Here is a 57671-nt window from a genome sequence, read left to right as displayed (position 1 = left end):
CAACAGCGCGGATTTCTGACCGCATTATAAGGAACTGCGACGAACATTACCCCCGTCCCTCTGTATTCGCGCCGCACGTCCCCCTACTGTTTCTCACGGTACCCGAGCGCCCATCAGGCGCGCGTTCCTCGGCGGCTCCAGGCCGCCACGCCGAGTCCACTCGGCGCTCAGACTTGTCGGCTCGCGCCGACCACTCACACAGGAGAACCCATGATCCAGGGATTCAAGGACTTCATCTCTCGCGGTAACGTCGTCGAGCTGGCCGTCGGTGTCATCATCGGTGCCGCCTTCAAAAACATCGTCGACGCCCTCGTTGACGGCATCATCAACCCCCTCATCGCGGCCGTCATCGGCAAGCCCGACTTCTCGGACGCCTTCATCCTCACGCTCAACGGCACCGACGTGAAGTTCGGCGTCCTGATCACCGCGGTCATCAACTTCCTCCTCATGGCCCTGGCGCTCTACCTGTGCATCATCGTCCCGATGAACGCCCTTAACGAGCGCATGAAGAAGCAGGCCGCCGACGATGCAGCCGACGCCGCCAAGGAGGAGAGCGACGAGGTCAAGCTCCTGACCGAGATCCGCGACGCCCTGGCCCAGGGCGGCCCGCGCCACTGATACTTCTTTCCTCTCCTGCGGGAGGGCATGGGGGTGGGGCCGATGCGCTGCATCGGCCCCACCCCCATTTTCACCGGATGGAGGCTAGGCGCGCGCCTGACTGTGCGGCGGAACATTGTCCAGGAGCCGCGCGTCGTTGGCCCCGTCGCCGCGATCGGAGGAGTCCGCCATCGAGCCCGGGCGAATATCCTCGGGACGCACGCGATCCTCCCACGAGGGAGCGAGCCCCTCGTCCATCAGGCGTCGATCGACGTCGGAGACGAAACGCGCGACGCGGCGACGCCTGCGCGGCGAGGCCTCACTCATCGGAGCCCTCCTCGGCGGGGGCAGCGTCTTGCGCTGCACCGGGCTTCGTGCGGCGCACGACATTTCCCAGGACGGCGTCGGACTGGAAGCCCCGGCGCGTGATGCCCAGGGCGTCACGAAGCTCCTCGGCGGTCTCCAGATCCGTGCGCTCAACGCCGTCTGAGCGCACCCATGCCGCCATCTCGTCCAGCTGATCATCCGAATACGCCGCCAACGGAAGCCCCTTTGCGATGGCCGGGCGCGGACCACGCTCCTGCTCACCGGCCCGCTCCCTGCGCCTGATGGCCAGGAGCATGCCGGTCGTATCCTCGTCCGCCTTGCGGCGGCGCTGAGACTCCTCGTCAAGCTCCTCATCCAGCATGGGCAGGCGGGGGGCGCTCGCCTCCCCGGCACCCGAGCCCCGCTCACCACCGGCGGTCGTGTCGGCGCCGTCGGATTCGGGTCTCTCGTCGGTGTCGTTGATCGCTTCCTCGGTCTCCTCGTCGTCGAGCACGCGCTCGGGAACGTCCACGACGGGCTCGTCCTCGCCGGAGCGCAGGGCGTCGAGCGCGTCGAGGACCCTATCGACAATCGCCGCGGATTCCCTGTCGGGGTCGATGAACAGGGCCATCGACAAAACCGTGTGCACCGTCCACCCCTGGGCTTCGAGCCAGCGGGGACGGGCGCGGTCACGCACGCGCTGGCTGGGTTCCGCCAGATACTCCTCGTCGTCCATGAGGACGGCGACAAGGAGGCGTCCGGGCGAGTCGGGGTGCCCGATCGCCAACGGGACGCGCATGCCGCCGGGAATCCCGACGTTCGCGACGACCTCCAGGCCGCGGGAGTAGAGGTGGTCGGCCAGATCCACGAGGAGGCGGTCGGGTTCTCCAGCGACGACCGGCCACGCATCCATGCCCTCCCCCGCGTGTCCCTCGGCGATCTCAATGAGGTCAACGAGCATGCGCGATCCCTCGTGGCTCAGGCGATCCCGATCGACGTCGGCGCTGTGGAGCGAGGACACGAGGGTCAGGTCGCCGCGAACGACGCGCAGCGCCTCCGCCAGGCAATCCGCGCCCCCCTCCGTCGAGAGCACGCCGAAGTCGTGGATGACGCGGCCGTGGGGAGTCTTGGCGAAGCCGACGGAGAGGATCATCGACTCGCGCGTCAGGCCGACGACGTCGTTGGGGCCGACGACGACGAAGGGTTCCGGGGTGCCGCGATCAAAGAACGAGGCCAAGCCCGGCTCGTGGCTGCGCAGCGCCTCAAGAGCCTCGCTGATGCGCTGGGCATGCCGCTCGGAGAGCGCCACGACCGCCAGGGAGCGTTCGGGTGACTCTACCGCGTGCTCGATGACGGCGTCGACGACGGCGTGCACCTCGGCGGAGGTCGATTCCACCGCGTGCGCTCCGGGGGCGGGCATGCCGCTGGCATCGACCCAGCGGGCGCTCACCGGCGCGTTCGCCGCGGTCCAGGGCACGGGAATGCCCGCGTGCTCGTAGCCGTATCGGGCCAGCAGCAGGGCTACCTGGTCGTTGAGGCGACGCGGGCCGGGCTCGACGCGGACAATCGGCAGGATCGTCGCCAGCTCGCGCGTCGCCCCACCGTCGCGGGAGGCCGCGAGGTCGTCAATGACGACGAGCTGGCGTCCCCGCGCGATGATCGGCGCAAGTTCGGCCAGGGGAAGGCCGTCGGCCCCGTCGAGCACGACCAGATCGACGGTGCGCCCCGGCGGAGCGAGGACGGGAACCATCGAGGGAACCGTCATGAGTACGGGGAGCAGGTGGCGCACGAGCGGGAAGGAGGTGAGAAGCTCCAGGTCGCTGGGAATGGCTTCGCCCCCCAGGAGGTCGCGCAGTTCCTCGTACTGGTCGGCGCGCGCCGCGAGCGCGTTCGTTCGAATCCTGCGCACGCCAGTGATCGCCTGCGGGACCAGGGAGGCGACCTGCGCTTCGTCGAGCTCGCGGCCCTCGCGAGCGAGTTTCTCCAGCCCCGCCGGATCCATACCGCCCAGCGCGGGCCGTGCGCTGAGCATGGCGCGCAGCAGAGACGCCCACCAGGCCAGGTCGAGCTCGGTGTCGATGGCGTCCTCGTCCACGCCCCGGTCGGCCAGGTCCTGAGCCAGCTCGTCGAGGCCGCGCTTGGCGAGTCGGGAACGCAACGCCAGCCGCGCGGGCACCTCGCGTGCGGCCGAGGTGTCAGACGCCCACCGCTCGATGAGGCTCGTGAGGCGCTGCAGGTGTGTCGCCACCAGGTCCGGTTCTTCGGCGGCAAAGACGGGCGCGATCGCGTCGAGGTCGTCGCGCACCGAGTCGGTCAGCGTCGAGATTTCGCCGATTCGGGCCGGCAGGATCGGCCACGAGTCCTCACCGCACACGGCGCACCATGCGTCGCGGCGCTCCTGGACGCGGATGAGGGCTCTGTGCAGGTCGGGAACGTGCACTCCCGGGCGCACGAGATCCTGGGCCTGCTTGACCAGGCGTGTGCGCTCCGAGCGCCCCATGGAGATGCCGTGATCCTTGCGCCACTGTTTCGGCGCCGTCGCAATCACCATGTCCGCGGCGCTGCGCTCAAAGACGCGCGGCTGGAAGACATCCAGGACATCCGCGATCCCGTCGAACATGGTCAGCTGGCGGTCCCACTCGGCGAGGGTGCCCGCCGGCTTGATGCCGGCCTCGCCGGCGACCGACGCGATGTGTACACGCAGCTGCGGAAGGGTCTTCGAAAGCCGGTCCACGCAAAGAAGCACGTCGCTGGCCTGCTCGTCGGACGTCACGATCGCGCGGGACCATGCGCAGGAGTGGTCGACGACGAGCTTGCCCGATTGCAGGGCCTCCCGCAGCAGCGCCCGCGCGCTTTCCCCCTGGTCGACCGCGATATCGTAGAGCGCCTGCTCGCTGAGCCGCACGCGGGTCGTGGGCGTGTTGTCTCCGGTGGTGAGGTCCGTGAGCGCGCGCAGGGCATCCGCCGCGCATACCCCGAAGCGCCCGAAGGGCTCGTGCAGTGCCGACGCGTAAGCTGCGAGGGCGGAGCGGACCTCGCGCAGGCGGGCGCGCATCGCATCCACGTTCTCCTGGTCGATGACGGGGGCGGTGTCCTCCATTGCCTTCTTCACGCGGTCGGCCAGCGCCTTGCGGGCATCCGAGTAGCCGTCAATGTTGGCGACGATGTCGGACATCCCCACCTCGTCCAGCCGCGAGTAGGCGGCGATGGACCGGGAGGGCGAGGTCGAGACGTGCAGGACGGAGCGGCCGGTCGCCGCGGCGTCCGCGAGAATCGCCGCCACGACCGATGCGTCGTCGGTGTGTGCGGGCAGGTCGACGAAAACGCTGTGCCCCTCCGCTGCGGCTTCGACGGCATCTTGCTGGGAGGGAAGCAGGTCCCCCACGCCCTTCTCCGCCCAGGGATCTCGGTCGCACGGGTTGGTCCGGGGGGCCTGCGCCAGGTCGGCACGCGCGTCCTGGTCGCCGGCCAGAGCGCGGATGATGACCGAGTCCTCCAGGGCGCTCACGTCCTGGTCGAGGCTGGAGGCGAGCGCCGAGGCGGGATGGATGAACAGGCCAACGACCAGCTCGTCGCGAATCTCGAAGTGGGGCAGCCGAGCTCCGAGGCGATGCAGGACCGCCATTGCCTGCGACGATGAGAAGCCGTGGTCGCCGCTGGCCTCGGCGAGAACTGCGTCGCCGTCGATGTCCTCGCCGCGCTCGCGCAGGGCGGCGGCGAGTTCGGGGGCAAGGAGCGCGCCGTGTCCCATGGCGATGAGCACGTCGTCGTCGCGGCGCACGAGGCGGACGGGGCGCAGGAGGGCGGGCACGGTGATGGTCGCATGATCGGCGCGCCAGGATGCGGTTCCTATCCCCAGGTGGACGGGACCCGTTCCGTGGGTGGCCGCGCGTTCCTCCGAGCGGGCGATGATTGCGCGCGCGCGTTCGAGGGCGCGTCCCAGGGCGATGGGTTCGCGGATGAGGAGGCTCAGGCGCACGGGATGTTCCGTGTACAGCTGGGCGAGTCCGCCGGGGTGGGCGCCGGTCAGGGACAGCGTCGGCAGGGACGCTCCGTCACGCGCGATGTCGCCGTCCAGGCGCGCACGCCACGCGGCGCGCGCCTGACCGACGAGGGAGGTCGGGTGCGTCGACGTCGACGAGGCCTTGGTGGCCTGCGACTCGTGTGCGGGACGGCGCGAGAAGATACTAGGAACCACGTTTCCACCCTACGGCAGGGCGGAGCCAATCCACGCTGCGGCGCGCCCGAAACGGGTCGACGACCGAAATGGTTGCGACGGCGCCGACGCGCCAAGCACACCCGCATGAGGATGAGGCCGACGCACTCCGGGACGGTTCCGACCGACACGCCCGACACCCCCAACAGAGGACCGCAATGGCGGTCACCAGGTAAGCCGCCGCGTTGCGCACGGCTTCGTCTACCAGTGCCCCCGAGACGATTCGAACGTCCGACACCCGCTTTAGGAGAGCGGTGCTCTATCCCCTGAGCTACGAGGGCGTGACAAGCTGTCCGCGCCCACTGTAGCAAAGTGAGCGCGCGAGCGCCCCCTCACCGTCGCCTACGGGCGTTACGTCACGCACGGAGCGGCCCTCGGGCGGCGCCAGGCGCCGGACGCGTCAACGGCCGGAACCTCGGGTGAGACTCCGGCCGTTTCGCCGGGTGCGATCAGCGACGCTCCCAGGGGGTGTGCACCGACGCTTCCGCCTCCCCGAGGTGGGCGGATGGAACAACCATGACGGGGCACGTGGAATGCCCCAGGACGGTCTGAGAGGTCGAGCCGAGGAGGACGCCCGCCAGGCCACCACGCCCGCGCGTGCCCACGACGACCAGGTCGACGGCCGTTGAGAACTCGATGAGGAGGGACGCAGCGGAGCCGTCAAGGGCGTGCCTCGACACGTGCATATCCTCGCCGTCAAGCGCAGCCTTGATGGCCGCGTCCATCCCCTCGCGCACCTGAGCAAGCAGGGCAGAATGGTCCACTCCCGTTGGGGTCCACGTCATCACGGAGGGGCCGACGGCAATCGGAACGGCGGAGACCGCGGTGAGCCTGGCTCCCCACAGGCGAGCCTCTCCGATCGACCGCCTCAGGGCGCTGGAGGGCTGATCGGTACCGTCCACGCCGACGACGATGCGCTCAATGGGGGTGAACTTCTTGCCCGACGTGTGACGGGGGACCACCACGACCGGGCACTTCGAGTGTGCCGGCAGGGCGGAGGAGACGGTCCCCAGGAGTCGATCGGCGAAACCTCCGCCGCCTCGCGACCCGACGACAATGAGATCGACCTCGGCGGAAAAGTCGATGAGGACTCCGGCCGGATCTCCAGGCTCGGTGGAGCCGGACACGTGGGTCGCTCCCCGCTTGCGGGCCAACGCCTGCGCCTCCTCGACGACCTGCTCGGCTCCCGCCTTCAGGGCCTCGTCATCAAGTACCGCGTATCCGCCGTCCAGCGCGGCGGCGGAGTAGGAGGCCAGCGCGTAGGTGCACAGGCAGTGAATGCGCGCCCCGGTGCGCGCGCCGCGATCAGCGGCCCAGGTGACGGCGGCCAGGCTCTCCGTCGAGCCATCGACACCGACCAGAATGACTTCGGTAGAACTCATGATGTCCTCCTCGTGGTGGCAGTCACCTATTATTGTGCCGTATTTTAACGACCGACGAAAGCCCAACCGGCACAGAAAACGACTGTCGCCGCAGCCCAAGGGACCGCGGCGACAGTCGAATGTCGAGTCGTTGCTCAGTAGCGCACGTAGGTCGCGCCAGCGCGCACCGGAGAAATCTGCGACAGGCGGCCGGGAACCGTGGCCTCGACCATCTGGCCGCCGCCAATGTAGATGGCAACGTGACCGGGGTAGGACACGATGTCGCCGGGCTGCGGGTTGGACACGATGGTGCCGCCGGCGGCCTGAGCCGACGAGGAGTGCGGCAGGTTGATGCCGGCAGCGGCGTAGGCGTACTTCACCAGCCCGGAGCAGTCGAGACCAGCGAGGGACTCGCCGCCGTAGACGTAGGGGATGCCGGTCAGGCCCAGGGCGACCGAGACGATGTCACCGCCGGCCGCGTTCAGCGCGGCCTGGCGAGCGGAGTTGTCCGTCGAGGTCGCGTCGCCGCGCGTCTCGGACCGGGAGGCGGCCGAGCCAGACTCGTCTGCGGCGGAGGTGGCGGCCGGGGCCGGCGCCTTGGGGGCCTCTGCGGTCGTCGTTGAAGCGGCATCATCGTCTGCGGTCCACGCGATGTCCGGGACCTCAACGGTCGTCACGTCATCAACGGCGACGGTCGTCGTGTTCTGGTCCGTGCTCTGCGGCTCGGACTGAGGGGTGGCCGGGGCGGCGTTCGCAACGCCCGCGGCAATGGCGGTCAGCGCAACACCGGCGGCCGACGCGAAAGCAATGGGTCGGACGGCCCCAGCGGTGTTCACACCGTCGACCATCGAATCGGTCAGGGGGCGACGCGCCAGGCGGTGACGCGGAGCAGGCTTAGTAGTCTTCACTCATGTTCTCCCAGTTTCCCTGCGAGGTTAGCTGTCGGGTTCGGGCGGGAGGCCCGGCTCGCAATGCGAGCTTCACCCCGAGGCTCCGAGGAGCCGCATGTGGGTTCCCCGCGTGAGACGGTATTTCCGCACCATTCGTCGTCTCACTTCGGGCACCGAATGGGCGGGCGGTCTGATGACCGTTGCCAACTATACCCCGCACGCCCGGTCAGTGTCACGTTCTGATAACATCACTCACATTCACCGTGACGTTTCCGTAACCTTTTCCCCACATTTTCATGCCAACCACGGCCCTCATTTCGCCCGATACCGGTCCAGAATCCGAGACATCAGCCCGTCGCACGACGAAGGCCGAGACCCCATAGGGCCCCGGCCTCGACTCGTCGATCGGTTCGACGCTCCCCCTACTGTCCGGAGACGAAGAGGTGGGCCGCCAACGCCATCGGGATCGTCAGATAGCCGCTCACGTCACCGGCCTCATCCAGGGCGGCGACCCTCACCACGTTGCCGTGAGCCGAGAGCCCGACGCGAGCGCCGGGACGCAACCCAAGCTCGTCAAAGGCCGCCAGCAATTCCGCGTCGGCTTGAATCGGCTCGCCGATGCGTTCGATGGTGAGCGCCCCCACCTCCAGGGAGCGCACAGCAAGCTCGGCGGAGTGCGCGACGCCGCCCCCCATGCCCGGCATCGGATTGCCGTAGGGGTCCACGCTGGGATCCTTCAGGAGCTCAATGAGCCGAGCCTCAACGGTATCGCTCATCACATGTTCCCAGCGGCACGCCTCGTCGTGCACCTGTGCCCATTCCAAGCCCACGACATCGAGGAGCAAGCGTTCGGCCAGGCGATGCTTGCGCAGGACCTCGGTCGCCCGCGAGCGCCCCTCGTCGGTCAGCTCCAGGCGCCGATCACCCATCACATGCAGGAGCCCATCACGCTCCATGCGCGCGACCGTCTGGGAAACCGTCGGCCCCGAATGCCCGAGGCGGTCGACGATGCGCGCGCGCAGAGGCGTCACCCCGTCCTCCTCAAGCTCGAGAATGGTTTTGAGGTACATCTCGGTGGTGTCGATCAGGTCTGCCACGACGTCCTCCTTCATATGGCATATCGCCCCCTCAGGATAGGACGACCTTTCTTGAAGTAACACGCAGTGACACGATGACGCGAAAAAGTAGACTTGCCTTCCTCTGTTCTCACAAGGCAATTCGATCAATGAGCATGATGGAAATAGGCCGTCCCGGGGCGCTAGGCTGGAATCATGGTGGTTTTCCCCGACATCCCCCCGGCTCTCCTGCCCGCCGACGGACGCTTCGGCTGCGGCCCCTCCAAGGTGCGCCAGGCGCAGCTTGAGGCGCTCTCCGCGGGCCTCATGGGTACCTCGCATCGCGCCACCCCCGTGCGTCACGTCGTCGCATCCTTCAAGGAAGGTCTGCGCACCCTCCTCGACGTTCCCGAGGACTACGAGATCGTCTTGGGCAACGGAGGGGCGTCGGCATTTTGGGCCGTCGCGTGCGCCACCCTTATCCGCTCACAGGCATCGCTCGGATCGTGGGGGGCTTTCGGCGCCAAGTTTGCCGACGAGGTCTCGCGCGCCCCTCATCTGCGCTCTCCCCTCCTCGACGAGGCGCCCCCCGGCTCGCTCGTCACGCTGTCCCCACGCCCACCCGCCGACGGCGTCGACACCTACGCATACCCGCACAACGAGACCTCGACGGGGGTGGCCTCCCCCGTCTATCGGGTGCCCTCTCCGGGATCGCTGACCCTCGTGGACGCCACGTCAATCGCGGGAGCCTCACCGGTCGATCTCAGGCAGGTCGATGCCTACTACTTCTCGCTGCAGAAGGCCATCGGTTCCGACGGCGGTCTCTGGGTGGCCGTCCTCTCCCCCGAGGCCATCACACGCGCCCGCTCCATCGAGGCTTCCCCCGATGGCCGGTGGATCCCGCAGTTTCTCTCCCTCGGCGCAGCCATCGACAATTCCCGGAAGGACCAGACCCTCAACACCCCGGCGATCGCCACGATCGTCATGGCGCAGCAGCAGGTGTGCTGGCTCAACGCGCTGGGTGGCATGGCGCAGGTACACGCACGCTGCGAGCATTCCTCCTCCCTCATCTACCGGTGGGCAGACTCTCACATGGCCGCCCACCCCTTCGTCGCCAACCCGGCGTGGCGCTCGCCGGTGACGGCAACGATAGAGATCGACGCGGATGTGTCCGCGAGCGCGCTCGCGAACCACCTGCGCGCAAGCGGGATCCTCGACATCGGCGCCTATCGGGGTGTCGGCGCCAACCAGCTGCGCATCGGGACGTGGCCGAGCGTGGAAGCCAGCGATATTGAGGCCCTCCTGGAGTGCATCGACTACTGCCTGGAGCGCGTCCTGTGAGCCTGTCGGCCTGGCGCTGACGAAGGAACCGGGGTGGGCGTGCCGCCTCGCGTCGAAGCCGCGCGCCCGCTGCCCGATCAGCGTGACGAGGACGGGCCGGCCTCGCCTTGACCCACCGAGCGGGGCGGGGCGTCCACCGAGGAGTCAACATCAAGGCCAAGCCACGGGAACGAGGGGCGACGCAAGAGGCGCGCCCTCCAGTGACGCGCCGCCCACAGGGCGCACACCGCAGCAACGCCGAAGGACGCGATGCCTCCGACAAGAAGCGCCCATCGGGCGCCCATGGTGCGCCCCACCCATCCGATGAGCGGCGAGCCGATCGGCGTCGCCCCCAGGAAGACCAGGGAGTACAGGGCCATGACACGCCCGCGCTTGTCCGGGTCCGTGCGCGTCTGGATCAGGGCATTGGCACTCGTATTCATCGTGAGCATCCCAAACCCGGTAGGAATCGACATGAGCGCGAAGAACCAGTACGAGGGCGACAGGCCCAGGGCGATTTCGGCCGCGCCGTAGAAGGCGGCGCCGAGAACGATCGTGCGCAGCCGGGGAGTGCGCCGTGCGGCGCCGGTTGCCCCCATGATCGAGCCGACGGCCATGAACGAGGAGAGGATGCCGAAAGATCCGGCGTCTTTCCCAAACACCGTGGTGGCCATGAGCGCGCTCGTCATCTGGAAGTTCATGCCCAGTGCGCTCACGACGAAGATGAGGACCAGGATGATGCGGATGTCGGTGCGTCCCCTCACGTAGGCGAGCGACTCGCGCAGCTGACCGCGGGCGCGCGGGGCGAGGGTGCGCGGATAGAAACGGTCGGCGCGCATGAGGGCGAGGGCGATGACGGGGGCGGAGAACATGCCCGCGTCTATGAGGAAGACGGGTCCCACGCCCCACCATTCGATGAAGAGTCCGGCCGAGGCGGGGCCGATGAGGCGAGCTGCGTGGAAGGCGGTGGCGTTGAGGGCGACGGCGTTTGCCATCTTCTCTCGGGGAACCAGCTCCCCCACGAACGCCTGGCGTGCCGGCGTGTCGAACGCGGAGATCGTTCCCGAGACGAAGGCCAGGGCATACTGGTGCCACAGCTCTCCCGTTCCGGTCACGACGACGATGCCGATGACCAGGGACACCAGGCCGATGCCCGCCTGCGTCGCCTGCAGGAGCCGCCTGCCCGGGACCCGATCGGCGAGAACGCCTGCGGAGGCGGAGAAGAGGATGATCGGCAGAAACTGCAGGGCCGTGACCACACCAACCTGGGTGGAGTCGTGGTCGGTGAGTACGGTGAGCACGTACCAGTCTTGCGCGACGCGCTGCAGCCACGTGCCGGTCGAGGCAACGAGGGTCGCCGCGAACCAGTAGCGGTAGTTGACGTAGCGCAGTGATGCGAAGGTCTTTGACACGCCTTTCCTCCCATTCCGCTCAACCTACCCCGCGTGGCCCGGCGAGCCAGACGTTTGCGCCTCGGTGGTATCGAACCAGGATACGACCACCCCGCCGCGATGAGGCTGCGGCGGGGCGGTCGCAAGACGAAGGGTGACGAATCAGCCGACGCCGAGGAGACGCTGGATGGGTCCCATCAGGAAGTAGATGACGAAGAGGGCGGACACAAGCCACATGAGCGGGTGAACCGTGCGCGCCTTGCCCGTGACCAGCTGGATCAGCGCATAGACGACGAAGCCGACGCCAATGCCGACGGACACGGAGTACCCAAAGGGCATGAGAGCAATCGTCATGAACGACGGGATCGCGATCTGCGGGGCACTCCAGTCGATGTCGGTCACCTGCGTCATCATGAGGAATCCGACGAAGACGAGCGCCGTGGAGGCGGCCTCGGTCGGAACCAGCTCGACGAGGGGGGCCAGGAAGGTCGACAGGAGGAAGAGGACGCCGGTGACCACCGACGCCAGGCCGGTGCGGGCTCCCTCCGCAACGCCCGAGGCAGACTCCACGTAGGAGGTGTTGGAGGAGACACCGCCGACGCCTCCCGCCACGGCCGCGAGCGAGTCGATGATCAGGATCTGGCGGGTCCTGGGCGGATTGCCTTCCTCGTCCAGGAGCTTGCCCTCGGATCCGACGGCCACCATCGTGCCCATGGTGTCGAAGAAGTCGGCGAGCATCAGCGAGAACACGAGAAGGATGAGAGAGACGACGCCGAGCTTACCGAAGCCTCCGAAGAGGTCAACCTTGCCGAGCGTATCGAAGACCGGGACCGCAATCGGGGAACCCTTGAGCTCGGGAACCGTCTGTCCCCATCCGGTCGGGTTGGTCTCGGAGATCCGATCCACGTGGGCGAACGCCTGGACGATGACCGCCAGCACGGTCGCCGAGACGATCGAGATCAGCACGGCGCCCTTCACACCGCGCACGTAGAGAACAAACATCAGGAAGAGCCCGAACACGAACACGAGGGCCGGCCAGCCGTCGAGGGAACCGGAGATGCCGAACTGGACGGGGGTCGCACCCGTGCGGACGATGCCTGCGTTGACCAGTCCGATGAGCGCAACGAACAGGCCCAGACCCACCGTGATCGCGGTCTTGAGCGCGGGCGGCACCGCGCGGAACACGGCCTCGCGGAATCCCGTGAGGACCAGGAGGAAGATGAGGATGCCCTCCCAGGCGATGACCCCCATGGCCTCGCCGTAGCTCAGACCGGAGCTGAGGACGAGCGTAAAAGCGACGACCGCGTTCAGGCCCAGGCCGGCGGCGAGCGCCAGAGGGTAGTTGGCGACAACACCCATGAGGATCGTCATGACGCCTGCGACGAGGGCGGTGCCGGCGGCGATCCCCTGGGTGGTGATGGAGCCGTCAGCGGGGACCGCGTTGCCGAGGATCGCCGGGTTAACAACCAGGATGTAAGCCATCGCGAAGAAGGTCACGATGCCTCCGCGAATCTCGTGGCCGACGGTCGAGCCGCGCGCGGAAATCTGGAAGAACGAATCGATTGACTGTGCGAAGCCGCCGTGGGACGCGGCGGTCTTTTCTTGTGTGCTCACCGCTCAATCGTGCCCGGTCGGAGTCGCTCGCGCAAACACACTCACCGACTTTCCACTTGTTGAGAAAGCATCCGGGAGTCGGCGGTGGATCCTCGTCCATCCGTCGGTCGGCTCCGGCGCTAGTTGGCGCCTTCCTCCCCGGCGTCGTCACGGTCCCCGTCCGAGGCCGGCCGAGGCATCGGTTCGGCGTCCAGCGCCCCCTCGTTCACGCGCGAGGGGCGCACGGGCCACGCCGTGGAGTTCTTCGGCACGTCGGTTTCCGAATGCGAGCCGCAGGTGTGGTCGAGCGACACCACGGCGCCGTCATCGGTGGCCCACTCGTTCGCGCACACGCCGAACATGGTGCGCATGTCGCCGCTCATCTTCATGAGGAAGCCGCACGTTGAGCACGTGTTGCGCGGGCGCCGCCCCGACTTCGGGCCGCGTTCGGACTGATACCAACGCGTGGCGGCCTGGCTGCGCCCCTCCGGGGAGAGGACTCGCGGGCGCCCCACGCCCAGCTCACGCACAATCGGCAGGTCGGGATCGGAGCTCGTGTCTTCGTAGCTGTGCTCCAGGCGCACGTCGTCGGCCACGTACGGAAGGGTGTCCTCGCGGGAAATATCCGACGGGCGCAGGCGGTCCTCCCACGGCACCCACTCGGGAGCAAGCAGCGCGCCGTCGCGAGGCGTCATGTCGACCTCGCATACGGTCGCCACGCGGCCGCGCGGAACACGCGCGATGGTCACCGACCAGCACCAGCCAACGTAGCCCTCGTCGGTGGACGCAAAGTAGTGCGTGGCGAGGCGGTCCGAGACCATCTCGAAACCGACGTGCTCGCCGACAGGACGCGGGTGGGCGACGGCCTCCGCTCCCGCCCTGGCCACGTCAACGGCGGCCTCGAGGACAGCGTCCTTCTTGATCGCCCGACTCCGGGCTTGTGTTTTAGGCATCAAATTCCTCTGCGACGGCCCGCAGGACCTTCGCAATCTTGGTCGCGTTGTCCGGGTAGGAGCCGCGGCGCAGGGATGCGCTGGATGAGTCGAGGAGCTTGATGAGATCCTCCACAACCGGCACCATCGCCTGCGGTTTGCGGCGCTTCGCGCGGGCAACGGAAGCTGTTTCCTTCAGGAACCGCACGCTCAGCGCCTGCGGTCCCTTGCGCCCGTCGGCCACCGAGTATTCCACGCGCGATCCCACGCGGGGATTGGGGTGGTCGGCCGGCAGCGCGGACGAGTGGAGGAAGACATCCGCGCCGTCATCTCCCGCGATAAAGCCAAAACCACGGTCAGCGTCGAAAAACCTCACCTTGCCGGTGGGCATAGTCCCCTCCTTCTGTTGATCGTCTGAGAGCCCCAAGGGCTTGCTCCTATCATAGGGCGCTCGCTTGCGCCGCGTCGCCAACGCACGGATGCCTGTAGCGAACAGCACCACGTGCCCCAAGGCAGACCGACTATCACGTAGACTGACCTCACGGAAACCGCCGATTCGAGCGAGTCGCCCCCTATCAGGGGCACGCACGCGCGAGATGGTGTATGTTTACCTGTTCGCCACACTGCAGGAGGACCCCGTGTCACGATTCCGCCGCTTCAGTCTCGTCACTGTCGTGTCAGTGATACTGCTTGCGCTCGGCTTGCCGGCTTTCGCCGCTGCCCCGCTGAACGCGAGCGCAACGGTGACGGATCCGCAGGGTTGGCTGGAGGACTCCGACCGCACCGCCATCGAGACGGCGGCCAGCGATGCCGCCGCCCGCGGCAAGAGCATTCACTTCGTGTTTGTCTCCGACTTGTCCGGTGCGAATGCCGACCAGTGGTGTCAGCAGACCGCAACGAGATCCTCCCTCGACTCCGGTGAGATCCTCTACGTCATCGCTTACTCCCAGCGCGTTGATGTGACGTGCGCGAACGGCGGTCAGTCAGCCTCCCTGGATGCTGCGAGGCGGGCCGCCGAGAAAAAGCTCTCGTCCAATCCGCTGAGCTCGCAGGACGCGGCGCAGGCGGCAACCGCCTTTGCCAACACGGTCGTATCGGGCACTCGGACCTCGGCGCCGTCAGGCTCCTCCGGCGGCTCGTCGACATCGTCCTCCCGGGCGAGCTTCCTGCCCTTCATCATCCTCCTGGGGATCGTTGTCGGCGGCTTCCTCTTGATCGCCATTGCCATGGGCGTCACGTCGCGCCGCAACAAGAAGGCGGCCAAGCGCTCCGCCACGATCGACGCGGAGGCCGCGGCGAACCTCGTCAAGGAAGCAAATCGTCAGCTTCTTGCGGCCGACGAACAGGTGCGCACGGCCGCCGACGAGCTGCACTTCGCGCAAGCCCAGTTCGGCAGGGCGGGAACCGACGAGTTCGAGAGCCTGTTGGAGGCCGCAAAGGCCGCCGTCGGACGCGCCTTCGACGCGCAGCCACAGATGACCGATGCCCCCACGCCCGCCGCACAAGCACAGCTCGCCAAGAGCATGATGCGTGATCTCGCGGCGCACATGAACCCGCTGAGCGCCGCCCAAGCCGCCATCGCCTCCAGGCGCGCAGAGCAGGCGACGCTGCCCACCCACATCGCGGAGGCGCGCGAACGCCTCGCCGAGGAGTTGAGCGACCTGGAGCGCGCCAAGGCTGAGCTGGAGAGTATTGCGAGCATCTACCCCGCTCAGATGCTTGCCTCCCTCCAGGACAATCCCGAACAGGCCGCGGCGCTGCTCACCTCGGCTCGCACCGCCCTGGACGCCGCCGAGGCTGCCGCCGAGACGGACCGAGCTCGAGCGCTGAGCGCGCTGGACACGGCGCAGCGCGCGCTGGCTATGGCGAATCACCAGACCGATGCGATCTTCTCCGCCAAGTCCGATCTGGATGCCATACGCGACCGCCTCGGCGCCGCAATCGGCTCCATCTCCTCCGACATTTCCGACGTCGAGCGACTGGACACCGACCCCGCCACCTTCGATCCGATGGTCGCCGACGCTCGCGCGGCCATCGCCGAGGCCCAGGCCGCTCTCGCCAACAATGGCGATCCCCTCGCGGCCCTGGAACACCTGCGCGCCGCCGAGGCGACCCTCGACGCCGCCCTTGCTCCCCTGCGCAGCGAGGAAGAGACCTACAACAGGGCCCGCTCGAGCGCCCAGGCGCAGCTCTCCCTCGCCGAATCCGCTGTCGCGCAGGCCGAGCGCTACGTGCAGGGGCGCAGGGGCGCCATCGACCTGCAGGTGCGTTCCACCCTCAACGATGCGGAGCAGGCCCTGCGCGCGGCCCGCGAGGCGATCGAGAACGACCCGACGGCGGCGATAACCCACGCGTCCAACGCCCGCGCCTTCGCCGACCGCGTCATGGCCACTCCCATCCAGCCCGCAGCCGGCGAGACCTGGGGATCCACTCGCTCTGGCAACGGTTCTTTCACCGGTTCCTCGCTGGGGGACTTCCTGCTGTGGTCCACCCTCTTTTCTAACGGTGGATCGAGCCGCCACCGGCACTGGGACAGTGACTTCGACCCGTTCCACAGCGGAAGCCGAAGCTCCGGCTCGGGCTGGTCCTTCTTCTCCGGCTCCGGCTCCGACTGGGGAGGGTCCTCCGGCTGGTCCTCCTCCTCCGGCTCCGACTGGGGAGGGTCCTCGGGCTGGTCCTCCTCCTCCGGCAGCTTCTAACCCAGCCACCGACCTGCGAGACAACAGCCTCGCGCACAACCCGCGCTCCACGCGCACCACCACCAAAGGAGAACAACATGGCTGAAAAGCAGACGATCATGGGTCGCATCGCCCAGCTCGCGAAGGCGAACATCAACGCCCTTCTCGACAAGGCCGAGGACCCGCAGAAGATGATCGACCAGCTGGTTCGCGACTACACCAACTCGATCATCGAAGCCGAGAACGCTATCGCACAGACCCTGGGTAACCTGCGCATGGCGGAGAAGGACTACGAGGAGGACGTCAAGGCCGCTGCCGACTGGGGTCAGAAGGCGGCCGCCGCCTCCGCGAAGGCCGACTCCCTGCGGGCAGCCGGTGACGAGGCTGGCGCCACCAAGTGGGATGACCTAGCCAAGGTCGCGCTCGGCAAGCAGATCCAGTTTGAGAACGAGATCAAGGCCGAGGAGCCCTCCCTCCAGGCACAGCGCGACGTCGCCGAGCGCCTCAAGCGCGGCCTGTCGCAGATGAAGGACAAGCTTTCCGAGCTCAAGTCGCGCCGCGACCAGCTGATTGCCCGCGAGAAGACCGCGAAGGCGCAGGCCCAGGTCACCGACGCGCTCGGTTCCATCAACATCCTGGATCCCACGAGCGAACTCGGACGCTTCGAGGACCGCGTGCGCCGCCAGGAGGCCCTCGCCCAGGGCAAGATCGAGCTGGCCGCGTCCTCCCTGGACGCGCAATTCGCCGAGCTCGAGACCGACTCCTCGCAGCTGGAGATCGAGGCGCGCCTGGCCGCCCTGAAGGGCAAGCCGGAGGCCACGCCCGAGGCGTGAGGCAGTCTCCCGCTGGGCGGGATAGACGGGGCCGGGCCACCCGAGCGGGTGGCCCGGCCCTGCGGCTTGTGCACGCGGAAGGCTGGCGCGCCTCGCGCCGCGCTCGCTACAGGAAGGACATCGGGTCGAAGTCGTCAATGTCGATGATGTGAAGCCTGGGCAGGCGCACCTGGAATGCGTGGACGTCGTACTCCAGGTCGATAATCTCCAGGCCTCGCTCCTCCAGCTCGTGCAGCTGGGAGGAGAGGAACTCCTTGAAGCACATGATGGCGACGCGGCGCCCCTGGTCGAGAAGCGCGTCAATCTGGGGCAGGAAGTCAGCGTCGTGGCTGGCCAGGATGACGTCGCCCGAGTCGAGCTGGGCGATGGCATCCATCGTGCGCTGCAGGCCCACGTCGACAACCTTCATGTCGGCCGGACCCGACAGGGGGATCACCGAGTAGTCCATCGCGGTGAGCGCCTGGACGAACCCCATGGGCAGGAAGCCGGAGGAGCCGTTGAGGAAGAACAGGCCCTTGGCGCGCTGGTTCCAGCGGCCGTGCGCGCACTCCAGGACGCGGTCCCACCGGGGGCGTTCCTCCGGGTTCGGGCGCCGGTCCAGGACCGACAGCCCGAGGGTCGCGTCGATGTTTTCGCCGTCTACGACGAGATATGTCATTTGTTTCTTAGTGTTTTCCATGGAAAGTATCCTAGCTGATCGGCGCGGATCTCGAAGCGGCCTTGGGTCCTAGACATTCCTCCCCGTCTCGACAAAGCCCGTTATTCTCCCGTCACTCCATCGATAAAGAAGGGAGATTCGATGGCTTGGCGAGCGAAGCACTGCGCGTCCTGTCCGCTGCCGAGGGCGGGTGGCCCATCAAGGACAAGAGTGGCAAGGCCGTGAATGTATGCCCAGAGGGTCACTTCCGCGTGGGGATCGTCGGTCCCGTAAGCGACGCATGCCAACGAACGCAGCTGGGAGCGCGCGGCCAGGCTGGCTTGCCTCAGCCCCGGGTGTGCGTCGGCGTCGTACATGTCTGATCGGAACATGATCCGAAAGACGCCGGGATTTGCCAGGGCGCACGACAGGTAGGCATGTCCGGCAGCTCGCGTCACGTCCTGCGGCGACGCCCCATCACTACGCTCCCTGGCCTCACGAAGTGCCTGTTCGAGGGAGCGGTAACCCTCCTCGACAAGCGCCACGAGGATCCCTTCGCGCCCCTGGAAGTGGTGGTAGGGAGCTTGGTGCGTACAGCCCGCACGACGAGCAACTTCGCGCATGGAGAGCGAAGATGGCCCACCCTCATTGAGGAGATCACGACTGATCGCGAGGATTACCTCGCGCAGCCCCTCGGATGTCGTAGAGCGCGTCATGCCCCTAGTCTAGCCGATACAAGGACTAAACTTGACAGTGTCTAGCACGCATGTTGTCATATGTAGACACTGTCTAGTTTTAGGAGTTTCCATGTATGACGCGATCGTTATCGGCTCGGGCATCGGCTCACTCACGACGGCTGGCCTGCTCGCACAAACCACCGGATTGCGCGTTCTCATCCTCGAAAAACACTGCACCCCCGGCGGACTCACGCACTCGTTCCGGCGAATGGGAGCATCGTGGGACGTAGGCCTGCACTACGTGGGAGACATGGAACCCGGCTCACGCCCGCGCCAGCTCATGGACTACCTCACCGGCGGGGCCCTCTCATGGAAGCGCATGCCAACGGGCTACGACCGTTTCTACCTGCCCGGCCACGGCCTCGACGTTACTATCCCGTCCAGTCTCGAGGAATACCAGCGCCTTCTCATCTCCTTGTTTCCACATGAGAAAAGAGCGATTCGCCGCTACCGCGCAGACGTTCAACGAGCCTATTCCTGCATGTCGCTCGGCTATGTCCGGGAGATGGTTCCCGAGCAGGTAGCACCCGCCGTTCGCCTCGCTCAGCGAACGCTCGCCGGCCACGCGCTCGAGCTGACGCAACACTACATGGAGCGCCGCTTCCGCGACCCGGCGCTGCGCGCCCTACTCACCACGCATTGGGGCGACTACGGGGTTGAGCCAACGCGCAGCGCGTTCGTCGCCCACGCGATGATCGTGTGCCACTACATGGACGGCGCATGGTTCCCACACGGCGGAAGCGGGCAGATCGCGCGCATGATCGAGGAACGGATCCGCGCAACCGGAGGTGAGATTCGCCTGTGCCAGGACGTCGACGACGTCCTCATCGACAACGGTCGAGCAGTGGGCGTGCGCATCACTGATCGCAGCGGTCCCGTGCCCGTCGCCTACGAGGAGCGTGCCCCCATCGTGATTTCCGGCGTCGGTGCACGCGAAACCTACACCCGACTACTACCAACGACCGGTCCGGTCGGCGCGCTCACTGCGCACGTCCGCGACAGGATCGCCCGCCTCGGGCACGGAGGCTCCGCGGTGACCGTCTATCTCACGGCCGACCACTACCCCGCCGGCGTGGACGGGTCGAACGTCTGGGTGAATACATCCCAGGGACCCGATGACCTGGAGCAGATGACCGAGGACCTGTGCCAGGGACGCCCTCAATCAGCCTTCATCTCGTTCCCGGGAATCAAAGCCGGAGACCGACACGCAACAGTGGAGATCGTGTCCTTCGCCCAGCCGGAGGCCTTCGACCGATGGTCGGGAACGAGGCCGGGGATGCGCGGGGAGGACTACGAACGCCTGACGTCGGCGATGGCACGCGGACTCATTGACCTCGCGGACACGGCCATACCCGGATTGAAAGACGCCGTGCGCTCCGTCGAGGTCGCCACCCCGCTCACCATCGAACACTTCACGTCACACGAGGGCGGATGCTTCTACGGACTACCCCTCACACCCGAGCGCTTCGCCGCCGACCTAGCCTCTCCCTCGACCCCCATCGACGGCCTCTACCTGACCGGACAGGACGCAGGAATGCCCGGCATCGTGGGTGCCGCCCTGGCCGGCATGTCCACGGCCTGCAAGGTACTCGGGCCCGCGGGATATCCCCGCATCATGCGCGCACTGCGCGAACAGGTCCCCGCCCAGGATCACGCCGTTTCCTCCCACGACACAACAACCGAACGCACCGCCGGGGCGACACGCCATCGGGCGACAGTACAACGCGCTCGTTGGATGAGCCCCACCACCCGCGACATCACACTCGAGCTACCGGAATGCGCGACGTGGGAGGCAGGCCAGTACGCGCTCGTTCGGGTTGCTCCATTCGAATGGCGACCTTACTCGCTCGCGTCAGCCCCTGGGCGCACCGTCAGGCTCCTCGTTGACGTGCGCACGAAAGGCATGGGCGCCTCCTGGGCGAGCACCATCGCACCCGGCGACGACGTCGACCTCGAGCTGCCGTACGGCCACTGGCTCGTCACGACAGACAAGGACACCACCGAGGCCGAGGCACCAGACCGGCGCATTTTCATCGCAACAGGGACGGGCATCGCCCCATTCCTCGCAGCGTTCGAGCTCGACAGGCGCGACGACGACATACTCATCGTCGGATACTCACGGACGGAAGACATCCTGACAAGCCGAGTCGACACACCGCTGCCCCGGCTCATTCGATGCGTCAGCCGCGAGGCAGCGCCCGGCACGTTTCACGGGCGTATCACCGACTACCTGAACGCCGAGGGCATCGATCCCCAGGCGACGTACTACGTGTGCGGCTCCGCCCACATAGTCCGCGACATTTCGCGCATCATCCAGGCCGGCGGCGCACGCGTCTCCTACGAGACGTTCTAACGCGCCGCTCCCACGCGCGGCGAGGCCGGGACTGCTCGAAGCAGCCCCGGCCTCGCGCGTCGCGATGCCGTCTACTTCACGTCCTCATCGACCCAATCCAGGGTGCGGGTCACCGCCTTCTTCCACAGGCGGTACGTGCGGTCGCGCTCGGCGGGTTCCATTGCGGGAGTCCAGCGCTTGCCTTCCTGCCAGTTGGCCACGACGTCGTCGGTGCCCTTCCAGAAGCCAACCGCGATGCCGGCCGCGTAGGCCGCTCCCAGCGCGGTCGTCTCGATGACCTTGGGCCGCACCACGTCAACGCCGCACAGGTCGGCCTGGAACTGCATGACGAGGTCGTCGTGCGTCATACCTCCGTCCACCTTGAGTTCCTTGAGCGGCACGCCCGCATCGGCGTTCATCGCGTCGAGGACCTCGGCGCTCTGGAAGGCGGTGGACTCCTCGACGGCTCGCGCGATGTGGCCCTTGTTCACGTAGCGGGTCAGGCCAACGATCGCACCGCGCGCGTCGGAACGCCAGTAGGGGGCGAAGAGCCCGGAGAACGCGGGAACGAAGTAGACGCCTCCGTTGTCCTCCACCGTGCTCGCGAGCGCACCGATGTCCGAGGACTTGACGATCATGCCCAGGTTGTCGCGCAGCCACTGCACAAGCGAGCCCGCCACGGCGATCGACCCCTCGAGTGCGTAGACGGCCGGCTGGTCGCCGATCTTGTAGGCGAGGGTCGTGAGGAGGCCATTGTCGGAGAAGACGGGTTCGGTACCGGTGTTCATGAGCATGAAACATCCGGTGCCGTAGGTGTTCTTGGCCATGCCCTTCTCGAAACACGCCTGCCCAAAGGTGGCGGCCTGCTGGTCGCCCAGAATGCCCGAGATCGGCGTGTCGACGAGGAGGCCGTTCTTGCGTCCGTAGCCGTAGATTTCGGAGGAGGACTTGATCGTGGGAAGCATCGACATGGGGATGCCGAAGATCTCGCAGACGTCTTCACGCCAGGTGAGGGTGCGGATGTCCATGAGCATCGTGCGCGAGGCATTGGTGACGTCCGTGCAGTGCACGCCGCCGTTGACGCCGCCCGTCAGGTTCCACAAGAGCCACGAGTCCGTGTTCCCGAAGAGGAGGTCACCGGCCTCGGCGCGTTCGCGCGCCCCTTCGACGTTGTCCAGGATCCACTTGATCTTGGAGCCGGAGAAGTACGGCGACAGCCCCAGGCCGCAGATCTGGCGGAAACGATCCGGCCCCTCGTCTCCCTCGAGTTCCTTGACGATGTCGGAGGTACGCATATCCTGCCAGACGATCGCGTTGTAGACGGGTTCACCGGTGTTCTTATCCCACACGACGGTGGTCTCGCGCTGATTCGTGATCCCGATGGCGGCCAGGTTGTGGCGGTTGATCTCCGCCTTGCCCAGCACCTCGGCGACGACGAAGCGAGTGGTCTCCCAAATCTCGAGAGGGTCGTGCTCCACCCAGCCGGGGTTGGGGAAGATCTGGGTGAACTCCTTCTGGCCGACGGCGATGATCTCGCCTGCATGATTGAAGATGATTGCCCGGGTCGAGGTTGTTCCCTGGTCGATGGCCATGACGAATTCTTTGGCGGTCATGAGTGTCCTTTCGGAAGCGATTTCACGTCGTTGTGTCGTTGCGCCGGTCCCCCTGGCGCCGCATCAGAGGATGCTGTGGTCCCGAGTCGTCGGCGACAGAAGACCGGGGTTGCGCGGGCGAGGGCGCCTGGCACCCTCGCCCGCGCGCTCACCCTCAGGCGAGGGCGAGGAAGTAGATGGCGGTGCCGACGATGGCACCGATGATCGGGCCGACAACCGGCACCCAGGAGTACGCCCAGTCGGAGCCTCCCTTGCCCCGGATGGGCAGGATGGCGTGGGCAATGCGCGGGCCGAGGTCACGGGCCGGGTTGATGGCGTATCCGGTGGGGCCACCCAGGGAGGTGCCGATGACGACGATGATCAGAGCGACCCCCAGCGGGCCGATCGCCGTTTCGGTTCCCCCCGAGACGAAGACCCACAGGATGAGGACGGCGGTGCCGATGGCCTCAGTGAGGCAGTTCCATCCGTAGGAGCGAATCTCGGGACCCGTGGAGAAGACGCCGAGCTTGAGGGCCGGATCGCAGTCCTCATCGAAGTGCTTCTTGAAGGCGAGCCAGACGAGGACAGCACCGACGAACGCGCCGAGGAATTGGGCGACGACGTAGACGAGGATGTTCGTGACATTGACGGCGATGCCGGGCGCAAGCTCCACCGTCGAGTCGAAGGCGTGACCGACGGCCTTGGCGATGGTCACGGCCGGGTTCAAGTGACCACCGGTGCGGTAGGCGACGTAGACGCCGGCGAAGACCGCCAGGCCCCACCCCCAGTTGATCATGAGCCATCCGCCGCCCTTGCCCTTGGACTTGGGCAGCAGGTTCGTGGCGACGACGCCACCGCCGAGGAGGAGAAGGACTGCCGTGCCCAGGAACTCCGACCAGAAAATCTGGCCCAGCGTGATCGGAGCCGTTTCTACGGCTGCCGGAAGCAGTGTTGCGAGCATTGTTCTCTATTCTTTCTCCGGTGCATCCTCGCACCGGGTCACCGGTGGTCTTCCACCGCCAACAGTGTGCCACCGGACCCTATTCGACCGAAAAGGGTCCGCGGTCATGTCTCAGTATGTCACCTGCTGCACGTAAGCCCAAACTGAATGCACGTCCGTTCAGTTCGGGGAACGTGAGCGTGATCATCTGACGACGCCCAATCTACCCTCCCGCGCCCACACGCCAATGACCAAACGCACACATGTGCACGCCTGTGCATGGCACACTAGAAAACGTGACAATACGTGACGAACAGGCCCACGAGGCGGCTTCGATGTACTACCTGCAGGGGCAAACGATGGAGACAATCGCTCGCCACCTGCAGATATCGCGCTCCTCCGTATCACGACTCCTCGCGCACGCCCGCGAGGTCGGCCTGGTCCGCATCTCCGTCTCCGCCTCCCCTGGTCTCAAGGGCACCCTCGCCGGGCAGATCGCCGACATCTTTGGCATTCAGGTCTCCGTCGTCCCGGTCCACGACGTGCACACCGAGGTCAACCGCCTGCACAACGTCGCCCTCGTCGCCGCCGAGCACCTCACCGACATGCTCTTTCCCGGCGCCACCCTAGGAATCGCGTGGGGCAACACGACCGCCGAGATAGCGCGCGCGATGCCCCACGTGCCCTTCCCCGGTTCCACGGTCGTCCAGCTCAACGGAGCCGCCACCGCGACCGAGACCGAGATGCCGTACGCGGAAGCAATCATCACCTGTGCCGCCAAGGCCATCGGCGGACGCATCGTCAACTTCCCCGTCCCCGCGTTCTTCGACTACGCCGACACCAAGGAGGCGCTGTGGCGCGAGCGCTCCATCAAGTCGGTCCTCACAACAATCGACAACGCCGACGTCGCGCTCTTCGGTGTCGGCTCCATGTCGGCGCGCCTGCCCTCCCACGTCTACTCCGGTGGATTCCTCGAACCCGACGAGATAGCGGCGGCCCAAAATGACGGAGTCGTCGGCGACGTGTGCACGGTCCTCATCCGCGAGGACGGTTCGACCGACATGCATCTGAACGAACGAGCGTCGGGGCCGACCCCGGCGACGCTGAAGAAGATCCCCCGGCGCCTGTGTGTCGTCGCCGGAGCCTCCAAAGCCCTTCCGCTCCTCGGGGCTCTGCGCGCGGGGGTCGCAACCGACCTCGTGCTCGACGACGGGGCCGCGCACGAGCTGCTCGATCTCGTTCACACGAGGGCTGGCCACCCGCGGCTTCGCCCCTAGCCTCCGCCGGTACGAGGGGACCCCTTCGCGCCCGTGAGCGGAGCGAAGGGGTCCCGCGCGCAATCAGCCCAGGCGCTTGACCAGCGGGAAGGGGATCGTCTCGCGGATCCCCTGGCCCGTCAGCACCATGAGCAGGCGGTCGATTCCCATACCCATGCCGCCGCACGGCGGGAATCCCTGCTCCATGGCGATCAGGAAGTCCTCGTCCATGACCATCGCCTCCGGGTCGCCGTTGGCGGCCGCGAGGGCCTGCGCCTCGAAGCGCTCGCGCTGGACAACCGGGTCGGCCAGCTCGGAGTAGGCGGTCGCCGTCTCGAAGCCGCGCACGTACAGATCCCACTTCTCGGTCAGGCCGGGGCGGGAGCGGTGGTAACGGGTCAGCGGCGAGGTGTCCTCGGGGAAGTCATAGACGAAGGTGGGCGCCCACAGCTTGGAGGCGACGAGCTCCTCGAAGATGTCCTCGACGATCTTGCCACTCACCGCGTAGTCGTCGACCTCCAGGCCGACGCGCTCGGCGTACGTGACGAGGGTTTCGCGCGGCGTCTCCACCGTGACCTCCTCGCCCAGAGCCTCCGACGTTGAGCCGTACAGGTCGATGCGATCCCACTGCCCCGACAGGTCGTACTCGGTACCGTCGGCCAGGCGCACGATCTCTTCGCCCTCGGGCAGGCCGAAGGCGTCGCGAGCAGCCTGTTGAATGAGGTCGCGCGTCAGGAGCGCCATGCCGTTGTAGTCCGAGTAGGCCTCGTAGGCCTCCAGGGAAGTGAACTCGGGGCTGTGCGAGGAGTCCATGCCCTCGTTGCGGAAGTTGCGGTTCATCTCGAAGACACGGTCCACGCCGCCCACGACCGCGCGCTTGAGGTAGATCTCGGTGGCGATGCGCAGGTAGAGCTCCATGTCGAGCGCGTTCATGTGCGTGGTGAAGGGCCTGGCGGCGGCGCCCCCGTGAATCACCTGGAGCATCGGGGTTTCCAGCTCGATGTAGTCGCGGCGGAAGAAGTTCTCACGGATCGAACGGTTCACCGCAGCACGCACGCGAATCATGTCGCGGGCGGCGGGGCGCGTGATCAGGTCCAGCTCGCGGCGGCGGATCCGCTGGTCCTCCGACAGCGTGACCTCTTCGCCATCCTCGGTCGTCCACGTCTTAGGCAGGGGACGCAGGGCCTTCGAGGCGATCGCCCACGAGGCGTCGGGGGCGGGAAGCGCGGTGGGAGCGGCGTCGTATGCCGCCCTGGCTTCCTCGCTCACCTCGGCGGGAGTGGCGAAAATCGACAGCTCGCCGCGCCGCGAGGAAATGACGCGCCCGTGGACGTACAGGTGGTCGCCCAGATCCACGTCGTTCTTGTAGGCGGCCAGGGAATCCGCTCCAACGGAGGCGGCGGAGAGCATCACCTGAATCTTGTTGCCCGCACCGTCCATGAGGGTGGCGAAGCACAGCTTGCCGCCGTTGCGCGCCAGGACGACGCGGCCGGCCAGGCCCACGTAGTCCTCGGTCTCCTCGCCGGCCTCCAGGTGGCCGTAGCGCTCGCGGACCTGACGAATTGTGGTCGTGATTGGCAGGCTCACCGGATACGCGGGGATCCCCGCCTCCATGAGGCGCGCGCGCTTGGCTGCGCGAACTTTGACCTGCTCGGGAGTGTCGTCGGAGGGCGCGTGCGTGGGCGCGGAAGAAGAATCGGTCATGGATCTATCGTAGCGGGATTTGCGCCCGCGACGAGGAACCGGCCCCGGTTGGGCAGCTCACGCGCCCGGGAGGTCGGCCGCGTAGGGAGCTGACGAGGATCCGCCGATCCCCTGCGTGGAGTGGGCGGCGGCCGCACAGGCGAGGGCGAGCGCCTCGGGCCACGGCATACGGCGCGCTCGGCGCGCCCAGGCCAGGGCCGCCGAAAAGACATCCCCCGCGCCCGTCGTATCCACCGCGCTCACCGCGGGTGCGGGCACGTGCAGGATCTGCCCATCGACGCACGAAACCACGCCGTTCTTGCCGCACGTGACCACGCAGTCGCACCCAAACGACGCAAACCAACGCGCAGCTTCCTCCACGCTCTCGGTGCGCGCGTAGGCGAGCGCCTCCTCCTCGTTGGGCGTGCACACGTCAGCCACGCGCAAGGCCTCCAGGTCGGCCGGATCCCAGGCCCCGGCCTCGTCCCATGCCGTGTCCGCCAGCACCCACGTCCCGCGCTCGCGCCAGGAGGACACAACCTCACTGTTCGCGCTGATTCCCCGCACGTCTGCGAGCAGGCACGCCGGCGCGTCGCCCCCCAAACGCGGCAACGCGGTCGTCCCGCGCGTGGTCATCGCGCGATCGCCGTCGAAGGACAGGGAGACAGTGACGTTTTGATCGCCCACGCGCTCACACGAGGAGGTGTCCACGCCCTCGCGTGCGAGCATCCCGTCCACGAACTGACCCATCTGATCGACGCCCACGCGAGCGTGCAGGCGCACGGGTACGCCCAGGCGAGCCAGCGCAATCGCCTGATTGGCCGCGCCGCCCGCGCACATGAGCGCTCCCTCCACCCAGGCTTCGCGGCCGGGAACCGGAGGACCATCGAGGGGACCCATGACCACGTCAAGGAAGGTCGGACCGTACACCGCGAACTGAGATGCGGCGGGTGCTCGAGATGCCACAGGTCCTCCTAGACGTGAGCGCGACTACAATATGTCGCTGAGCCACCACTATACGTATCCAGAGAGGATGCCCGCCATGCAGCTCACCATCGTCGGAGGAGGGGGCTTCCGGGTCCCCGCGATGATCGACGTCTTGGCCCGTTCACGCTCGGGTCGCGGCGACTACGCCTCCCTCGACGTCGACCGCGTCATCCTGTACGACACCGACATGCGCAGGCTTGACGCGATGATGGCCGTGCTGTCCGCATTGGGCTTCCCGCACTCTCCGGCCGTGCGCGGAACGACGGACATCAACGAGGCGCTTCCGGGAGCCGACTTCGTGTTCTCCGCGATGCGCGTGGGCGGGACCTGCGGGAGGGTCCTCGACGAACACTGCGGCCTCGACAACGGCTTGTTGGGGCAGGAGACCGTCGGCGTGGGCGGTTACTGCTACGCGTTCCGATCGCTCGGGCCGGCACTCGAGTTGGCCCGCGCCGCAGCGCTCCTGTGCCCGAACGCCTGGCTCATCAACTTCACGAACCCGGCCGGGATCATCACCCAGGCGATGCGTTCCGTGCTCGGCGAGCGTGTCATCGGCATCTGCGACACCCCCATCGGGCTCGTCAACCGCACGCTGAACGCCCTGGGCGTTCCCGAGGAGGAGCGCACCGACGTGTCCTTCGACTACGTGGGCCTCAACCACCTCGGCTGGCTGCGTTCCCTCTCAGTCGACGGCCACGACATTCTCCCGCGCCTCTTCGCCGACGACGCGGCCCTGGGATCGATGGAAGAATCCCGCGCCATCGGCACGGACTGGATTCGCGCGCTGGGCGCCCTCCCCAACGAATACCTCTTCTACTACTACTGCCATCGCGAAGCCATGGCCCGCATCCACCGGGACCAGACCCGCGGCGAGTACCTGCGCGATCAGCAGGAAGCCTTCTACAACGCCGTCCTCTCCGACCCCGAGCAGGCGGGACGGACGTGGATCGATGCGCTCGCCGACCGGGAGGCGACCTACATGGCCGAGGCCCGCGACGTTGACGACCGCTCCGGCAGGCGCGCCGAGGACATCGCGGGCGGAGGCTACCAGAAGGTGGCCCTTGACCTCATGAATGCGCTCGCCACGAACACTCCGGCGCGCATGATCCTCAACGTCGGTAACGGCGACGGCGGCTTCTCCTCGATTCCGACGCTGCGCGACACGGACGTCGTCGAGGTTCCCTGCGACGTCGACGCCTCCGGCGTCCATCCGATTCCGGTCGCCCCCTTGAGCGGCGCTGCCCTCGGCCTCGTCCAATCCGTGAAGGCCTGCGAGAATCTCGTCATCGACGCCGCCCGCGAGCGCGACCGCAGCCTCGCGTGGCAGGCGCTGGCGCTGCACCCCCTGGTCGACTCGGTCAACGTCGCGCGCGACGTGCTCGACCAGGCGATCCGCACAAACCCGCTGGTTGCCGCCGCCTTCGACTGAGGGGCACCCATCCCGCGCTGCGCACTGTGCGCCGTCCTCCCCGCGCGCCCATCGACGCGCTGTGCCCCGGCCTCGTACAGACGAGGCGGGGGCACAGGCTGGAGAACGAGCCGACTACCGTGCCCTCACCCGCGCGTGTCCCAGCGGAAGAACTCTTCTCCCCCCGCGTATCCGTGGGGACGCCCCGCGTCGCGGGTGCCCTGTCGGATCCAGGACTCCATCCGATCGAGGTCGTCGAATTGGGTGACGTGCTCGCGCACCGCCCTGACCTTGGCCTCGATGTCCGAGCGGTCCAGCTCGACGACGTGGTTCGTCGACGGTCCACCTTGGAACCACACCTCTTCGACGACGTGGGGTTCCAGGCCCTCCTCAAGCAGCTCGGGCAACGCGAAGGGGTTGCGCGCGGCCGGGTAGACGGCGTCCGTGACCGCGGCGCCCACGGCCCGGTGGTCCGGGTGATTGGCGTAGATGGACGACCAGTTGTATTCGGGCGAAAGCGTGAGGATCAGGTTCGGCTTCACGCGCCGAATGAGGGCGACGATATCGCGCACGAGGCCGTGGGACGGGGTCACCATACCGTCGGGGTAGCCGTCGAAGAAGACGAGCTCCGTGACGCCCAGCTGCTCGCACGCGCGGCGCTGTTCAGCGCGACGCAACTCCGCCATCCGCTGATGCAGTTCCTGGTCAGAGCCTCCCGCATCGCCGTCCGTGACAACGGCGACGACGACCCTCGATCCTTCGCGCGCGAAGCGAGCGAGAGTCCCGCCCGCGTCCACGTCCGCGTCATCGGGGTGGGCGTAAATTCCGAGCACGGTATCCATTCGTGTACTCCTTATTGAGGCGCCGGCGAGAACGTGTCCCGCCGGCGCCTGTCCCAAGTCTGTGACGACTACTGATCGATCGCCGCGTTGGCGGCGTCCTGGGCAGCCTGGACGCCCTCATGCACGCCGGTGCGTCCCAGGAAGACCTCCTTGAGTACCCCGTTGTACGCGTCCATTGCCGCGCCCAGCTTCGCGCCGAAGGGAGCCATGATCGTGCCCGAGGGGGTCTTCGCCATGACCGAGGTGTCGACGCCCTTGTCCGACCAGTACGCGGTCCACGTCCCCTGGGCCTTCTCGTTCGCGGGGAAGCCGGCGCCGGTCTTGCCCAGTGCGGCACCGCCGTCCTTGCCAGCCAGCCACGCGAGCAGCTTGTGCTGAGCCTCGGGGTTCGCGCTCGCCGTCGAACCGGCGGCGACGACGGAGTTACCGACCGTCACGGCACCTGCGGGACCCTTCGGCTGGGGAGCCAGGCCCCACTCGAAGGACGCGCCCTCGGCCACGTTTGCCAGGTTGTAGGAACCGGACTGGAACAGAGCGATCTTGCCCTGCAGGAACTGATCACGGCTGAAGTCGCCGTTATCGTTCGTATCGGCCGCCGAGGGGGCCACGTGCTCCTTGTTGATGAGGTCCACCAGGTAGCCGACCGCGGCGTCGCCCTCGGGACTCGCGAACGTAAAGTGCCCGCTCTCGTCCTGCAGTGTGGCACCGGCCGAACCCAGGTACGGAATGAGCATGGCCTGGCCATCCAGCGCGGCGTTGTATCCGTACTGGACGATGTGGTCCGCGTCGAAGGCAGGGTCAGCCGCGTTGCGGCCCGACGAGTCCAGCGTCAGCTTGCGGGTGATCTCCCGCAGAGAGTCGGTGGAGGCGCTCGGATCCCACGACAGGTTCTGCAGGTCCTCGATGCTCACGCCGGCCGCATCCAGGAGGGACTTGTTGTAGTACACCGCGATCGACGGATCGGTGAGGACCGGGACGCCGTAGAGCTTTCCGTCAACCGTGTACTGATCGATGGCCCCCTGAAGCCAGCCGTCGCGCTCGGAGGCGGGGAACTCCTCGTCAATGTTGACGATCTTGCCGCCCCGGGCGTACTCGGTGTAGTTGTTCGTGTTGGACCAAAAGACGTCCGGTCCGGTGCCTGCGGCGAGCTCAGAACGCAGGCCCGTGAAGTAGTCCGACCACGGGACGACCTCGACGTTGACCGTGATCCCCGTTTCTTCGGTGAACGCGGGGAGCGCCGCCTCGTACGCCTGGGCAGCCTGATCATCCCACAGACGCAGGGTCAGGGACGTGCCCGCCTCACTCGACGCGCTGCCACCCTGCGAGCAGGCGGCCATCAGCATCGACGCGGCACCAATCAGAGCGGTAGCGGTAACAAAACGCCTATTCATGAAGACCTCCAGTTGTGATGGGTTGTGTTGTTACTTGATGCCCGTCAGGGCAATCGATTCAACGATGTGTCGTTGGAAGACAATGAACAGAGCGATCAGGGGCACGAGCGCGATGGTCGTCGCCGCCATGACGTACGTCCAATTCGCGTTGTACTGGCTCTGCAGCGCGGCCGTCGCAACCGTGAGGACGCGTGGCCTGGTCGCGGCAATGATCCGCGGCCACATGAATGAGTTCCACTGGCTCACAACCGTGATGAGCACGAGCGTCGAAATGATCGGCTTCGACACGGGAACGACGATGGAGAAGAGGATGCGCATCTGCCCGGCACCGTCCATGGTCGCCGCGTCGATGATTTCCTGGGGGATCTGACGGAACGACTGACGCAGCAGGAACACCGCGTAGGGCGAGGCGAACACGAAGGGCAGGACGATGCCCCAGAAGGTGTTGTTGAGCCCCATCTTCGCCATCATGAGGTACAGCGGAATGACGAGGACCGACGCCGGAATCATCATGGTGCCCAGGAAGAGCCAGAAGATGACTTCGCGTCCCGGGAACTCGATGCGCGCAAACGCGTAGGCGGCCAGCACGGAGGACACCAGCTGCCCGACGACCATCACCACGACCACGAGAAGCGTCGTGATGATCGCGTCGCCGAAGTTGACTCGTCCCGTCAGGATCGCCTGGAACGAGGCCAGGGAGGGCGGCGAGGGCAGCGCGAAGGGCGAGTGCGAAGCGAAGTCCTGGGGCGACTTGAAGGCCGTGACGAAGCTGAAGAGCAGCGGGATGACCATGACGAATGCGGCCAGCGACAGCCCCGCGTAGATCCCCAGGGTTGACCACCAGGGCCGACGCGAGTGCGACTTAGACGAGCTCATACGTGGTCCTCTTCCGGAAGTACAGGTTCTGGGCCAGCGTCAGGCACATCAGGAGCAGCATCATCACGCACGCCATGACTGCGGCGCGGCCGACATTTCCGGTTTCGAAGGCCTCCTTGTAGATCAGATAGGCGAGGACCTCGGTGGAGCCGGACGGCCCGCCCTTGGTCAGGGCGTAGATCTGATCGAAAACGTTGAAGACCGAGATCACGGAGGTGACCGAGACAAAGAAGAAGGTCGGGCGCAGGAGGGGCATCTTGATGTGCCAGAACACCTGCGAGGAGGAGGCGCCGTCCACGGTCGCGGCCTCGGTGAGCTCACGCGGGATCGCAAGCAATCCGGCGATAAAGAAGAGCGCCGTGTACCCCACGTTCGACCAGACGACGACGAAAGCCGCTGCCGGCAGCGCCCAGGTGGGCGACACGAGAATTTCTAGTCGAGTGCCCGCAAGCGCTGAGAGGAGGCCGCCGGTGGGGGCGAAGATCCACGACCACACGACGCCGAGGGCCAGCGGAGGCGCGATCCACGGGATAACGATGAGCGTGCGATAGACCACGGTTCCTCGCACGCCCTTCGTCAGCAGGTTCGCGAGGAGTAGGCCGAGGATGATCTGAATGGGGACCACGAGGAGGACGAAGAGAATCGTCGTGCGCAGGGACGACAGGAAGACCGGGTCGCTCAGCACGTTCGTGACGTTGGCCAGGCCCACGTATCGCGTATCCCCGATCAGATCCCACCGGTACAGGCTCACCCACATGATGACGCCGATGGGCACAACCATGAAGATAAGAACGCCGATCAGGGCGGGCGACAGGAACGCATATCCGGCGAGTGCGTGGCGCGTCCGAGACGCTCGCTTGCTCATGCCCCCACCATCCTTTCGTACGGCTCTTCGAGGATAGGTACGACGGGCGCATCAGCGCCGACGAAGACAAGGTATGGACAATTGTGAACAGCGCTTGTCGCCAAACGAGCAAAGGTGCACAAAACGAATCGAAAACAAGGGAGCGCCCACTCGGTTGAGTGGACGCTCCTGCCGGCGTGTCAGTCAGACGCCCGAGCTCTTCAGCCCCAGCTCGCGGGCACGCGCGGAGTCCTCGGGGACGGATCCCGCGTGCTCGCCGGCGCTCACGATTCTGTTGGCCTCGTCGACGAAGACGACGGACGGCTTCACCTGACGCACGAGGGACTCGGGGACCTGGGCGTAGGCCATGATGATGACCAGGTCGCCGACCCTGACCCTGTGGGCGGCCGCACCGTTGAGCTGGACGGTGCCGCTGCCTCGCTCGCCCGCGATCGTGTAGGTGGACAGGCGCTCGCCATTGTTGACGTCGGCGACGTCAACCTTCTGCCCGGGCACGATGTTGGCCGCGTCCAGCAGGTCCTCATCCACCGTGATCGAGCCGACGTAGTGCAGATCGGCACCGGTGACGGTGGCGCGGTGGATCTTGCCGATGGCCATCTCGCGGGTCATCTCCATCATGCGCGCGCCCCCGTCTCCTCCGTGCCGCCGCCCGCTCGGGCCTCGTCCCCCTCGAGCCGCACAGGGCCGCGCAACGCCACCTCCATGTTGTCGATGAGGCGGGTACTGCCGACCTTGGCGGCGATGAGGACTCGCCCGGCACGCGAGCCGTCGGTCAGCAGCGTCGGCGCTGCCTCTGCCTCCCCGAGTGGCACGCCGTCGGTTCCCGCGAGGATCTCGAAGGTTCCCGCATCCACGAGGGCGATGTAGTCCAGGTCGATGCCGTCCTCCGCTTCGATGACCGCTCGGCACGCGGAGATGACGCTCCCGGGTTCTGCCCCCGCCTCGGCCACCTCCACGCCCCGGCGCAGTGCACGAGACAGCGCGCGGGCGCGCACGCGCTCCTCCTCACTCAAGTATTGGTTGCGGCTGGACAGGGCCACGCCGTCCCGGTCGCGCACGATCGGCACCGCGTGGATGCGCACGGGGATGTCAAGCTGGGAGAAGACGGTGCGCAGGACGGCCAGCTGTTGGGCGTCCTTCTGGCCGTACAGGGCCACGTCCGGGCGCACGAGGTTGACGACCTTGGTGCACACGAGGGCGACTCCTGCGAAGTGCGTGGGGCGCGTCTTGCCTTCGAGGACGCGCGCGACGGGCCCTGGATCAATGGAGACCGTCGCGGGAGCCGGATACACGTCCTGCGGGGACGGAGCCCACACGAGGTCCGCTCCCACCGTTTCGAGGGCGTCCATGTCCGCCCCCAGGGTTCGCGGATAGGCGTCGAAGTCCTCTCCGGGAGCGAACTGGGTCGGGTTGACGAAGATCGTGACGATGACGTGGTCGGCGAGCGCGTGGGCCTCTCGCACGAGCTGCAGGTGCCCGGCGTGCAGGGCACCCATGGTCATCACGAGCGCCTTCGTTCCGGGCAGGCGGGCGAGCGCCTCGGCCAGCTGGTCGCGCGTGTGGGTGAGGATGGGACGATGCGTCATAGTTCTATTCTTGCAAGTTCAGCCCTCCGGTGCGTCATTTGAGTCGCTTTCCTCACGTCACGCGATTCGCGTCAGAGCGGGATCTCCTCGCCCATCGTTGCGGCGCGGTGCCGGCACGGCGCCTCGCCGAGCCTGGCCGCGCCGGGACTCAAGAGGGATCGAGGAGGGCCGCCTCGACGCTGGTCGCGGCCCGTTCGTCGAGGAGGCGCGCGTCGCGCAGCAGGCGAGTGAGGGCACGGGTCATGTCCGCGTAGGTGTCGCGCTCCCCCGCAAGCGCCTCGTGAGCACCGAGGCAGCGGGCGTGAGCCGCGACCGTGCCAGCATCCCCCCGGGCGGCGGGGCCGGAGATCCCGGCGGCTCCCTCGGTCAGCGCCCGGTCGAGGGCGGCCTCGAGGAGAGGACGCACGTAGAGGGCGGGATTCTCGATTCCGGCCTCGGCGAGGATGCGCGTCGTCTGCACGGTGATTCCGGCGATGAAGTTGGCGCCGTGGGCGAGACCGGCGTGGTACAGGGGACGATCCTCCTCCGCAACGACCACAGGTTCGCCCCCCATCTCCACGACGAGGGCCTGCGCGATCGGCAAGAAGGGGGCAGCCGCGGTGACGGCGAAGGGAGTTCCCACGAGCCGAGCAACGTCGACGCTGGTGCCCGTGAAGGTCATGGCCGGATGGATTGCCAGCGGGATCGCTCCCGCGTCGGTGGCGGCGCAGAGTAGTCCGATCCCGGAGGCGCCCGACAGGTGGATGACGATATGCCCGCTCTGCCACACGCCCAGATCGGCCAGCCCCCGAGCGAGGGGCCAAATCTGATCGTCGGGAACGGCGAGGATCACCACCTCCGAGCGCCGCGCCACCTCCTCCGGCGACGCGATCGGAACGCCGGGCAGCATGGCGTCGGCGCGCTCGCGCGAGGCGGGCGAGGAGGCTGAGACGGCCACCACCCGGTGACCGACGGCGCGCACAGCCGAACCGATGACGGGGCCCACGTGCCCCATGCCGATGATGCCGATGCCGAGTCGTCCGGGGGTGTTCATGCCACCATTGTTGCCGATCCTCGTCCTACGCGCCGCTCGCCTCGCTTGCCAGGGTCGCGTCGACGACCTCGCCGACCCGGGAGAGCCAACGCTCGGGAGGCTCGGCGTCGCGGCTGCTCTTGGAGGCCACCGAGAGGCGCGACCACAGGTCGAGGGCGCGCGAGGCCTCAACGTGCGCGGCCAACGACGGAACCCGGCCGGGAACCAGCTCGGCGCGCACCGAGGCCACCCCCCTCCAGCCCTGGAGGGGACCTTGCCTCATCGACACGGACTGGATGCGCGAGAGCGGGATGATCGAGAACGTGCGGGTGAGCCAGCCTCCGCGAATCGCGAGAACCGTATCCGTGAGCGCAAAAGCGCGGCGCGCATACGTGAGGGGATCCAGGATCCGTGCGCTGGGCGGAATGGGGGTCATCCAGCGGTCTGCGCGCCTCCCCGCATGCAGGGATTCCAGGAAGCGGTCGGGTTCATCGACCCCGAGGGACGGGACAACCATTGCAATGGCTTGGGCAACCTCCGCGCGCGAACCGACGGGTAGGAGGACATCGGAGGCAACATCAAGGCGCATCCCCTCGTTCTTCTCGCCCTCGGAGGAGGTCCTGTTACCCGCCTGAGTGATCTCGACGCGGTACCACCCAAACAACCGCCAGAGGAGCGGCTGGCTGACCGAGAGGGCGTGGATGCGTCCGGGTGGGATCGTCACGTGGCGACGCGCGGTCAGGCCTCGCCGAATGCGCACTCCGTCGGCCGATATCGCCGCCGTGAAGCCAAACTCTCGGTCGAACCTGGTCCACACTCCCGCGACGACGCTGACGGCGCCGAACATGATGGCCGCGAAACTCATCACGGACGTCACCCCGACGCTCACGATGAGGAAGGCGTTCAGGATACACAGCCCGATTCCGATGGCGAGGGCCAGGACCGTGCTCATGGTGGCGAGCATGGAGCCAACGAGTTCGAGTACGCTCACGCGGAAGACGACGCGTTCGGGTGCCTCAAGCGTCGCCTGGGCGAGGGGACGCCCCTGCCCCGCCGCGCGGGCAGGGCCGGCGGGAGGGACAAGCTCGTCGATCGTTCCGGAGGCGAGGCCCAGCAGGAGCGCGCGCAGGTCTTCGAGGCGGCTCGAGGGAAGCAGGCCGAGCTTGATGCTCGACTCAGATCCGCCCGCTACCTCAATATCGAGGTAGCCCAGGCCGACGATGCGCCCCAGGAGGGAATAGGAGAGGTTGACGGATTGGATGCGCGAGACCCTGGCGTGGCGCTGCGAACGAGACAGGATGCCGGAACGGAACCACACGGCGCTCGGGGTGATCGCGTAACGGGTCATCCTCCACGAGAGGTAGCTAAAGGCCAGGAGCACGCCGACCGCGACGAGAGCCAGGCCGAGGAGCACCGGGAGCGAGCCGACACTCGCCGCCCACGCGGGTCCGCCCTCCCCGACAACGCGAGCCCGGCCCCACTGAAGCGCCCAGACGGTTGCCGCTGCGACGCCGCCGAGGGAACCGGCAACACGCGGCAGATAGGTGAGCGGGTGGAGGTACTTCCAGTCCTCGGGGGCAATACCGTCGGAGGAGAGATCCGCGCTCATAGGCCCATCAGCTCCGCTGAGCCGCGCTCGGCCAACACGTCGCGCAGGCGCGATGCGTCGGCGACGGGGACTCCGGCGAGCGCCGCGTCTGTGTGCGCGCTGGCCGTGGACAGCTTGATGGTGGCGATACCAAGGAGGCGCTGCACAGGCCCCTGGGCGATGTCGACGTACTGGATGCGACCGTAGGGCACGAGGGTCATGGAGCGCCTCAAGACGCCCCGGCGAATAACGAAGTCGCGCTCGGCCAGAGCGTAACGCAGGGCCTTAACCTGAGCGGGGACGAGCCACAGGCACCACAGGGCGATGAGGGAAGGTACGGGCATCGCCATCCACGCCTCGTCGATACCGGCCACGAGCGCAACGGCGCTGATGATGCCGGCCGCGGCTCCGCACGCGACGAACACATTTCCGAGCCTGAGCGCGGCGAGCTTGCCCGATACGTTGCGAAAGTCAACGCCTTCGGGCGTCATGACGTCATTCGAAGTCTGGGATGTCATGGGGCAATTCTCGCACACGCGCACGCGCCCCCTCGCGCAAGCGCACGCGCGGCCCAGCGCGAACACGAAAGCGCGACCGTTATGAGATAGCTAACAGCACGACCGTCGCCGCTCCCAACATACTCTCAGGAAACATGCAGGATCATCGGCGAGACTAGATCCATGGCTACCACGGGAACTGAAGCAAAGCTGCTCGTCGTCGACGACGAGCCCAACATCCGCGACCTCCTCGCCTCGTCCCTGCGCTTCGCCGGCTTTGACGTCGTCACGGCCGAAGACGGGAGCGGAGCATTCCACGAGGCCCAGGAATCGCGACCCGATCTCATCGTTCTCGACGTCATGCTCCCCGACATGGACGGTTTTACCGTGACGCGACGCCTTCGCGACGCCGGGATCACCACCCCCGTCCTGTTCCTCACCGCGCGAGACGACATGCGCGACAAGATTCAGGGACTCACCGTCGGCGGCGACGACTACGTGACCAAGCCCTTCGGCCTCGAAGAGGTCGTCGCCCGCATCCGCGCGATCCTGCGCCGCACGATGGGCGGGGAGGAGGAAGACGCCCTCCTGCGCGTCGGTGACCTGGTCATTGACGAGGACGCCCACGAGGTAACGCGCGCCGGCGTCCAGATCGATCTTTCCCCCACGGAGTTCAAGCTCCTGCGCTACCTCGTCATCAACGCCGGGCGGGTCGTCTCGAAGATGCAGATCCTGGACCACGTGTGGGAGTACGACTGGGACGGCGAGGTCGCCATCGTCGAATCCTACATTTCCTATCTGCGCCGCAAGCTCGCGGTCGAGGGGGCCAGCGGGGAATTGATCCACACGAAGCGCGGCGTGGGCTACATCCTGCGCGTCGAGGAGTAACGTGCGCCCCAGCCTGGCTCAACGCATCGAGGCATGGTGGGATGCCAAGCCCCTCGCCGCCCAGCTCGTCACGCTCATCATCCTGTTGCTCGCGGTGGGCCTCTCCCTCGCGGGAACCGTCATGATCGGCCTTCTCCAGCGCCACCTGACCTCCCAGATCGACGATCAGCTCGTGGCCACCGCGCACACGATCCAGATCTCCGCTTCCTCGGCGACTTTCTCGTCGGACGGTCAGGGGGCGATCCCCACGCTCTACTACGTCCACATTCACGCCAAGGACGGCTCGGATCGCTACCTCTACTCCGAGGACACCCTCAAGGCCTCGGGCACCCCGACCCTGCCCGAGCTCGTCGACACCTCCTCCGCACCCGTCTCTTCCTTTCGCACGCTTCCGGTCACCGTCGCCTCGTCGAAGTCCGGCCTCGGATGGCGCGCCCTCGTCGTTCCCGTGTACGACCAGACCTCGGGGGAGTTCTCGGGCTACATGACGATCGCCCTGCCCCTCACCGACGTTCAGCACACCCTACGAACCACGGCCTCCTACTTTGCGGTCGCCGGCTCGATCATCGTGGTCATCGGCGGCTGGGCCGGGCGCTACCTCGTGCGCCGCGCGCTCCTGCCGCTGCGCTCCATCGAATCGACCGCCGGCAAGATCGCCGCCGGTGACCTCACCAAGCGCGTGACCCCTCATCCTCCGACGACGGAGGTCGGCTCCCTCGCCCTCTCCCTCAACACGATGCTCACCCAGGTGGAGCAGTCCTTCGAGGCGCGGCAGGCATCCGAGCAGAAGATCAAGCGCTTCGTCTCGGATGCCTCCCACGAGCTACGAACCCCGCTGGCGGCAATCTCCGGCTACTGCGAGCTGTACGCGATGGGAGGAGTTCCCGCCGAGAGGACCGAGGAGGTGATGGGGCGCATCGGCTCCGAATCCTCCCGCATGGCCACCCTCGTCGAGGACCTCCTGACCCTCGCACGCCTGGACGAGGGGCGCCCCCTCGAGATCACGGACATCGACCTCGTCAAGCTGGCCGACAACGCGGTCTTCGACCTGCAGGCCCTCGACCCGACGCGCACGGTTGGGCTCACCGGCATCACCGGTCGGACTCCCCCCATGTCGCTCATCGTGCCGGGCGATCGTGACCGACTCTCTCAGGTGTTCACCAACCTGATCGGCAACATCGTCCGTTACACCCCGTCAGGATCCCCCGTCGAGATAGCGCTCGGCCTCTCCGGTGACACCGCGATCGTCGAGCTGCGTGACCACGGTCCCGGCATCGACGAAACCGATCGCGGCCGCGTCTTTGAGCGCTTCTATCGGGCGGACACCTCGCGCAACCGAAAGTCCGGGGGATCGGGCCTCGGTTTGGCCATCGTCTCCGGCATTCTCGCGGCTCACAGGGGGAGGGCGTCGCTGACGAAAACGAAAGGAGGTGGCTTGACGGTTCGTATCGAGCTACCAACAGCGTGAACGAGGTAACGAAGCCGCGGATGCTCACGCTTTTTCGTTCATTTTCTGCTCTTTCTCGAGCTGCTACATCCGGCATTTTCCCCGGTTCTTCCCTGATTCTCAGCAAACGAACGTGACCTTCGGGGAAAAGCGCACTAGCATGGCTCGGGTATTCCTCAGCTAGGAGAGTGGCCCATGGGTGCCCAAGCACCTCAGTGGCTGCTGACGTCATTCGTTGACGCCATGCAGCAGATCGGCGCAAGCGCGACCGACACAGACCTTCAGAACGAGGGCGCCGACCTCGTGGAGCGCTGGAGCGCGCCGGAACGCCAATTGCACAACCTGCGTCGGCTCATGAACACGCTCACCCACATCGACGAGATCGCGTCATCGGCGCACGATGCGGACATCCTGCGCGTGGCCGCCTGGTATCACGGCGCCTTCTTGAACAAGGCGCTCGAGATCAAGCTCGGTGGCTTCCAGGCGAACTTCGCGTCGACGCGCTGCATTGATCACGCTCACAATCGCCTCACCAACCTCGGCGTTCCCGAGGAGGTCGTGGTCCGCATTGACGAGCTGATCGCCTTCCTCACCCGACACCGCGCCCCACGCTCCGACTTCGACGCCCAGGTCCTGGTCGACGCCGACCTCGCGTGCCTGTCGTGTAGCCCTCAGGACTACAAGAAGCTCCGCTGCTCCCTGCGTGCCGAGCTGAGCGAACTTGACGACCTGCAGTTCATCAAGGCCAGGCGCGCGCTCGTCAAGAAGCTGCTCGGCTACGAGAGCATCTACCAGTCTCCTCTCGGCGCAGCCTGGGAGGACACCGCGCGGGCAAACCTGGAGGTTGAGCTGGCACGCCTCGACCGGGAGAAGGCCCAGCTGTGCGCCGCCCAGGCCGACGAGCCGGAAGAGAGCGACGAGTCCGACGACACCGACGAGATCGTCGAGGACACAACCACGACGACGGGCACGCTCATCATCAAGCGCCGCTCCATCAAGAAGCGCACGCCCGTCCATTCCACTGACGACGAGGTCACCTCAACGGGCGTCCTTCCGCCCATGATTGCCGACGGCGAGGACGGCGATGAGGACGAGGAGGCAACGTCGTCGCTCGAGTCTGCGGTAGAGTCCTTGGACCTGCCGACGTCCGACTAGGGTCAGGTGGGTACTCTCTCTCCTTCCGTGACGCACCCACCGGCGCGTCGCTTGCCCCCGCCCGTGCACAGGGCGCCCCGTTGAGTCGTCGATGTCCACAGGCCTGCCGCCGCGAGGAGAAGGCGTGCCGCGGCGCGCGTAACGTCGGTGTCGACGGACCCACCCGGGGTCCCACGAAGGAGGACACCATGACCGCATACGCCGTTGATGCCGAGCAAATCTCCGCCGCATCGGCCCAGGCCTGCGCCACCGCATCCACGATCCGCTCCGAGGTCGATACCCTCATGGCCCAGCTGCTGGCACTCCAGGACTCATGGACGGGCGGGGCACAGGTCAACTTTCAGGCAACAATCACCCAGTGGCAGGGAATTCAGGCTCAGACCCACGACGCACTCGACGCGATCTCCACGCAGCTGCAGACCGCGGCCGCGACGTATTCCGAGGCGGAGGCTCACTCGGCCTCCCTGTTTGCGCACGGAGCATAGGATGCGCCCGGGGGGCGAGACTCGAGTAGGAGTCTCGCCCCCCGGGCGTTTCAGCGGATCGATCAGGGGATCAGTACATTCCGCCCATGCCCGCGCCGGCGTCGTCGCCACCGGCGGCCGGCGGCTCCGGCTTGTCGGCAACGACGGCCTCGGTCGTCAGGAACATGCCCGCGATCGACGCGGCGTTCTGCAGCGCGGAACGAGTCACCTTGACCGGGTCAGAGATGCCCGCAGCCATGAGATCGGTGTACTCGCCGGTCGCGGCGTTCAGGCCGTGGCCGGGCTCCATGGACGCGACGCGGTCGGCGACCACGCCGCCTTCGAGTCCGGCGTTCTCAGCGATCTGCTTGAGGGGCGAGGAGATCGCCAGGCGCACGATGTTCACACCGGTGGCCTCGTCGCCCTCGAGGGCGTCCAGGGACGCAAGCGCAACGGAGGCAGCCTGGATCAGGGCCACGCCACCGCCGGCGACCAGGCCCTCTTCGGAAGCAGCCCGGGCGTTACGCACGGCGTCCTCAATGCGGTGCTTGCGCTCCTTGAGTTCGACCTCGGTGGCCGCACCGGACTTGATCACGGCGACGCCACCGGCCAGCTTGGCCAGGCGCTCCTGGAGCTTCTCACGATCGTAGTCGGAGTCGGTGTTCTCGATCTCCTGGCGGATCTGACGCACGCGGGCGTCCAGCATATCCTTGTCGCCCGCACCCTCAACGATCGTGGTCTCGTCCTTGGACACGACAATCTTGCGCGCGCGGCCCAGCAGCTCCAGGTCGGCGTTCTCCAGGGAGAGGCCGACGGTCTCGGAGATGACCTGGCCGCCCGTCAGGATCGCCATGTCCTGCAGCATCGCCTTGCGGCGCTCGCCAAAGCCGGGGGCCTTGACGGCCACGGACTTGAAGGTGCCGCGGATCTTGTTGACGACCAGGGTGGCCAGGGCTTCGCCCTCGACGTCCTCGGCGATGATCGCCAGGGGCTTACCGGTCTGCATGACCTTCTCCAGGACCGGGACGATGTCCTTGACGTTGGAAATCTTGGAGTCCATGAGCAGGACGTACGCGTCCTCAAGGACCGCTTCCTGACGCTCCTGGTCGGTCACGAAGTAGGCGGAGAGGTAGCCCTTGTCGAAGCGCATGCCCTCGGTGGTCTCGAGCGTGGTGTCGAAGGAGTTGGTCTCCTCGACGGTCACGACACCCTCGGCGCCCACCTTGTCGAAGGCCTCGGCAATGAGCTTGCCGATGGCGGGATCGTTGGCAGAGATCGACGCCGTAGCGGCAATCTGCTCGGTCGTCTCGACGGGCTTGGCATCGGCGTGCAGCTGAGCGACGATCGCCTCAACGGCCTGGTCAATGCCGCGCTTGAGGGCGATCGGGTTGGACCCGGCGGCGACGTTGCGCAGACCCTCGTGGACCAGAGCCTGGGCCAGGACGGTCGCGGTCGTGGTGCCGTCACCCGCGACGTCGTCGGTCTTCTTGGCAACTTCCTTGACGAGTTCGGCGCCGATGCGCTCGAAGGGGTCCTCAAGGTCGATCTCCTTGGCGACGGAGACGCCGTCCTTGGTGATCGTGGGGGCGCCCCACTTCTTGTCGAGAACGACGTTGCGGCCCTTGGGGCCCAGCGTCACCTTCACGGTGTCGGCCAACAGGTTGAGGCCGTTCTCCATGCCGCGACGGGCATCTTCATCGAACTTGATGAGCTTGGTCATTGGAAATATATCCTTCCGCGGTGCGGATCGGGTCCGGTGCCCGCGACGGACGACCGCGCTTGGTGGCGGCCTCACCGGACCTGTGGTCTTATCACTCTCCTTGCCGGAGTGCTAGATATGATTCTGGCACTCGACACACCAGAGTGCAAGGCGAGTTCCTCTCCCTTGAGCGCTATGCGCTCACGGCGTAATGGACCGGCGCGACCGCCTCGCGACGCCACGGGAGGCGCCCGCCATGGATCGAAGCGGGCACGCGGCACACCGCGAGGAGCCGCCCACCCGGCACGGATGGACGGCTCCTCGCACTCACGGCAAGAGAATCAGCGCAGGATGACGACGATGTCGGGATTACCCAGACCGCTCTCCTGACGCACAGTGTCGATACCAAGCTTGGAGGCAATGTCCTTCGCGGTAGCCTCCATGCGAGGATCCTCGTAGAAGACCGTCGACGTCTGGGTCGCCCATCCGTCGGCGTTTGCCGCAGAGGTTCCGGCATAGCCGGCCTCGTTAAGGATCGCGGCCTTCTGACCGGCGTAGCCCTGCGTGCCGGTCCCGTTGAGGACCTGGATGACCGCGCCGTGATCGGGAGCGGAAGCCGCAGGCGAGGAGGTGCTCGGCGAGGGGGTGGGCTCACTCGCCGACTGCGGCTCCTGCGTGGGTGCTTCGGTCGGACTGGGCGAGGAGGTAGGAGTCGTCGCGGCGGAGGTTGGCGCCGGGGTGACGGTGGTGGTCTGCTGGCGTGACAGGGCGGTCGCCGCCGCCCACCCCAGCGCGGGAACGATCACGAGGATAGCCAAGAATGGCCACACGTTCTTCCACTTGGAGGGCTTGGGGCGGTGCATACCGACGGGCATATCCTCGCCGGCACGGTCAAATTCATCCCTGGGGTACTGAGAGCTCACGCGTTCAGACTATCGGAAAAGACACTGTCAGGCGCGCAGACTCGCAGGAGTGTGGCGCGGGTGGTACGGCACTAGGCTGGGGTCATGAGCGAATACAAACCCCGCCCGCTGTCCGAACTGATCGACCCGGGTTGGGTCGGCGCGCTGGCTCCGGTCGAAGAGCGGATACACGAGCTGGGGGCGATGTTGGCCTCCGAGGTCGAGCACGGACGCGGCTACCTTCCCGCGGGCACCGACGTCCTTCGGGCGTTCACCTATCCTTTCGAGGACGTGAGGGTCCTGATCGTCGGCCAGGACCCCTACCCCACGCCGGGACACGCGATGGGCCTGTCCTTCTCGGTACGCCCCGGCGTCCCCCTGCCCAAGTCACTCGTCAACATCTTCCGCGAGCTGAGCGAGGACACCGGTTGCCCTCCTCCAACGTCGGGCGACCTGAGCGCCTGGAGTCGGCAGGGAGTGTGTCTCCTCAACCGGGTGCTCACCGTCCGTCCCGGCGCGCCGGCATCTCACCGGGGACGAGGCTGGGAAGAGGTGACTCAGTGCGCGATCGACGCGCTTGTCTCTCGCCGCTCCCGCGAGGGTCGCCCCGTACCGCTCGTCGCGATCCTGTGGGGCAAAGATGCGCAATCCCTGGCACCTCGCCTCGGGAACACGCCGATCATCGCGTCGGCTCACCCCTCTCCCCTGTCCGCCTATCGAGGTTTCTTTGGTTCGCGTCCCTTCTCGCGGGCGAACGAGCTCCTGCGCTCGCAGGGGGATCCGGGGGTTGATTGGACGCTGGGCTCATGAGGAGCCGGGACGGACGAAGCGTCGCCGCCCTGGCGCTTCGGCGCGCCATCGGGAATGCGTGGAGCCGACTATCGGACTCGAACCGATGACCTGCTGTTTACAAGACAGCTGCTCTACCAACTGAGCTAAGCCGGCGCGACAACTAGTGTGCCATAGGTGGGGTGGACGGCGCGCGGGCGACGCCTCCCACCGCAGGCCGATCAGTGTCCAAGGCGCAGGGTGGGGTGGTCCCACCCCGCGCCCGCCGACTCACTCCGAGCTGGAGGTCGTCCCCGAGCTCTGCGAATTCGCGTCGCCGCTCTGGGAGGGCTCGGCCGCATCGCTTGCCCCGTCCTGGCCGCTGCTCTGCGAGGTGGAGTCGGTGATCCCGTACTCCTGCATGATGCTCTGGCGCAGGGCACCGAGCTGGCCACCCAGCGGGATGACGGTGGAACGGTTCTTGACGAGCTCGGGCGTCCCCAGGCCGGATTCGCGCCCACTGTACCCGGCATCGCGCCACGCGTTGGTCGACGTCTCCAGGTAGGATTCGACCGCGTTCACGGGGAAGGTGTTGATGACGGAGGCGGGAACTCCAACCTCGGCAGCGATCTCCTTCACCTGCTTCCAGGACGCGTCCAGGTTCTGGACAACCTTTCCGTTCGAGGCCTGGAACTGGGTGCGGAAGTATGCGAGCAACGCGTGGTGGAACTCGACCCACTTGTCCGGAGCCTTCTGAGCGACCACCAGGGAGGCGCCGGCCGCGGGCTTGAGATAGTCCATGTTGACGGTGATAACCGGCTGAATCTCGAGGTTGAAGTGCCCCTGCGACGCCCAGGTGGTCAGGTCCTGGCCCATCGCGACGTCCAGGTCCGCGCAGGCGTGGCACGAGTAGTCGAAGTACTCGGTCAGGGTGGGCAGGTTCGGGTCGGCCTCGGCAACGATCCCGTTGCCGTTGAGGATGATGGGTCGCCCATCGGCGTAGGAACCCAGGACCTCGGAGGCATCGACGTTGCGCGCGGCGTTGATCTGGGCCTGCTGGTTCCAAATGACCGCGCCGACGGCGCCGACGACCGCCAGGACGATGGCGGCGACGCAGGCGATCACAATGATTCGAACGCGACGATCGGCGCGCTCCTGCGCCTGACGCATCTGTGCGGCCTTGGCGCGCACCGGATCGAGGGTCGACTTCGGATTCTTAGCCATGAACTCACCTTCCGAGACTGGTTGAATGTTGTCAGACTACCGATCCGAGCCGAGTCTCGCCTAGTGCAACAGGCCACCGGTGAGGACGATCCACGCACCCGCAAGGAATCCGGCGCATCCGAGTGTGAGCAGGGCGCGTCCCCACAGCGGGGGGACGAGCGCGCGCAGCGACGTGGCGAGGCCGACGCGCAGGTCTGCCGCGAAGGGCATCAGCCAGGCGATAAGCAGGGAGGCCGCCGCGAGCCCCCAGACGACGATCGCCGCGCTCGAGTCGCTCAGCCAATAGTCCTCGCGTGGAACGCTGGCAGCGGTGGCGACGTCGAGCGGCCACGACCACGCGGCCTCGCCGTCGCGTTGGTAGGACAGGAAACCCCACAGGGTGTAGGGAACGAGGCCCCCGACGAGGATGGCGAGGGCGGTCGTGAGCAGGGAGCGCAGGAGCAGGAGCGGCGACATCGCGATGACTGCGGCGCCGTCGCTGGGGCGGGGGCCGCGCAGGAAGCGGCGCCGCTCGAGCCACCGCGTCATTGCGCCGACCAAGCCGAAGGCGGTCAGCGCGATGCCCAGGAGAGTTGTGCCCGTGGCTCCCAGGAGGAAAGGCAGGGAGGCCAGGGTGGCCAGCACCGCGGCGGCGCAGATCCACGCCCCTTTGCCCCACGATGAGGCAGCCGCCTTGCCCGGTTGCCCACTTCCCTGCGGGAAGGAGGCGGGCGGAGCCCACGGCCCCGGTCCGGCGCCTCCGGGTGCCTGCGGGTAGGGGAGCCGCCCGTAGCCGCCGGGAGGACCTCCGGGCACTGCGGGTTGGTGAGCGGGCAACGGCACCCGGTGGGACGCGTCGGGCACCTGTTCGACCACGCTGGGGTTGCACTCGAGGGGGGCCATGACCTGGGTGGGATCCGTATCATCGACGACCTGCCACCGGCTGGTCGCGTCGTCGCGCCATGCGACCTCCTCCGTGTCCTCCTCGCCCCATCCGGCCTCGCTGCCTTCCTCGTCCCACTTCTCGTCGCTCTCGGCAATGGAGGCGGTGTCGACCACCTCGGTGTGATCGTTGACGGCGGCAAACTCGGAGGGGTCGCGCCCGGGGCGATCGGGGTAGGACACCTCGCGCGCTCCGTCGGCCACGGGGCGCCGACCCGCGTCCTCCCAAGCGGGTGGCGCGGCGATCTCCTGTGGATCCGAGCTGATGGATTGCGTGCGCGCGCCCGTGTCAAGGAGTTGCGCCCAGTTGACGGTGACGTAGTCGAGCTCGCCGGGGGCCCAGCCGACGGCACTCATCAGATCCGCGACGATCAGGGCGGGTGAGGGACGCTCGTCGGAATCGGGCGCAAGCCCGCCGCCGAGCACGTCCGCGACCGCCGGGTGCAGCCCGGCCAGGTCGGGCCTGCCCTCAACGACGCGCAGCATTGTTGCCGCGACGTCGCCTGTGCCGAAGGGGGGTCGTCCGGTCGCGCACGACAGGAGGGTGGCGCACCACGCCCACCAGTCGGATTCCTTCGTTGCTCCTCCTCCCCGGAGGAGTTCGGGCGCGGTGTATCCGGCCGTCCCGGAGACGAGGCCGGTGCGTGTCAGGTGCTGGTCGGAGGTCGCCATGGCGATACCGAAGTCGATGAGGACGGGTCCGCGCGGGGAGCAGATGATGTTGGAGGGCTTGATGTCGCGATGGATGATGTCCGCGTGGTGGACCGCGGCGATCGTGGACGCCACGTGGTAGGACATGGCGGCGACCCCACGCAGTGGGATCGGGCCGGAGAGGAGAATCTCCGCGAGCGTGGGTCCCTCGATGTACTCGGAGACGACGAAGGGCTGAGACGCCTCCGTTTCGGCGTCAAGGATGTGGGCAACGAAGGGCGAGCGCACGGAGTTCACGGTACGCGTCTCGCGCGCGAGCCGAACGCGCGAGGCCTCCGACGCGGCCAGCGCCGGGTGCATCGCTTTGAGGGCGACGCGCATTCCGCCGCCGTCCTCAGCCAGCCACACGGTGCCCGCGCCGCCCGTCCCGAGCCGACGAAGCAGCCGGTAGCCGCCCAGTTCCTCGCCTTCTTCCACCCCCTCAGCCTACCTGGCCCCCGGGCTGAGCGCGTCCACCCACAATCGTCTGCCGCCTCGCCGGGGCGATCCCGGGCGCGAAAGCACGACGGAGACTCCGCCTCGATCCATCATCCGATCCGGGCTGTACAGGGCCGTGCGCGCGTGGTAACTTCAGCGTAGTTGCACGCTCGGAACGATCCGGGCGTCGGCTCCGTGGGCGAAGACGCTCCACGGTCACCCACAATGGATCGTCCGGCACGTACCTGCCGGTGGGAAGGAATTGCATATGGCAACCGTCACCTTTGACAAGGCTACCCGCGTTTACCCGGGCTCCGACAAGCCCGCCGTCGACCAGCTCGACCTCGAAATCAAGGACGGCGAATTCCTCGTCCTCGTCGGCCCCTCCGGCTGCGGAAAGTCCACCTCGTTGCGCATGCTCGCCGGCCTGGAGGACGTGAACTCCGGCCGCATCCTCATTGGCGACAAGGACGTCACGGACGTTCCCCCGAAGAACCGCGACATCGCGATGGTCTTCCAGAACTACGCGCTGTACCCGCACATGTCGGTGCGCGAGAACATGGGCTTCGCCCTGAAGATCGCGGGCACCCCCAAGGACGAGATCAACAAGCGCGTCGAAGAGGCCGCAAAGATCCTCGACCTTGAGCCCTACCTGGACCGCAAGCCCAAGGCTCTGTCGGGTGGCCAGCGTCAGCGCGTCGCGATGGGCCGCGCCATCGTGCGCAAGCCCCATGTCTTCCTCATGGACGAGCCCCTGTCGAACCTGGATGCGAAGCTGCGCGTCCAGACCCGCACGCAGATCGCCTCGCTGCAGCGCGAGCTGGGCGTGACCACCGTCTACGTGACCCACGACCAGACCGAGGCGCTGACGATGGGCGACCGCATCGCCGTCCTCGCCGGCGGCCTCCTCCAGCAGGTGGGCACGCCACAGGAGATGTACGAGCGCCCCGCCAACGAGTTCGTCGCAGGCTTCATCGGCTCCCCCGCCATGAACCTGGGAACGTTCACGGTTGACGGCGAGTGGGCCAAGCTCGGCCCCGCCCGCGTGCCGGTGTCCGAGGCTGCCCGCGCTGCGATGACGGCCGAGGACGGCGGGAAGATCAAGATCGGTTTCCGCCCCGAGGGCCTGGACGTCGTCGACGCCGACGCGGAGGGGACGATCCCGGTGGAGGTTGACTTCGTCGAAGAACTCGGCTCCGACGCCTACGTCTACGGCCACCTGGCCGGGGCGGCCGAGGGAGAAGCTCTGGGTTCGGGCGCGGAGGGCACGGGCAAGCAGCTGATCGTGCGCGTTCCCCCGCGCACCGCCCCCGGCCGCGGCGGCGTCCTGCACGTGCGCATCCGCGAGGGCCAGCAGCACAACTTCTCCGCCGCCACGGGCGTGCGCCTGCCCGAGTAAGGCACGGCGCCCGCGCGCGACGCATCCCGGCCCCGGCCTCGTCCCTCACGGATGAGGCCGGGGCCGCCTCGTCTCGCGTGTGTTCTACGCCGCGACTGGGCGCGCCGTGGACGCTCGCCGTGGCAGGCCGGGCTGGTGGTGCCACAATGGGGGCATGGCTTTGGACATTACGGCGGCTGCGGTCGACTCCGCCCTCCTGGACCTCCCGTGGGACGTTCCCCTGGAGCAGTGGCCATCGTCCCTGCTCGCCGCCCTTCCGCGCGGCATTTCTCGGCACGTCGTGCGCTTCGTGAATCTGTCCGGCCGCGTGCTGGCGGTCAAGGAGATCGGCGAAACGGTCGCCCATCACGAGTACGACATGCTGCGCGACCTGACGCGCCTGGACGCCCCCTCCGTGCTGCCCGTCGCCGTCATCACGGGGCGCAAGGACCCCGAAGGCGAGGAACTCAACGCGGTGCTCGTCACCGAGCATCTGAAGTTCTCGCTGCCCTACCGCGCGCTTTTCTCACTGTCGATGCGCGCCGACACTGCGACGCGGCTCATTGACGCGCTGGCGCTTCTTCTCGTGCGCCTTCATCTCCTGGGCTTCTACTGGGGCGACGTTTCCCTGTCGAACACGCTGTTCCGCCGCGATGCCGGGGCGTTCTCCGCCTACCTGGTCGACGCTGAGACCGGTGAGTTACACGGAACCTTGACGCCCGGCCAGCGCGAGTACGACGTCGATCTGGCGCGCACAAACATCATCGGCGAGCTGATGGATCTCCAGGCCGGAGGATATTTCCCCATGGACGCCGACCCCATCGACGTGGGCGACCGCATCCGAACCCAGTACGACCTGCTCTGGCGCGAGGTCACCGCCGAGGAGTCCATCCCCAATGACCAACGCCGATACCTCGTGAACGAACGTATCCGCAGGCTCAACGACCTTGGCTTCGACGTGGCCGAGCTGCGCATGGCCACCGACAACGGCGGCGATCACCTACTGATTCAACCGAAGGTGGTCGATGCCGGCCACCACAACCGCAAGCTCATGCGCCTGACCGGCATGGACGTGGGCGAGCATCAGGCGCGGCGGCTCCTCGCGGACATTGACGCGTGGCGCGCCACGTCCGGCCTGGAGGACATCCCCCTCGAGCAGGCCGCCCACAAGTGGCTGACGGACGAGTTCACTCCCGTTGTCCGGGCAATACCCCGCGAGCTCGCGGGCAAGCTGGAACCCGCTCAGCTCTATCACGAGTTCCTGGAACACCGCTGGTACATGGCACAGCAGGCCGGGCATGATGTCCCCCGCGATGAGGTGGTCGCCTCCTACATCAACACGGTCCTCGCCTCCAAGCGCGACGAGGCCGTCCTCCTCGAACCGGGGCCCGGGAGGTCCTCCATGTTGAGCGCCGAGGCCCACCCCGACCTATGGTGAGTGGGTACACGCAGGCGTCCACGCTAGGAGAATCCATGTCCGACTTCCCACGCATCATCGCTCACCGGGGAGCTTCCTCCCTCGCTCCCGAGAACACGATCGCCGCGTTCTCGAAGGCCATGGAGGTGGGCGCCCGCTGGTTCGAGTTTGACGTGGACATCGTCGGGGACGGCTCCCTCATCGTCATCCACGACGACACGCTCGACCGGACGACGACGGGGACGGGTTCCTACTATCGCCTGGGTTTTTCGGACATTCGCCGCCTGGACGCCGGGCGTTGGTTCTCCGACACGTATCGTTTCGAGCGCATTCCCGAGGCCGCTGACGCCCTTGAGTTCGCCCACGCCCAGCAGATGGGCGCCAACCTGGAGATCAAGCCCTGTGCGGGCGGAGAGAGGCTGCGCGAACGGCTGGTCGAGTCGTTGGCCGTCGCGGTGGCGGGGAGCAAGGTCCCCTCCCGCCTCATCGTCTCCTCCTTCGACCATGAGCTCCTGGCGGCCTTCCACGCCGCGAGCCCGAACGTGGCGCTCGGCTGGCTCATTGAACGAGCCTGCGAGGAATGGCGTGAGGGCGCGACCGCCCTGGGAGCCCGGGCGATTCACCCCGGAGTCGAGGGGCTGTCGCGCAGGGACGTGCAGGCCATGCGCGATGCGGGCTTCGAGGTGAATGTCTGGACCGTCAACGACGTGGAACAGGCGCGCGAGCTGGCATCGTGGGGGGTGACGGGTATCTTCACCGATCGTCCCCAGGACTTCCCCGCCGACGCACTGGCGCTGTGAGACACGTCAGAGCCGGGGCGCATCCGCCCCGGCTCTGACTCGTCCCTGCTACTCGGCGGCCGCTGCGGCCCGGCGCGCGAATCGCTTGGAGACGTGCTTGGCGAGCGACAGCTCGGCGATGGAATCAACCATCATGAGGCCTCCGACGATGCCCGCGAAACGCATCCACCCGGAGCGGGGCGAGGAGGAGCGGACGGCCGCAACGAGCAGGCCCGCGCCGACGATGGCCTCCGCTGCCACGGCGGCGTGAATGATCCAGGGGCGCTCAACGGCCACCGACTCGTAGGAGTTCCACAGGGGCTTGACGACGGACTGCGGCTGCCCCATCATGATGTCCACGCTTCGGCCAATGGCGTTGGATATGCCTCGCGCCAGGTGGACGCTCACTCCTTCGACGTCCTCGGCGTCCGTGGTTCCCAAGAGGAATCCGGCGACGGATCCGGGAAGGCCGAGGGCACGAACAACCTTCCACACGGATTCCTCGCCCGTCGTGGCCACCGACGCCCACAGGGCGTCGGCGTCGGAACCGGGAACGGCATGGGCGATTTCCATGAGGTCGAGGCGATCGCCGACCAGGTCGGTGACGTCGGTGGGAAGCTCGGACGCCTTGTCGTGGCCGCCCGGCACGATCGCCGCGTCCATACCCCAGTTGTGGGAGACGATGTTCTCGAGGTGGTCGTCGGTGACGAGGAAAACCTGGAACTCGCCGTCGGACATGGACAGCGTCACGAGCGGCAGGTCGCCGAAGTTCCATCCTTCCTTCTCGGGGGGAAGCTCGGCGAGGAGCGCACGGTGGCCGTCGGCCAGCTCCAGGTCGCCCAGGTCCACGCCCTCCAGGGCCGCCAGGAGCGGGACCGAGGAGGCCGGCGTGCGCCCGATCTCGACGATGCGGGTGGGCGCAGTTTCCACGGTCTCGGGCGCGTCCTCGTCAGAGGGCCAGACCCGCCCGAGGGGTGATTCCCCGTCGGGGAGCTGGTCGGAGGTCGCATTGCCGATGCGAACCTCTGCGTCGAAGAGGATGGCCAGTTCCTCGGCCAGTTGGCTGGGGGTGGGGCCGGGCGTCACCTCGGTCGAGTCGGCGGGGACGGTGGCGACACGGTCGTCGCAGACCGCGACGTTGAGGCCGAGCAGCTGGGGGGAGGAGGGGAACCACTCGAGCTGCGCGAGGATCGCACGTTCCTTGAGCTCAGCGGCGACGGTGCTGGGATCTAGCTCGTGGCCGATGATCATGCCTTCGATGCGCGTCCATTCCTGGGCCATGTCACTACCTTCCTGTTCGTGGTGCCTTCATCTCACCACACTTAGTTCCATTGTGTCGCGAGTGTCGCATTTTCGCTCGCTCGCGCCGCCCGCCTCTATCGCTCGGTTCCGCCCCATTCGACCGCGGTAAAACCCGAGCGCGGGGGTGGCGGCGTCAGAATCTGCGGCTCGGCGACGGTGGAGGCGTCGGCCTCGCGGATCGACATGAACACCCGGATGAATGTGTCGGGGGTGACCGCCTCTCCGGCGGCGTCGGCGAAGCTGTAGGCGGCACGGCGCGTGTAGGCGCTCGCGTCAAAAGACACGAAGGTGTAGTCGTGAGCGCGCATGCGGGGCGCCCAGTAGGTGATGAAGTCGGCGGCCTCCCGCTCGTTGAGCCCGAGCTGGGCGAGCTTGTCTTCGAGGAAGGCGACGGCATCGTCGCGGGAGACGACGAATCCGGCGTCGGGTTCCGGCAGCGCCATCGTCGCATCCCAGAAGATGGAGGGATACGTGCGCCCGGAGGTATCCGTGAGTGTTCCATCCCTCGCCGCACCCACCGTCCACGAGGCGCGGGTGCGTCCGTCGACAGAGGTGACGCGCTCGGGTGCCGGGTAGACGGTGTCGAGGGTTCCCGTCAGGTCCAGCGTCACCGTCATCGTCCGTTCCTGCTCCGGGTACAGGTAGAGCACCGGCTTGTATGCCTTCTGCGTGCGCTGTTCCACCACGTGGACGACAACGAGGACCACCGCGACCGCAACACACAGGGTCACAATGGCGGCCAGTATCTGCAGCACTCTCTTCACGGCATCTCCCTACTCTCGATGCACCCGTCGTTGGGCCGTCGCTTGCCGCCTCCCGTAGTTCTCACATCATAGGGTCCGCCGTCGCCGCGTTTCAAGCCCCTTTGTCGAGGCGCCGCACCGGTCGCCCGGCCCGCGCGAGGGCGAACGCCGAGACAGTGTTGAGTGACGGAGCGCACGCTGCTATCCTGACCTGTTGCGCGGTGCCATCATCGAGTGCGCCGCATCGTCGAGCGAAAGCACGAATCATGTCTCTTATCCCCATCATCGCGGGCATCTTTGCCGCGCTCATCCTCATTATTCTCTTCCTGTGGGCGAGCTTCGTGTCGGCTTCTCCGGGCGAGATCAAGGTCATCTCGGGGCCCCGCGGCCAGCGCGTCCTGCACGGCAAGACCGGTTGGAAGGTCCCGCTCCTGGAGCGCGTGGATTCCATGACGGCTTCGATGATCTCCGTTGACGCCCAGACCACCGACTTTGTTCCCACAAACGACTACATCAACGTGCGCGTGGATGCCGCCGTGAAGGTGCGTATCGCAACCGACGATCCGACCCTGTTTCGCGCCGCGACCCGCAACTTCCTCTACAAGACGACGGCAGAGATCTCCGAGGAGGTGCGCGATACCCTCGAGGGGCACCTGCGCGCGATCATCGGTCAGATGAAGCTGACGGACATCATCACCGACCGCGCCGCATTCTCCGAGCGCGTCCAAGAGAATGCGAAGCAGGACCTGGAGGAGATGGGCCTGGAGATCGTCGCATTCAACATCCAGAACGTCACTGACCAAAATGGCGTCATCGACAACCTGGGTATCGACAACACGGAGCAGATCCGTAAGACGGCCGCGATTGCCAAGGCGAACGCGCAGAAGGAGGTCGCCCAGGCGACCGCAGTCGCGCAGAAGGAAGCAAACGACGCCCAGGTCGCGTCCCAGCTCGAAATCGCTCAGAAGCAAACGGACCTTGCGAAGCGTCAGGCCGCCCTGAAGGTCGAGGCCGACACCGAGAAGGCAAAGGCGGATGCCGCCTACGAGATTCAGTCCCAGATCCAGCGCCGCGACATCGAGCGCGAGACGGCCCAGGCCGACATCGTCAAGCAGGAGCAGCAGGCGGTCATCAAGGAGAAGGAGGTCGTCGTCACCAAGCAGGCGCTGCAGGCCGAGGTGAACGCGAAGGCCGACGCCGACCGCTACGCCGCCGAGAAGAAGGCCGACGCCGCCCTGTACGCCCGCCAGCGTCAGGCCGAGGCGGAGGCCTTCGAGCGGACGAAGAAGGCGGACGCCGACAAGCAGGCGATGCTCGCCGAAGCTCAGGGCATCGAGGCACGCGGCCGCGCGGAGGCAAGCGCCATCGGCGCGAAGCTGACGGCCGAGGCCGAGGGCCTGGAGAAGAAGGCCGAGGCTATGACGAAGATGAACCAGGCGGCCGTGCTGGAGATGTACTTCCGCGCACTGCCCGAGGTTGCCCGTGCGGTCGCCGAGCCGCTCTCGAAGGTTGATTCCATCACGATGTACGGGGAGGGCAACAACGCCCAGATGGTCGGCGACATCACGAAGTCGATCAGCCAGATCAACGCGGGATTGGGCGACTCCCTGGGTCTGAACCTGCAGCAGCTCTTCTCGGCGCTCGTCGGCGCGAAGCTGGTGTCCCCCACGATCGCCGACGCCGTGGAGGAGGGGGTTCGCGACGCCGCGGTGCCCACACCACCGCAGAAGTAGGACGGCACGAATATCCTGTTGCTGGCTTGGGGCGGGGTCCTTCGGGATCCCGCCCCAGTGCGTTGACGGGACGAGGCCGGGGATGCATCGGCGCGAAGGACTAGCGGCGTGCGGCAGGGCGCAAATGCCGGGCCTCGGGAGGCGAAGCGGTGCTGGACGAGTCGCGTCTTGTGCTGTGCGTGAGCCCACAGTAAGGCCGCCCGACCCCGGTGGGGGGTCGGGCGGCCAGGCGCCTGAGGCCGCGAGGCGGCTATCGACGACGTGTTCAGCGCATCTGGGTGCCGGTGGCGCCCAGGCGCTCGCAGGCCTCGACGACGCGGGCGGCCATGCCGGCCTCGGCCGACTTGCCCCACGTGCGCGGGTCGTACTGCTTCTTCACGCCGACCTCGCCGTCGATCTTGAGGACGCCGTCATAGTTGCGCATCATGTGGTCGACGACCGGGCGGGTGAACGCGTACTGCGTGTCGGTGTCGACGTTCATCTTGATGACGCCGTTGGCGACAGCGGTGGCGATTTCCTCGGCGGTGGAACCGGAGCCGCCGTGCATGACCAGGTCGAAGGGACGGTGGTCGAGGCCGAAGTGCTCAGCGACCTCCTTCTGGATGGTGCCGAGCAGCTCGGGACGCAGCTTCACGTGGCCGGGCTTGTAGGCGCCGTGCACGTTGCCGAAGGTCAGGGCCGTGATGTAGCGGCCCTTCTCGCCCAGGCCCAGGGCCTCGACCGTCTTGATGCCGTCCGCGGTGGAGGTGTAGAGCTTCTCGTTGATCTCGCCAACGACGCCGTCTTCCTCGCCGCCGACCGCGCCGACCTCAATCTCGAGGATGGTGTTGGCCTTGACGGACATGGCGAGCAGTTCCTTCGCGATCTCGAGGTTCTCGTCGAGCGGAATCGCGGAACCATCCCACATGTGGGACTGGAAGGTGGGCAGCTTGCCTTCGGCGACCTGACCGGCCTCGATCTCGAGGAGGGGGCGGACCCAGGAGTCGATGTTCTGCTTGGCGCAGTGGTCGGTGTGCAGAGCCACGGTGATGCCGTAGTTCTTGGCAACCTCGTAGGCGTAGGCGGCGAGGGCCAGCGAGCCCGTGACGCGGTTCTTGATGGTGGAGCCGGAGCCGTACTCGGAGCCGCCCACGGAGATCTGGATGATGCCGTCGGACTCGGCCTCGGCGAAGCCCTGGAGGGCGGCGGTGATGGTCTGGGAAGAGGTCACGTTGATCGCGGGGTAGGCGAACTTGCCGTCCCTGGCGCGATTGAGCATCTCTGCATAGACCTCGGGAGTTGCGATAGGCACTTGGAGCCTCCTAATCGAGTGACAGTTGTGTCGTGTCGTATTGTCTCACAATTTGCAGGAGGCGGAAGGGGATGGAAGTCCCGTGCTCGCACCTCATCGCCGCTTCGCGCGACGAGGGAGCGGCTCACGCATCTGGCGCCGATTACTCGCCTGCGGCGGTGAGGCGCGTGGCGTGGGCCCACATGACGATTGCTGCGGCGTGCCCGACGTTCATCGAACGCGTCGATCCGCGCTGCGTGACGGCAACGACGACGTCGCAGGCTGCCAGCATCTCCTCGCTCAGCCCGAGTGCCTCGGAGCCGAACACGAGGCATGCCTTGGCGGGCAGGATCGTCTCCTCCAGCGCGATCGAGTCCCGGACGTTATCCACGCCCACGATGGCCAGCCCGTGCCGCGCGCAGTGGAGGGCGAGTTCGGCTGCGTCGCGGGGGTGATCGACCGGAAGGTAGCGGTCGGTCACCATGGCGCCGCGGCGGTTCCACCGCCTGCGTCCGACAACGTGCACGCGGCGCGCGCCAAGCGCGTTCGCCGTGCGCACGATCGACCCGATGTTGAAGTCGTGGTCGAGGTTCTCGACGGCGACCTCGAAGGGGAGGCAGCGGGCGGCGACGTCCGCGCGGATCGCCTCCATCGTCCAGTACCTGTACCTATCCTCGACGTTGCGTCGGTCCCCGTGTTCCAGCAGCTCCGGGTCGTAGCGGTGGTCGACTGGCCAGGCGTGAGGGCCTCCGGGCCAGGGGCCGACCCCGACCGCGGCGCGTCCCTGGGCCTCGGGCGCCCGCCGGGCTTGGGCGCCATCCGGCGCGATGTCACACGCGTTTTCGAACTCGTTCACGGATCCCACCCTAGCGGGACCGTAGAATGGGGGCATGAGCGCACTGACAACTGCCCCGAAAGCGTTGATCGATCTCCCTCCCGTGACCGCCTGGCTCTCCGATATGGACGGCGTGTTGGTCAAGGAGAATCGCGCGCTGCCCGGCGCGAATGAGTTCCTGGCGGCGCTGCGCGACAACGGCATGCCCTTTCTGGTT

At 67.1% G+C, this 57671-nt stretch carries 49 protein-coding genes, 2 tRNA genes and 1 riboswitch (1 of these 52 running past the window's edge); of the genes, 17 read left to right on the top strand and 34 right to left on the bottom strand.

Annotated elements, in window-relative coordinates:
* Positions 1-210 precede the first annotated feature (210 nt).
* A complete protein-coding gene (gene mscL / locus HMPREF9006_RS08385) occupies positions 211-618 on the top strand; it encodes a large conductance mechanosensitive channel protein MscL (RefSeq protein ID WP_009213174.1) in 408 nt (135 codons plus the stop codon).
* A gap of 84 nt (positions 619-702) precedes the next feature.
* Here mscL and HMPREF9006_RS08380 read toward each other — a convergent pair whose 3' ends face one another.
* From HMPREF9006_RS08380 to HMPREF9006_RS08355, 6 genes are all read right to left on the bottom strand, one after another.
* Positions 703-924 carry a hypothetical protein gene (locus HMPREF9006_RS08380; protein WP_009213173.1) on the bottom strand — a complete coding sequence of 74 codons (222 nt, stop codon included), beginning with the start codon at positions 922-924 and terminating at the stop codon, positions 703-705.
* Positions 917-5101 carry a hypothetical protein gene (locus HMPREF9006_RS08375; RefSeq protein ID WP_009213172.1) on the bottom strand — a complete coding sequence of 1395 codons (4185 nt, stop codon included), beginning with the start codon at positions 5099-5101 and terminating at the stop codon, positions 917-919. Before HMPREF9006_RS08375 ends, HMPREF9006_RS08380 begins: the two co-directional genes overlap by 8 nt.
* A gap of 226 nt (positions 5102-5327) precedes the next feature.
* A tRNA-Arg gene (locus tag HMPREF9006_RS08370) sits at positions 5328-5400 on the bottom strand.
* Positions 5401-5568: 168 nt separating this feature from the next.
* Positions 5569-6501, bottom strand: a complete 933-nt coding sequence (locus HMPREF9006_RS08365) for a universal stress protein (protein WP_034231554.1) — start codon at positions 6499-6501, stop codon at positions 5569-5571.
* Between the two features lie 134 nt (positions 6502-6635).
* Entirely contained in the window at positions 6636-7388 is a 753-nt protein-coding gene (locus tag HMPREF9006_RS08360) for a C40 family peptidase (protein WP_202812224.1), read from the bottom strand.
* Positions 7389-7390: 2 nt separating this feature from the next.
* Positions 7391-7529, bottom strand: a riboswitch (cyclic di-AMP (ydaO/yuaA leader).
* A 263-nt stretch (positions 7530-7792) separates the two neighbouring features.
* Positions 7793-8467, bottom strand: coding sequence for a metal-dependent transcriptional regulator (locus HMPREF9006_RS08355; protein WP_034232344.1), 675 nt, complete (start codon positions 8465-8467; stop codon positions 7793-7795).
* A 174-nt stretch (positions 8468-8641) separates the two neighbouring features.
* Between HMPREF9006_RS08355 and serC the strand changes: the two genes are divergently transcribed.
* Complete coding sequence (gene serC / locus HMPREF9006_RS08350) at positions 8642-9766, top strand: phosphoserine transaminase (protein ID WP_009213168.1); 1125 nt, start codon at positions 8642-8644, stop codon at positions 9764-9766.
* 77 nt (positions 9767-9843) lie between these two features.
* Here serC and HMPREF9006_RS08345 read toward each other — a convergent pair whose 3' ends face one another.
* The 4 genes from HMPREF9006_RS08345 to HMPREF9006_RS08330 all read right to left on the bottom strand — a co-directional run bounded on the left by HMPREF9006_RS08345 (position 9844) and on the right by HMPREF9006_RS08330 (position 14052).
* The gene (locus tag HMPREF9006_RS08345; RefSeq protein ID WP_009213167.1) at positions 9844-11157 is read right to left on the bottom strand and encodes an MFS transporter; all 1314 of its coding nucleotides are present in this window, start codon (positions 11155-11157) and stop codon (positions 9844-9846) included.
* A gap of 141 nt (positions 11158-11298) precedes the next feature.
* Positions 11299-12750 (bottom strand): NCS2 family permease, encoded by a 1452-nt coding sequence (locus tag HMPREF9006_RS08340; protein WP_009213166.1) that lies wholly within the window; start codon positions 12748-12750, stop codon positions 11299-11301.
* A gap of 119 nt (positions 12751-12869) precedes the next feature.
* Positions 12870-13682: a DUF3027 domain-containing protein gene (locus HMPREF9006_RS08335; protein WP_009213165.1), complete on the bottom strand. Its 813-nt coding sequence runs from the start codon at positions 13680-13682 to the stop codon at positions 12870-12872.
* Entirely contained in the window at positions 13675-14052 is a 378-nt protein-coding gene (locus HMPREF9006_RS08330) for a cold-shock protein (RefSeq protein WP_034231551.1), read from the bottom strand. The genes HMPREF9006_RS08335 and HMPREF9006_RS08330 overlap by 8 nt, the downstream gene beginning before the upstream one ends.
* Positions 14053-14335: 283 nt before the next feature.
* Between HMPREF9006_RS08330 and HMPREF9006_RS08325 the strand changes: the two genes are divergently transcribed.
* Complete coding sequence (locus tag HMPREF9006_RS08325) at positions 14336-16360, top strand: TPM domain-containing protein (protein ID WP_232209861.1); 2025 nt, start codon at positions 14336-14338, stop codon at positions 16358-16360.
* A 77-nt stretch (positions 16361-16437) separates the two neighbouring features.
* Entirely contained in the window at positions 16438-17172 is a 735-nt protein-coding gene (locus tag HMPREF9006_RS08320) for a PspA/IM30 family protein (RefSeq protein WP_009213162.1), read from the top strand.
* 106 nt (positions 17173-17278) lie between these two features.
* Here HMPREF9006_RS08320 and HMPREF9006_RS08315 read toward each other — a convergent pair whose 3' ends face one another.
* Positions 17279-17851 (bottom strand): NYN domain-containing protein, encoded by a 573-nt coding sequence (locus HMPREF9006_RS08315; RefSeq protein WP_009213161.1) that lies wholly within the window; start codon positions 17849-17851, stop codon positions 17279-17281.
* Between the two features lie 80 nt (positions 17852-17931).
* Complete coding sequence (locus HMPREF9006_RS08310; protein ID WP_009213160.1) at positions 17932-18525, bottom strand: TetR/AcrR family transcriptional regulator; 594 nt, start codon at positions 18523-18525, stop codon at positions 17932-17934.
* A gap of 91 nt (positions 18526-18616) precedes the next feature.
* On the opposite strand from HMPREF9006_RS08310, the gene HMPREF9006_RS08305 reads away from it, so the two are divergent.
* Entirely contained in the window at positions 18617-20899 is a 2283-nt protein-coding gene (locus HMPREF9006_RS08305; protein WP_009213159.1) for an FAD-dependent oxidoreductase, read from the top strand.
* A gap of 71 nt (positions 20900-20970) precedes the next feature.
* Here the strand turns inward: HMPREF9006_RS08305 and glpK are convergent, their stop codons facing one another.
* Both glpK and HMPREF9006_RS08295 read right to left on the bottom strand, forming a co-directional pair.
* Positions 20971-22491: a glycerol kinase GlpK gene (gene glpK / locus HMPREF9006_RS08300; protein ID WP_009213158.1), complete on the bottom strand. Its 1521-nt coding sequence runs from the start codon at positions 22489-22491 to the stop codon at positions 20971-20973.
* A gap of 154 nt (positions 22492-22645) precedes the next feature.
* On the bottom strand, positions 22646-23431 hold the full coding sequence (locus tag HMPREF9006_RS08295) for an MIP/aquaporin family protein (RefSeq protein WP_009213157.1): 786 nt from the start codon (positions 23429-23431) through the stop codon (positions 22646-22648).
* Between the two features lie 314 nt (positions 23432-23745).
* Between HMPREF9006_RS08295 and HMPREF9006_RS08290 the strand changes: the two genes are divergently transcribed.
* Positions 23746-24687: a sugar-binding transcriptional regulator gene (locus HMPREF9006_RS08290; RefSeq protein WP_009213156.1), complete on the top strand. Its 942-nt coding sequence runs from the start codon at positions 23746-23748 to the stop codon at positions 24685-24687.
* Positions 24688-24750: 63 nt separating this feature from the next.
* On the opposite strand, the gene HMPREF9006_RS08285 is transcribed toward HMPREF9006_RS08290, so the two are convergent.
* The gene (locus HMPREF9006_RS08285) at positions 24751-26370 is read right to left on the bottom strand and encodes a lysine--tRNA ligase (RefSeq protein WP_009213155.1); all 1620 of its coding nucleotides are present in this window, start codon (positions 26368-26370) and stop codon (positions 24751-24753) included.
* Positions 26371-26427: 57 nt separating this feature from the next.
* Complete coding sequence (locus tag HMPREF9006_RS08280) at positions 26428-27315, bottom strand: carbohydrate kinase family protein (protein ID WP_009213154.1); 888 nt, start codon at positions 27313-27315, stop codon at positions 26428-26430.
* Positions 27316-27382: 67 nt separating this feature from the next.
* Between HMPREF9006_RS08280 and HMPREF9006_RS08275 the strand changes: the two genes are divergently transcribed.
* Positions 27383-28765: a 6-phospho-beta-glucosidase gene (locus HMPREF9006_RS08275; protein ID WP_082157902.1), complete on the top strand. Its 1383-nt coding sequence runs from the start codon at positions 27383-27385 to the stop codon at positions 28763-28765.
* Positions 28766-28890: 125 nt separating this feature from the next.
* Here the strand turns inward: HMPREF9006_RS08275 and HMPREF9006_RS08270 are convergent, their stop codons facing one another.
* The 9 genes from HMPREF9006_RS08270 to HMPREF9006_RS08230 form a co-directional block, all read right to left on the bottom strand.
* Positions 28891-29586, bottom strand: a complete 696-nt coding sequence (locus HMPREF9006_RS08270; RefSeq protein WP_009213152.1) for a PIG-L deacetylase family protein — start codon at positions 29584-29586, stop codon at positions 28891-28893.
* Between the two features lie 68 nt (positions 29587-29654).
* A complete protein-coding gene (locus HMPREF9006_RS08265; protein WP_009213151.1) occupies positions 29655-30977 on the bottom strand; it encodes an ABC transporter substrate-binding protein in 1323 nt (440 codons plus the stop codon).
* 30 nt (positions 30978-31007) lie between these two features.
* Positions 31008-31853, bottom strand: coding sequence for a carbohydrate ABC transporter permease (locus tag HMPREF9006_RS08260; protein ID WP_009213150.1), 846 nt, complete (start codon positions 31851-31853; stop codon positions 31008-31010).
* Complete coding sequence (locus HMPREF9006_RS08255) at positions 31840-32718, bottom strand: carbohydrate ABC transporter permease (protein WP_009213149.1); 879 nt, start codon at positions 32716-32718, stop codon at positions 31840-31842. Before HMPREF9006_RS08255 ends, HMPREF9006_RS08260 begins: the two co-directional genes overlap by 14 nt.
* A gap of 183 nt (positions 32719-32901) precedes the next feature.
* Complete coding sequence (panD, locus tag HMPREF9006_RS08250) at positions 32902-33336, bottom strand: aspartate 1-decarboxylase (protein ID WP_009213148.1); 435 nt, start codon at positions 33334-33336, stop codon at positions 32902-32904.
* Positions 33333-34304, bottom strand: a complete 972-nt coding sequence (gene panC / locus HMPREF9006_RS08245) for a pantoate--beta-alanine ligase (RefSeq protein ID WP_009213147.1) — start codon at positions 34302-34304, stop codon at positions 33333-33335. The genes panD and panC overlap by 4 nt, the downstream gene beginning before the upstream one ends.
* A gap of 148 nt (positions 34305-34452) precedes the next feature.
* Entirely contained in the window at positions 34453-35337 is an 885-nt protein-coding gene (locus HMPREF9006_RS08240; RefSeq protein WP_009213146.1) for a Rossmann-like and DUF2520 domain-containing protein, read from the bottom strand.
* A gap of 25 nt (positions 35338-35362) precedes the next feature.
* Positions 35363-36925 carry a PH domain-containing protein gene (locus HMPREF9006_RS08235; RefSeq protein WP_009213145.1) on the bottom strand — a complete coding sequence of 521 codons (1563 nt, stop codon included), beginning with the start codon at positions 36923-36925 and terminating at the stop codon, positions 35363-35365.
* Complete coding sequence (locus HMPREF9006_RS08230; protein WP_009213144.1) at positions 36922-37422, bottom strand: PH domain-containing protein; 501 nt, start codon at positions 37420-37422, stop codon at positions 36922-36924. The genes HMPREF9006_RS08235 and HMPREF9006_RS08230 overlap by 4 nt, the downstream gene beginning before the upstream one ends.
* 162 nt (positions 37423-37584) lie before the next feature.
* Between HMPREF9006_RS08230 and HMPREF9006_RS08225 the strand changes: the two genes are divergently transcribed.
* The 4 genes from HMPREF9006_RS08225 to HMPREF9006_RS08210 all read left to right on the top strand — a co-directional run bounded on the left by HMPREF9006_RS08225 (position 37585) and on the right by HMPREF9006_RS08210 (position 41376).
* Positions 37585-38289: a response regulator transcription factor gene (locus HMPREF9006_RS08225; protein WP_009213143.1), complete on the top strand. Its 705-nt coding sequence runs from the start codon at positions 37585-37587 to the stop codon at positions 38287-38289.
* A 1-nt stretch (position 38290) separates the two neighbouring features.
* Positions 38291-39757, top strand: coding sequence for a sensor histidine kinase (locus HMPREF9006_RS08220; RefSeq protein ID WP_009213142.1), 1467 nt, complete (start codon positions 38291-38293; stop codon positions 39755-39757).
* Between the two features lie 174 nt (positions 39758-39931).
* Positions 39932-40891 carry an HD domain-containing protein gene (locus tag HMPREF9006_RS08215; protein ID WP_009213140.1) on the top strand — a complete coding sequence of 320 codons (960 nt, stop codon included), beginning with the start codon at positions 39932-39934 and terminating at the stop codon, positions 40889-40891.
* A 188-nt stretch (positions 40892-41079) separates the two neighbouring features.
* Entirely contained in the window at positions 41080-41376 is a 297-nt protein-coding gene (locus HMPREF9006_RS08210; protein WP_009213139.1) for a WXG100 family type VII secretion target, read from the top strand.
* Positions 41377-41446: 70 nt separating this feature from the next.
* On the opposite strand, the gene groL is transcribed toward HMPREF9006_RS08210, so the two are convergent.
* Positions 41447-43075, bottom strand: coding sequence for a chaperonin GroEL (groL, locus tag HMPREF9006_RS08205; protein WP_009213138.1), 1629 nt, complete (start codon positions 43073-43075; stop codon positions 41447-41449).
* A 320-nt stretch (positions 43076-43395) separates the two neighbouring features.
* Positions 43396-43929, bottom strand: a complete 534-nt coding sequence (locus HMPREF9006_RS08200) for a LytR C-terminal domain-containing protein (protein WP_034231532.1) — start codon at positions 43927-43929, stop codon at positions 43396-43398.
* 132 nt (positions 43930-44061) lie between these two features.
* On the opposite strand from HMPREF9006_RS08200, the gene HMPREF9006_RS08195 reads away from it, so the two are divergent.
* Positions 44062-44766 (top strand): uracil-DNA glycosylase, encoded by a 705-nt coding sequence (locus tag HMPREF9006_RS08195; RefSeq protein WP_009213135.1) that lies wholly within the window; start codon positions 44062-44064, stop codon positions 44764-44766.
* A gap of 59 nt (positions 44767-44825) precedes the next feature.
* Here HMPREF9006_RS08195 and HMPREF9006_RS08190 read toward each other — a convergent pair.
* The 3 genes from HMPREF9006_RS08190 to HMPREF9006_RS08180 form a co-directional block, all read right to left on the bottom strand.
* A tRNA-Thr gene (locus HMPREF9006_RS08190) sits at positions 44826-44901 on the bottom strand.
* A 114-nt stretch (positions 44902-45015) separates the two neighbouring features.
* On the bottom strand, positions 45016-45948 hold the full coding sequence (locus HMPREF9006_RS08185; protein WP_009213134.1) for a DsbA family protein: 933 nt from the start codon (positions 45946-45948) through the stop codon (positions 45016-45018).
* Between the two features lie 60 nt (positions 45949-46008).
* The gene (locus tag HMPREF9006_RS08180) at positions 46009-47997 is read right to left on the bottom strand and encodes a serine/threonine-protein kinase (RefSeq protein ID WP_009213133.1); all 1989 of its coding nucleotides are present in this window, start codon (positions 47995-47997) and stop codon (positions 46009-46011) included.
* 268 nt (positions 47998-48265) lie between these two features.
* Between HMPREF9006_RS08180 and HMPREF9006_RS08175 the strand changes: the two genes are divergently transcribed.
* The 3 genes from HMPREF9006_RS08175 (at position 48266) to HMPREF9006_RS08165 (ending at position 51592) form a co-directional block, all read left to right on the top strand.
* Positions 48266-49396, top strand: a complete 1131-nt coding sequence (locus tag HMPREF9006_RS08175; RefSeq protein ID WP_009213131.1) for an ABC transporter ATP-binding protein — start codon at positions 48266-48268, stop codon at positions 49394-49396.
* Between the two features lie 154 nt (positions 49397-49550).
* Positions 49551-50813, top strand: a complete 1263-nt coding sequence (locus tag HMPREF9006_RS08170) for a DUF4032 domain-containing protein (RefSeq protein ID WP_034231527.1) — start codon at positions 49551-49553, stop codon at positions 50811-50813.
* Between the two features lie 35 nt (positions 50814-50848).
* On the top strand, positions 50849-51592 hold the full coding sequence (locus tag HMPREF9006_RS08165) for a glycerophosphoryl diester phosphodiesterase (RefSeq protein WP_034231525.1): 744 nt from the start codon (positions 50849-50851) through the stop codon (positions 51590-51592).
* A gap of 48 nt (positions 51593-51640) precedes the next feature.
* Here HMPREF9006_RS08165 and HMPREF9006_RS08160 read toward each other — a convergent pair whose 3' ends face one another.
* The gene (locus tag HMPREF9006_RS08160) at positions 51641-52852 is read right to left on the bottom strand and encodes a hypothetical protein (protein ID WP_009213128.1); all 1212 of its coding nucleotides are present in this window, start codon (positions 52850-52852) and stop codon (positions 51641-51643) included.
* A gap of 95 nt (positions 52853-52947) precedes the next feature.
* Positions 52948-53637 (bottom strand): hypothetical protein, encoded by a 690-nt coding sequence (locus HMPREF9006_RS08155; RefSeq protein ID WP_009213127.1) that lies wholly within the window; start codon positions 53635-53637, stop codon positions 52948-52950.
* A 245-nt stretch (positions 53638-53882) separates the two neighbouring features.
* Here HMPREF9006_RS08155 and HMPREF9006_RS08150 point away from each other — a divergent pair, with 245 nt between their 5' ends.
* Entirely contained in the window at positions 53883-55349 is a 1467-nt protein-coding gene (locus tag HMPREF9006_RS08150; protein ID WP_009213126.1) for a flotillin family protein, read from the top strand.
* Between the two features lie 265 nt (positions 55350-55614).
* Here the strand turns inward: HMPREF9006_RS08150 and fbaA are convergent, their stop codons facing one another.
* Both fbaA and HMPREF9006_RS08140 read right to left on the bottom strand, forming a co-directional pair.
* Positions 55615-56640 carry a class II fructose-bisphosphate aldolase gene (fbaA, locus tag HMPREF9006_RS08145; RefSeq protein WP_009213125.1) on the bottom strand — a complete coding sequence of 342 codons (1026 nt, stop codon included), beginning with the start codon at positions 56638-56640 and terminating at the stop codon, positions 55615-55617.
* A gap of 142 nt (positions 56641-56782) precedes the next feature.
* The gene (locus tag HMPREF9006_RS08140; protein ID WP_009213123.1) at positions 56783-57511 is read right to left on the bottom strand and encodes a TrmH family RNA methyltransferase; all 729 of its coding nucleotides are present in this window, start codon (positions 57509-57511) and stop codon (positions 56783-56785) included.
* Between HMPREF9006_RS08140 and HMPREF9006_RS08135 the strand changes: the two genes are divergently transcribed.
* On the top strand, positions 57510-57671 hold the 5' portion of the coding sequence (locus HMPREF9006_RS08135) for an HAD-IIA family hydrolase (RefSeq protein WP_009213122.1). The gene runs 660 nt beyond the window's last position; 162 of the gene's 822 nt are visible here — the first part of the coding sequence; the start codon lies at positions 57510-57512; its stop codon lies beyond the right edge, outside the window. The genes HMPREF9006_RS08140 and HMPREF9006_RS08135 overlap by 2 nt on opposite strands.

It is taken from the genome of Actinomyces sp. oral taxon 180 str. F0310, assembly GCF_000185285.1.
Lineage (GTDB): Bacteria > Actinomycetota > Actinomycetes > Actinomycetales > Actinomycetaceae > Pauljensenia.
This window is presented reverse-complemented; position numbering and strand designations above follow the sequence as displayed.

What these genes read in the sequence shown, in the direction of transcription:
- mscL (WP_009213174.1), top strand. Translation starts at nt 211, where the DNA reads ATGATCCAGGGATTCAAGGACTTCATCTCTCGCGGTAACGTCGTCGAG.
- HMPREF9006_RS08380 (WP_009213173.1), bottom strand. Translation starts at nt 924, where the DNA reads ATGAGTGAGGCCTCGCCGCGCAGGCGTCGCCGCGTCGCGCGTTTCGTC.
- HMPREF9006_RS08365 (WP_034231554.1), bottom strand. Translation starts at nt 6,501, where the DNA reads ATGAGTTCTACCGAAGTCATTCTGGTCGGTGTCGATGGCTCGACGGAG.
- serC (WP_009213168.1), top strand. Translation starts at nt 8,642, where the DNA reads ATGGTGGTTTTCCCCGACATCCCCCCGGCTCTCCTGCCCGCCGACGGA.
- HMPREF9006_RS08335 (WP_009213165.1), bottom strand. Translation starts at nt 13,682, where the DNA reads ATGCCTAAAACACAAGCCCGGAGTCGGGCGATCAAGAAGGACGCTGTC.
- HMPREF9006_RS08330 (WP_034231551.1), bottom strand. Translation starts at nt 14,052, where the DNA reads ATGCCCACCGGCAAGGTGAGGTTTTTCGACGCTGACCGTGGTTTTGGC.
- HMPREF9006_RS08320 (WP_009213162.1), top strand. Translation starts at nt 16,438, where the DNA reads ATGGCTGAAAAGCAGACGATCATGGGTCGCATCGCCCAGCTCGCGAAG.
- HMPREF9006_RS08315 (WP_009213161.1), bottom strand. Translation starts at nt 17,851, where the DNA reads ATGGAAAACACTAAGAAACAAATGACATATCTCGTCGTAGACGGCGAA.
- HMPREF9006_RS08310 (WP_009213160.1), bottom strand. Translation starts at nt 18,525, where the DNA reads ATGACGCGCTCTACGACATCCGAGGGGCTGCGCGAGGTAATCCTCGCG.
- HMPREF9006_RS08305 (WP_009213159.1), top strand. Translation starts at nt 18,617, where the DNA reads ATGTATGACGCGATCGTTATCGGCTCGGGCATCGGCTCACTCACGACG.
- glpK (WP_009213158.1), bottom strand. Translation starts at nt 22,491, where the DNA reads ATGACCGCCAAAGAATTCGTCATGGCCATCGACCAGGGAACAACCTCG.
- HMPREF9006_RS08295 (WP_009213157.1), bottom strand. Translation starts at nt 23,431, where the DNA reads ATGCTCGCAACACTGCTTCCGGCAGCCGTAGAAACGGCTCCGATCACG.
- HMPREF9006_RS08290 (WP_009213156.1), top strand. Translation starts at nt 23,746, where the DNA reads ATGTACTACCTGCAGGGGCAAACGATGGAGACAATCGCTCGCCACCTG.
- HMPREF9006_RS08285 (WP_009213155.1), bottom strand. Translation starts at nt 26,370, where the DNA reads ATGACCGATTCTTCTTCCGCGCCCACGCACGCGCCCTCCGACGACACT.
- HMPREF9006_RS08275 (WP_082157902.1), top strand. Translation starts at nt 27,383, where the DNA reads ATGCCCGCCATGCAGCTCACCATCGTCGGAGGAGGGGGCTTCCGGGTC.
- HMPREF9006_RS08270 (WP_009213152.1), bottom strand. Translation starts at nt 29,586, where the DNA reads ATGGATACCGTGCTCGGAATTTACGCCCACCCCGATGACGCGGACGTG.
- HMPREF9006_RS08265 (WP_009213151.1), bottom strand. Translation starts at nt 30,977, where the DNA reads ATGAATAGGCGTTTTGTTACCGCTACCGCTCTGATTGGTGCCGCGTCG.
- HMPREF9006_RS08260 (WP_009213150.1), bottom strand. Translation starts at nt 31,853, where the DNA reads ATGAGCTCGTCTAAGTCGCACTCGCGTCGGCCCTGGTGGTCAACCCTG.
- HMPREF9006_RS08255 (WP_009213149.1), bottom strand. Translation starts at nt 32,718, where the DNA reads ATGAGCAAGCGAGCGTCTCGGACGCGCCACGCACTCGCCGGATATGCG.
- panD (WP_009213148.1), bottom strand. Translation starts at nt 33,336, where the DNA reads ATGATGGAGATGACCCGCGAGATGGCCATCGGCAAGATCCACCGCGCC.
- panC (WP_009213147.1), bottom strand. Translation starts at nt 34,304, where the DNA reads ATGACGCATCGTCCCATCCTCACCCACACGCGCGACCAGCTGGCCGAG.
- HMPREF9006_RS08240 (WP_009213146.1), bottom strand. Translation starts at nt 35,337, where the DNA reads ATGAACACCCCCGGACGACTCGGCATCGGCATCATCGGCATGGGGCAC.
- HMPREF9006_RS08235 (WP_009213145.1), bottom strand. Translation starts at nt 36,925, where the DNA reads ATGAGCGCGGATCTCTCCTCCGACGGTATTGCCCCCGAGGACTGGAAG.
- HMPREF9006_RS08230 (WP_009213144.1), bottom strand. Translation starts at nt 37,422, where the DNA reads ATGACATCCCAGACTTCGAATGACGTCATGACGCCCGAAGGCGTTGAC.
- HMPREF9006_RS08225 (WP_009213143.1), top strand. Translation starts at nt 37,585, where the DNA reads ATGGCTACCACGGGAACTGAAGCAAAGCTGCTCGTCGTCGACGACGAG.
- HMPREF9006_RS08215 (WP_009213140.1), top strand. Translation starts at nt 39,932, where the DNA reads ATGGGTGCCCAAGCACCTCAGTGGCTGCTGACGTCATTCGTTGACGCC.
- HMPREF9006_RS08210 (WP_009213139.1), top strand. Translation starts at nt 41,080, where the DNA reads ATGACCGCATACGCCGTTGATGCCGAGCAAATCTCCGCCGCATCGGCC.
- groL (WP_009213138.1), bottom strand. Translation starts at nt 43,075, where the DNA reads ATGACCAAGCTCATCAAGTTCGATGAAGATGCCCGTCGCGGCATGGAG.
- HMPREF9006_RS08200 (WP_034231532.1), bottom strand. Translation starts at nt 43,929, where the DNA reads ATGCCCGTCGGTATGCACCGCCCCAAGCCCTCCAAGTGGAAGAACGTG.
- HMPREF9006_RS08195 (WP_009213135.1), top strand. Translation starts at nt 44,062, where the DNA reads ATGAGCGAATACAAACCCCGCCCGCTGTCCGAACTGATCGACCCGGGT.
- HMPREF9006_RS08185 (WP_009213134.1), bottom strand. Translation starts at nt 45,948, where the DNA reads ATGGCTAAGAATCCGAAGTCGACCCTCGATCCGGTGCGCGCCAAGGCC.
- HMPREF9006_RS08175 (WP_009213131.1), top strand. Translation starts at nt 48,266, where the DNA reads ATGGCAACCGTCACCTTTGACAAGGCTACCCGCGTTTACCCGGGCTCC.
- HMPREF9006_RS08170 (WP_034231527.1), top strand. Translation starts at nt 49,551, where the DNA reads ATGGCTTTGGACATTACGGCGGCTGCGGTCGACTCCGCCCTCCTGGAC.
- HMPREF9006_RS08165 (WP_034231525.1), top strand. Translation starts at nt 50,849, where the DNA reads ATGTCCGACTTCCCACGCATCATCGCTCACCGGGGAGCTTCCTCCCTC.
- HMPREF9006_RS08160 (WP_009213128.1), bottom strand. Translation starts at nt 52,852, where the DNA reads ATGGCCCAGGAATGGACGCGCATCGAAGGCATGATCATCGGCCACGAG.
- HMPREF9006_RS08150 (WP_009213126.1), top strand. Translation starts at nt 53,883, where the DNA reads ATGTCTCTTATCCCCATCATCGCGGGCATCTTTGCCGCGCTCATCCTC.
- HMPREF9006_RS08140 (WP_009213123.1), bottom strand. Translation starts at nt 57,511, where the DNA reads ATGCCCCCATTCTACGGTCCCGCTAGGGTGGGATCCGTGAACGAGTTC.